This is a genomic window from Spirosoma panaciterrae DSM 21099 (assembly GCF_000374025.1).
Taxonomy (GTDB): Bacteria; Bacteroidota; Bacteroidia; order Cytophagales; family Spirosomataceae; genus Spirosoma; species Spirosoma panaciterrae.
On the sequence record NZ_KB893195.1, the window covers coordinates 346,030 to 393,018 of the forward strand.

Consider the following 46,989-nt stretch of genomic DNA (forward strand, 5'->3'; position numbering starts at 1 on the left):
GGCCAAACCGGCCAAATTCTACCTGAATTCTACCCCTGCTCACCGCAACTACCCCACCCGGAAGGTATCGCGGGCCGAAGCCGATGTCGTAACGTTAGGCAGTCTGGAAACCGCCAACCACCGAACCATCAATAAACTATTGGTTAACAGTGTATTACCCACCTGTCAGCTGCAAATGGGCATGACCGAGTTGAAAGCCGGAAGCATCTGGAATACTATGCCTGCTCATACGCACGACCGACGGATGGAAGTGTATTTCTATTTTGAAGTTCCCGAAGGGCAAAGCGTTTGTCATTTCATGGGCCAGCCGCAGGAAACCCGTCATATCTGGATGCAGAATGAGCAGGCTGTGATCTCCCCCAACTGGTCGATCCACTCCGGGGCAGGCACCTCCAATTATACCTTTATCTGGGGGATGGCAGGCGAAAACCTCGACTATGGCGACATGGATTTCAGCCCCATTACCGAACTTCGCTAAACGGTTTCAGGTTTCAGGTTTAACAGGTCAAGCTCGTTGATTATAAAAAACTTGACCTGTTAAACCTGAACCACTAAACCTGAACCCATTACCTAATGCAAACTTACTGGGGTGTTGACCTGGGTGGGACCAAAATTGAAGGGGTCGTTTTAACGGCTCCGTCGCCCAACGCAGTCCTGATCCGCAAACGCATCGACACGGAAGCTCATTACGGCTACGAGCATATTATCAACCAGATCGTTAAGCTCATCAATCTTCTCAAAGCCGAAACCGGTATCACGCCCGACAAAATCGGCTTCTGCACCCCGGGTACGCTGGACCCCGGCCTGGGAACCATGAAAAACTCGAACATGACCTGCATCAACGGAATGCCCTTCCGCGATGATCTGATTCGAGCTTTGGGCATTCCCGTCACCACCACCAACGATGCCAATTGCTTTGCCCTTTCCGAAGCCACTATGGGCATTGTACAGGATGTCGTTCCCGACTACCGCACCGTATTTGGCGTTATCCTCGGAACGGGCGTCGGCGGGGGTGTTGTCTTTCGGGGGATGGATGGACAGGCGGTTGTGCAGGCTGGCCGACAAGGAATTGGGGGCGAATGGGGCCATAACATTCTGGAAGAAAACGGCTATGCCTGTTACTGCGGCAAACGTGGCTGCAATGAACAGGTTATTTCGGGGCCAGCCCTCCAGCGGTTCTACCTCGAACAAAGTGGCGAAAACCGGAATCTCAAAGAAATTCTCGACCGCTATCACCAGCGCATCGACCCCTATGCCGAAGCCACCGTCGAACGGATGCTGGAGTATTTCGGCCGGGCCGTATCTACTATTGTCAATATGCTCGATCCAGATGCGATCATTCTGGGCGGGGGCGTCGGTAATGTTGATTTACTCTATACCGAGGGCGTTGAGCGTGCAAAAAAATACGTCTTCAACGACGGTCGGCTTAATACGCTCTTTCTCAAGCCTAAACTGGGCGACAGTGCCGGGGTGTTTGGGGCCGCGTTGATATAAACTAAAGACGTAAAGCAGAAAGGCGTAAAGGGTGAATGGATAAAATGCGTTCACCTTTTACGCCTTTCTGCTTTTCTATCTTTCTGTCTTCCTCCTCAACAATTCCTTTTCAGCCATAGATGTAGTAAGCTGCATAGCTCGCTGGTAATGAATCCGGGCGGGCTCAACTTGGCCACATTGTTCATACAAATCTCCCAGAACTGCGTGGTAATGGTGCATGGCATCCAACCCGGATAAATTGGCCACTTCGATCAACGCTTTTTGTGGCCCTTCCACTTTAGCCAGCGCAACGGCCCGATGCAACGCAACCACGGGCGATGGCTTTAGTGCCAGCAGCAAGTCATAATACATCAATACCGTTGACCAACTGGTCGCTTCGTAAGTAGGTGCTATACAATGGAGCATGGCAATACCCGCTTCGAGGTGGTATTCGCTGGGCCCTGCGCCCTCAGCCGAACGATTCAGGTAGATATGTCCCTGTTGGATGAGCGTCTGGTTCCATCGACTCCGGTCCTGATCGGCTAACAGAATAATGGCTCCATTCGCATCGGTCCGGGCATCGAAACGGGCAGCCTGAAAGCACATGAGTGCCAATAACGCATCGACCGATGGCCGCTGGGTACGCGGAGTCTGGGCCAGCAGCAGACAGAGCCGCATGGCCTCTTCACATAAATCCTGCCGAATCAGTTGATCGGAATTCGACGAATTGTACCCCTCGCTGAACAGCAGATAGATACTTTTCAGAACAGCATCCAGCCGAACCAGCAACTGAGCGCCCGTCGGCACTTCGAGTTGAATGCCATCCTGCCGAAGCTTTTCTTTGGCCCGGTAGATCCGTTTGGCAATCGTTTCTTCAGTCGTCAGAAAGGCTCCGGCTATCTCCCGAACGCTTAGACCGCACAGAATTTTCAGGCACATCGCCATCTGCGACTCGGCCCCAATAGCTGGATGGCAGATCGCAAACAGCATCCGCAACTGGCTGTCGGTGATTTCTTCATCGAAAAAGTAGCGATCCTGCATCGTATCGGCGTTTTCCTGTTGATGCCCATACGCGGTTTCGGTACTCATTTCCCGAAAGCGTTTTTCACGACGAACTACATCCAGAGCTTTGTTGCGGGCCACCCGATACAGCCACGCTCTCGGATTATCCGGAACGCCGTGAAATCGCCAGCTCTGTAAAGCCTGCACCATCGTATCCTGCACAATATCTTCGGCCAGATCGAGCCGGTCAAACCCAAACATACAGGTCAATACCGACGCAATCCGGCCAGCCTCGTGCCGAAACAGATGGGCTACCAGTTGATTGGATTCGTTTCCTGTTAACGCCATCCACCTAAAATAAGTCCCATGACGATAAAACTAATCGTTACATACCCACCGTGAATCAGCATGTATCGGGTTGTTTTTCGTTCAAACTGTCCGATCACAAAAATCGACATAGCGGCCCACCCGAAACCGGCCAGAAACCCAGCCATAGCGCCCCAACTCGTCGTTGTTTTAGCATCGTTCAGAAACATCGCCAGGTTGAAGGCCATCACGAATGAAAACAGGAGAGTCAGGCCAAAAATCCTGGGCATATTGCCTTGCTGCAAGTCAGCCTTCGAGAAGTTATTTTCGGCCATCCATGCCTTCCCGAACAACAGTCCAGAATACCATACTCCACCGATTAAAAAATTGGCCAGCGTAGCGACCAGAATGGCCGCCCAGTTGAGGGTTGAAATGTCCATGTTGAAAAAGCGGGTCGATCGAATTAACGGTTTAGGGTTTAGGGAAGTCTGGGTTCTGCTAATCCGGCAAGTTGGAATAAACCGATCCATAGATTAGCAGAACCCAGAAATGCCTACTCGAAGTTGATGATCGGCCGTACTTCAACGGTACCATCCGAATCGAACATAGGGCAGCCCTTCGCCAGTTCGACGGCTTCGTCCAGACTGGCCGCTGTCAGTAGCATATAGCCACCTACAATTTCTTTCCCTTCGGTAAACGGCCCATCCGTAATAACCTGTCCGCCTTTGGTCATCGTTTTTCCGACGGGTGCCAGAGCGTCGGTTCCAATTAGTTTTCCCTGGGCAGCAATACCCCCGATCCAGGTATTCCATTTCTGAATTTCGGCCTGCATGGCTTCGGGCGACATTTCCATAAATGCGGTTTCCTGAGAATACGGCGAGTGAAAGACGAGCATAAATTTGTCCATACGATTTGATTGTTTTGGAAGTTATTGATTTGTTTTCGTCACTAAGACGAACGAGTTTCGGTAAATCGGACAGGTAAGCAAAAAAAAATCTTTTTCGTTTACCAAGTGGTTATGCACGCGAAATTGCGACAGTAAGTTTCGCAAAAAATGAGCTTATTCGTTACGAGAAAGACCGATACGACCCGGAAGGTCTGCCATTTTATCATTTAAAAAGCAACTTTCCCCGTTTACTTGTTGTACTAAAAAGAAGGCACTGCCATAACAGGGGGTGTTGTAAAAAAACCAATCATGAACATTACAAAAAACAAGGTAGCCGCCATCCATTATACCCTGCGCGATGATCAGGGCACGATTCTGGATTCGAGCCAGGGCCGCGATCCGTTGTATTATCTGCACGGGGCCCAAAACCTGATTCCGGGTATGGAAGAAGGGCTGGAAGGCCGCACAACAGGCGATCATTTCCAAATTGATGTTTCGCCCGAAAAAGGCTACGGCAAACGTGACCCACAACTTGTTGAGGCAGTCCCCCGCCGGGCATTTGGTGGTCAGAACATAGAAGTTGGGATGCAATTTCAAACAAACGATGGTCAGGTAGTTACCGTAACTGGCGTTGATCCTGAGAATATTACCGTTGATGCAAACCATCCGCTGGCCGACCAGAATCTGCATTTCGATGTAGAAGTGATCGAAGTCCGCGATGCCAGCCCCGAGGAATTAGCACACGGCCATGTCCACGGCCCTGGTGGTCATCATTAAAAAGCATAGAGCATAGGGGTAAGGGAATAGGAGAGAATTTGCCTATGCCCTTACCCCTATGCCTAAAAGCCGTATCTTTGCGCCCATGTCACAGATCGGCACTGACATACAGGTAGCAAAGGCGTTTCTGGAAGCGGGAAATGTGGTAGGTATTCCCACCGAAACCGTTTACGGATTAGCGGGTAATGCACTCAACCCCGACGCGGTACTAACCATTTTTCGGGTTAAGAATCGCCCCTCCTTCGATCCGCTCATTGTCCATACGGATTCCCTCGATAAGCTGAGCCAATTTGTTTCAGAGATTCCGGAAGCTGCTCAAAAGCTAGCTGCCACGTTCTGGCCAGGCCCGCTTACGTTGCTCCTGCCCAGGCAAGACATCATCCCTGATCTGGTCACCTCTGGCTTGCCGCGCGTAGCGGTGCGAATACCCCATCATCCCCTTACCCTGGCCCTACTGCGTTCGCTGGATTTTCCCCTGGCCGCACCCAGCGCAAACCCGTTTGGATACATCAGTCCTACTACGGCTCAGCATGTAGCCGACCAGCTTGGTAATCAGGTGCCGTATATTCTGGACGGAGGAGCCGCAGGCGTCGGTCTTGAATCAACCATTGTAGGCTTTGAAGCGAATCAGCCTACGGTGTTCCGATTGGGGGGACTAGCTATTGAACAGATGGAACAGGTGATTGGTCCGGTTGAGGTTCGCACGCACTCAACATCGAATCCTAAAGCGCCCGGAATGCTGAGCAGCCATTATGCCCCCCGTAAACCGCTGATCCTGCTGCAACCGGGCGAAAGCCCACAACTGGGTGAGCGGGTGGGCGCATTGGCCTTTCGAGAACCCTTTGGCGGGATTCTATCCGAAAATCAACGCATCCTCTCTCCTACCGGCGACCTGACTGAAGCCGCCAAAAACCTGTTTGCCTATCTCCGTGCTCTGGATTCAGCACCCGTCGATGTCATTTATGCCGAACCTTTACCCAATCAGGGACTCGGCTGGGCCATGAACGACCGACTACGACGAGCCAGTGTACAGTAATTTTTTTGTCACCATTTTTGTTATATATTTATCTGTAGTTTTGCGACAAAGCACAATGCTATTCGCAAAAACGCTGATTTAGATATCAACTACGATCAATCATGACCTCCGAAGAAATAAAGAAAAACGAACGCCGTGAGCGGTCGTTAGCCATTGCCCGACGTATGATGGCCAACAAGAAAGCCGCTGAGCAAGAGGCTATCGATGAATACAAAAACAACCCTGCCAAACAGGCGTTGGTTGAGGAATTACGACGTAAAAATGAAGAAGCAGGAACTCCCATCGTTAGGTTACCGATTCCGTAATGATCTTACCACTCCCAATGTATTCGTTTTTGAAACGAGCAATTCGATCGTCTATGAAATCCGCTTTAAGCCAAGCGGCTATATTTTCGCAAACGACCCTGACCTGGAGCCGTTTGTCTTTGAGATGAGTATCGTTGTCATTGACAACCCGACCGGAAAACGCCCCCCACGCGATACGCTGGTTCCTCCTACACTCACGGCCATTTTCAGTATCTTTTTTGAGCAGCATGAACGTATTGTGGTTTACATCTGCGATACTTCCGATAAACGCGGTGAGGCCAGACAACGCAAATTTTCCAGTTGGCTGACTCTTTACGGTGGGGACAATTACATACAATTCAATGATCGTTTGCAGGACGATTCTGGTGAAATCTACTTCGTATCGTTCGTTATCAAAAGTTCAAATCCGTATCAGCAACGCCTGATTGTTGCCTTTAGTGAGCTGATCACAGCGAATCAGCAAGATAAATAAGCCGGTAACTTTCGCATCAAATCACTTCCTGCTCAATAGCATCAGCCGCTTTAGTCGCCAGTTCAATAATCATAGGCAGTAAGTGGCCGAAACGGGCGTCCTGGCTGTAGCCCTGCTTCCAGCGTGCATAAATCTGCTGGGCGATCACGGCATTTTTGTAAAGCCCGAAAACGTAATAAAATAAAATATCGGTCAGGTCACGGCCACTTTGCCTTTCGTAATGAGCTACGACTTCTCGCCGGGTAAGGTTGCCGGGAAGCCACGTCAGATTAAAATTTCGATAGGCCGGACTGTCCTCGGCTTCTGACCAATACGCCAGAGTAGCGCCCAGGTCCATCAGCGGATCGCCGACCGTTGCCATTTCCCAATCCAGTACACCTTTTATTTCCGGCATTGGCTCACCCGTTGCTTTGTCAGCGGCCAGAATTACATTATCGTACTTATAATCGTTGTGCAGAAAAGCCGGAGGTTGTTTGCGGGGGTAGTGCTGCTGAAGCCAGTTACCAACCTGATCCATGGCCGGAATTTTATCCGTTTCGGCCTGTCGGTATCGCCCGATCCAGCCTTCTACCTGTCGCTGTACGTAGCCGTCGGGTTTACCGAGCTGACCAAGTCCGGTTGCGACTATATCCAGTCGATGAATGGCAACCAGGTTATCGATCAGGGCTTCCGAAAGTTGGCGCATTCGTTCGGGAGCGAGTTCCAGACCGGGTGCCATTGTTGCCCGCAGAATAATACCCGAAACGCGTTTCATGATGTAAAAGGGGGCTCCAAGTACATCGGTCGTTTCGCAATACACGATGGGTTCGGGTATTTTGTTGTACTGCCCATTCAGCAGCGACAGCACCCGAAACTCCCGGCCCATATCGTGCCCCCCTTTGATATTGGCCCCAACGGGAGGTCGTCGGAGTACATACTCGCCATCGGTAGTTTTGAGCCAGTATGTCAGGTTTGAAAACCCACCCGGAAACTGTCGTATCTCCGTAACCTCACCCATATCGGGAGCGTGTTCATGGAGGTACGCATTTAAACGAACCCGATCCAGTTCGTCGCCTACCCGAACCGACCGGGGCATATCAGGAGCAATCATCAGATGTAGGATGTAAAAAGTAGGATGTAAAGCGTTTAAAGCCTACAGCCTACTTTATGCCTGTTGGACATTAAAACTCAGTATTCAGGCTTGCTGCCTGGTGACCTCTATCGAGCCTAAACAAGCCCTTGTTCTCTGGCAAAATTGAGCAAAGCAATGGGCGTGTCGATGCCCAATTTACGGGCAATGTTCCGGCGGTGAGCGTTGACCGTAAATTCGCTGATAAACAGCCGTTCACCAATCTGGCGGGTCGAATAGCCCTGTACGACGAGCCGGATAATCTCGACCTCGCGTTTGGTAATCTGGTATTTAACGGTGAAGTCGTCGACCAGTCGCTCTGATGTATGGCCCGTTGCACCTGTTTCAGGAAACCAGTTTTCGCCAGCAGCCACCGCCCGAATAGCCCTTTTCAGCGTGGCCGAACTACTGGTTTTCAGTATGTACCCATCAGCCCCTAATGCTTTCATTTCTTTAATCAACTTCGGCTGATCGTAACTGGTAAAGATGATTACTTTGAGCGTGGGCAGTTTTTCTTTCAGCGTCGTCAGGGTGGCGATACCATCCATATGCGGCATATTCAGATCGAGCAAGACCAGATCGATCGCTTGTTTTTGCAGCCGGTCCACTAGCTGATGACCATTGGTGACAGGGTCAAGTACCTCTACCTCCTCCATCTCGTCGAGCACCGAGCGTACCCCGTCAACCAGTAGAGGGTGATCATCCGCTATAATAAGCCGTAAGGGCATAGGTTTCCTGGTTTAACACGAAGCAACCCTAATATAAACACTTATCCCTGCCGTGCTGCCATTTGTTTACGGAACTGTCGGATTTCTTTTGTCTTTTGCTTAATGTCCAGACCGTACCCTTTCAGGATGCTAATGGCTAGATTCTGCTTATGTACTTCGTCGGCTCCGTCCCAGATGCGGGCACCCCGTTCGTGCCGATACATAGCCGACAGCACCGTATCGTCCGTAACGCCCAGCGCCCCATGCACCTGAATAGCCCGATCCAGCACCCGCAGGAACGCATTAGCCACATAGAATTTAATGGCTGATACAGCCTCGCGAACGTTGCTTACGCCAACGGTATCAATCATATAGGCCGTATTGAGCACATAGAGTCGACAGGCATCAATCTCGGCCCGGCTTTCGGCAATAAAGTCCTGGATGAACTGTTTTTCACCGAGCATCACGTCTTCTTCGATCTCGCGGGTGGCGGCCCGTTTGCACAACAGATCCAGTGCTTTTTCGGCATTGCCGATCCAACGCATACAATGGTGTACACGCCCCGGCCCCAGCCGTTCCTGTGCCAATCGAAACCCCATCCCCTCACCCGCAATGACGTTCGAAACGGGCACCCGACAGTTGGTATAGGTCACTTCGGCGTGGCTAAACCAGCCTTCACCCGCTTCCCCAAAGACGGGAATATTTCGCTCTATGACAAAGCCGGGCGTATCGGTTGGCACAATGATCATACTGGCTCGCTGGTGCGGTGCAGCTTCTGGATTGGTTACGGCCATCACCACGGCAAAGGCAGCCCCATCGGCCGAGGAGGTGAACCATTTTCGACCATTAATCACGTATTCATCCCCTTCCCGCACGGCCAGCGTGGCCATGCGCGTCGGATTCGAGCCAGCAAAATCGGGCTCGGTCATGGAAAAACACGAACGGATTTCACCCGCCATCAATGGTTTCAGATACTGCTCTTTCAGTTCAGGTGATGCGAACTTATGCAGGAGTTCGATATTGCCAATGTCGGGAGCCTGACAACCAAATACATAGTGTCCAAAGAATGGGGCGTAGGCCAACACTTCGCTGATCTGCCCGAACTCGCAAAGCGTCAGTCCATGCCCACCTTCGTCTTTGGAAAGTGCCAGCCCCCAAAGACCAGCCGCTTTGACCTGTTCCCGTTTCTGATCGAGAATTGGCAGGATCGCTTTCAGGTTCTGGTGCGAAAAATCGGCTTCGAGCGGAATCAGCTCGGCTTCGACAAACGCGCGAACCTGCGCCAGCAACGGGCGAACACGTTCGGTAGTGAAAATGGTTTCCATGCCGGAAATTAGTAGATTTTTTCATGGAATCGGCATCGTCAGCTCCTCACTCCTGCCCTGTAATCCGCCCGTATGTACGGCCACAACCGTCGCTCCTTCCGGAAAATAACCGCGCCGGGCAAGGTCGTAAATCCCGAACAACATCTTTCCGGTATAGACCTGCTCCAGTAGAATGCCCGTTTTTTGCTCAAACGTTCGAATAAACTCAATCAGTTGCGGAGTCGTTCGGGCATACCCGCCAGAGTGGTAATCTTGGATAAGGTTTAGCTTAGTCGGTGCGAATGCTGCATACTCGTCAATCTGAAGCGAGAAGCCAGAATCTGCTTTGAGTACCACAAAGCCAAGTACCTGCGTTTCTGCGGGAGCCGAACGAGCCAGCCCCGCTACGGTTCCGCCCGTCCCAACCGGGCAGCAGACAAAGTCAGGAACTGTGCCCAACTGCGCGATAATTTCTGGAATAATTTCGGCGGTTCCCCGAACGGCTAATTCGTTAGTTCCTCCTTCAGGCAGGATATAACAGGGACCAACTTGTGCGATCAAACCCGCCTGAAAAGCAGCCTCCTCCTTTTGCCGATAGGCGGTGCGGCTGACAAAGTGAAGCCTCATCCCATAGGCTTCACAAGCCTGTAAGGTTTTATTACGCGGTGCCTGAGCCAGTTCATCCCCCCGTACGATACCGATGGTTCGAAAACCAAATGCCTGACCCGCAGCGGCCGTAGCGTATAAATGATTGGAAAAGGCCCCGCCAAACGTCAGCAATGTATCGAACCCCTGATCCCGAGCGGCCAGCAGGTTATAGTTGAGCTTCCGCCACTTGTTACCTGATATATGCGGATGCAGGAGATCGTCCCGTTTAAGCAGCAACCGAATGTTAACCGGCTCAGGGAAAGGATTGGCAAGCGGTTGGAGCGTTGAAAGCATCGTAACGCGGACAACCTGTCCGCATTGTTTAAAGATATCAGCAGACAGGATGTCCGCGTTACGTCGTAAATTCGCCAAATTTTTGAGAATATGACCGATATAGCTGAGGATTTTTCGGAAGAGGAAGAATTATACGAGCATCACCGGATTGTGGTCGATAAGGGGCAGAGTCTGCTGCGCATCGACCGTTTTCTGATGGATCGACTCTCGAACGCCACCCGAACCAAAATCCAGGCCGCTATCGATGCCGAATCTGTTCGGGTCAATGGTAACCTCACCAAAGCCAGCTATAAAGTTAAACCGGCCGATGTGATCACAATTTCGCTGGCGCATCCTCCCCGCGACACCGACATTAAGCCCGAAAACATTCCACTCAACATTGTTTACGAAGATGAGGATGTGCTGGTGCTTAATAAACCGGCGGGTATGGTAGTCCATCCGGCTCATGGCAACTGGGATGGCACGCTCGTAAATGGTCTGGTTTATCATTTTCAGCATTTACCCACTTCACGGAATGGTGAGATACGGCCCGGTCTTGTTCATCGGATCGACAAAGATACTTCGGGGTTGATGGTGATCGCCAAAACGGAGTACGCGATGACGCACCTGGCCCGACAGTTTTTTGAGCATACCATCGAACGAACCTACAACGCCCTGGTTTGGGGCATCCCGAATCCACCCGACGGTAGCATTACCGGCTACATTGGCCGATCCGTCCGTGATCGCAAAGTACAGGCTATCTACGACGATGAAAGCAAAGGCAAATGGGCCGTTACCCACTACAAGACCCTGGAAACCCTGCGCCAGGTGGCGCTGGTCCAGTGCAATCTGGAAACCGGGCGTACCCACCAGATTCGGGCGCACATGAAGCACATCGGTCATCCTCTTTTCAACGATGCCATGTATGGGGGCGACCGGATTCTGCGCGGCAATCCCGTTGGAAGCTACAAAGCGTTTGTCGATAATGCCTTCAAGCTGCTACCTCGTCAGGCGCTTCATGCCAAATCGCTGGGTTTCGTTCATCCCCGTACCCGCCAGTGGCTCCAGTTCGACTCAGCCTTACCCGACGATTTTCAGGCCGCTCTGGACAAATGGCGTAAGCGAATGCTGAACGATGAATGATGAATTTTGTGTAGATAAATTAACGAAAAAAGATAATATTGTGCCTGATAAAACTTTTCGGTTTGCCGTGTCCACTATTCGGTGTTACCAACAGCTTGATACGATCTAACTACCAACCCAATTGACCGTATTTATTGCCGTGCAGATAAACGGCTGAAATTAACAGTAGTATTCTCTCAGTACAAAGCAATCGCTAACCGAAACTCATTCATCATTCATCATCCTCATTACCAATGATTTCAATTCGTCCCGGCACCCTTGAAGATGTCCCCGAAGCGTTTGAGCTAGTTATGGAACTGGCCATTTATGAACGAGCCGCCGATGAAGTTACAAACACCGTCGAACAGATGGCACTGGATGGCTTTGGCCCTAATCCTCTTTTTCGGATGCTCGTTGCCGAAGACTCCGACAGCCAACGACTCGTTGGCATGGCGCTGTACTTCTATCGCTATTCAACCTGGAAAGGCAAACGATTGTATCTGGAAGATATCATCGTCAAAGAAGAATTTCGGGGCTATGGAATTGGGAAACTACTTCTGGACGCGACCATCGAAACAGCCCGCGAAACCAATTGCACGGGTATGATGTGGCAGGTACTCGACTGGAATGAACCCGCCATCGGTTTCTATAAACAATTTGGCACCCGTTTCGACGACGGCTGGACCAACTGCCATCTGGATTTTTGAGCAAAGAGCATGGGGTACGGGGCAGAGGTTACATTTAGTGCTTAACCCGCTGCCCCGTACCCCATGCCCTTTGCCAATAAACCCTTATCTTTGTGGTTCGCGAATTGTGACCGAGCATGACGTATCGTCAACAAAAAGCCCTCCGAATTGCGGGATGGGTATTTCTGAGTATTTTTTTACTGGCCTGTGTGGGAGCGGGTATTGCCTACTCCAAACGGGAAAGTCTTTTACAGTCCACACTTGAACGGGCCATCCGTAAAGCCAAACGTGACTATAAACTAAACGTACACATCGGCTCGGCCAAATTTACCGGCCTGAGTTCGGTAGCGTTTCAGGATATTTCGGTCGTACCCGAAGATCGCGATAGTCTGGCCCACATTCAGCAAGTAGAAGTAGCCGTTCGGTTCTGGCCCCTGCTGACGGGAAAGATTGGGCTGTCTGGCATGTTACTCGACAATGGATTTATTCAGGTTGTCAAGCGGGATTCGCTGTCGAACATCGATTTTCTACTCCACAAAAAGCGGGACTCTACCGCCGTTGAGGAATCGCCCCGAGAAACCAGCCGCAAAACAGACTTATCCGAAGTCGCTGAAAATCTGATCGATAACATCCTTTCTAAAATTCCCGACGACCTGAATGTGAACAATCTGGCGTTTCGGGTAATGGACAATAACGATACGCTGAACCTGCTGACCAAAACGGCTGTTATTCAGGACGAAGAGGTTCGATCTACCATCCTTCTGAACGGGAATGAAGCGACCTGGCATCTGGCCGGAACCGCCGATCCAGCCGATCGGGAATACAATCTGGCCCTATATGCCGATGGTAAGCCGATTGAAATACCGTATATCCAGAAAAAATACAACTTAAAAGTACAGGTAGATACCCTACGGGCCGAACTGCATGATGTGGATCGATCGGGTAGCGAGTTTCGGATGGAAGGTGCTGGCTCGGTTCGAAATTTACGGATCAACCACCCTGCTATTGCTCGTACAGACGTTCTGGTTCCTCGAGCAGCTATGGATGCGCACCTGTTCGTTGGTGAAAATTACGTAGGTGTCGATAGCTCATCAACCCTCCATCTGGGCGAAGTGAGTGCTCATCCTTTCTTGAAATATACGCTTTCCGAAACGTCGGAACAGTCGAACCTGAAGCAGGCTCGCCATACCACTTCGGAGGAAGAAGAGTCTGCAGGACCGGGGAAAATTTATGAAGTTCAGCTTCATACGGGCCAAATGGACGCTCAGTCGCTGTTCAACTCATTCCCACAAGGGCTTTTTGAATCGCTCGAAGGGATGAAGGTGGCTGGTAAACTAAAATACGATGTTACGTTCCGCCTGGATACATCCCTGCCCGATTCGGTTGAATTCAACTCCGGCATGACATCGGAAGGGTTCCAGATTCTGAAAATGGGCCAGACGGACTTTGCGGAAATCAACCATCCGTTTGTTTATACCCCCTACGAAAAAGGCAAACCGGTTCGTGATATTGTCGTTGGCCCCGCCAATCCGGATTATACGCCAATCAACGCGATTTCTCCAGACCTGCGTAACGCGCTGCTGACTTCGGAAGATTACAATTTCTTTACCCACAAAGGATTCAACGAAAAAGCTTTTCGCGTTTCGATTGCTACCAATTTCAAGGAAAAATCCTTCAAGCGGGGCGCCAGTACCATTTCGATGCAGTTGGTTAAGAATGTGTTTCTGAACCGGAATAAGACATTATCTCGCAAAGTCGAGGAAATTCTGATTGTCTGGCTTATTGAAAATCAACATATCGTTCCGAAAGAGCGGATGTACGAGGTGTATCTGAATATCATTGAATGGGGCCGGAATATCTATGGCATTGGTGAAGCAGCCCGGTATTATTTTGCCAAACGACCATCCGACCTCGACTTAGGCGAAAGTATTTTCCTGGCTTTTGTGGTGCCCCGCCCCAAACATGCTCTCGACTGGTTTTTACCCGATGGTACGCTACAAACCCGGAACGTACGCGGTTATTTTCGCCTTATCGGACGAATCATGGCCCGCCGTGGCCTGACAGCCCCTGACTCGGGCGCTTATGGCTTCTATGGCGTTCGGCTTCGCGAAGGACTTCGCCATGAAGTGGCTCCTGTTGATACGACGATGCAAATGGAGGACTTTCTGCCCAATCCGAATGGCAATGAACTTGATGACGACGATGAAGAAGGTGGCACCGGAATCGGTAATTTCTTTCGTCGCCTTTTCAAGGGGAAGAAGGCCGATGAGAAAAAACCGGAGGATGAGCAAACCGCTCAACCTGAACGAACCGAATCTTCAGCTACCGAAGTAACGCCAACCGATACCGTAAAAACCCGTAAGCAACTTCGCCAGGAACGGCGCGAACAAAAACGCCGGGAAAAAGAAGCCAAACGATTACAGGAAGAAGGCAATATACCGTAGGGCAGACAGGCTGTCTGCATTCTTTACTATTATCAGCGGACAACCTGTCTGCGTTAGACTATGAAATCACTCATTCGAATTATTCTGGTCCTTCTTGTCATTGGTGGGGTCATTGCGATCGTCGTTTCGCAACGCAATCATACGTCTCTTTCGCCCAACACCATCGATCTGAGCGTAGACTGTTCCGATATTGATCATGTACTGGTCACTTCGTCGGTGAATGTAGCCGTTCAAAATTTATCGTCTCGTTCACACAACGATATATCCGTTAAGATCAGAGCCTACGATGAAGCAGGCAACCTACTGAAAGAGAAGTATACCACGTTTTCCCGAATGCTGCCGCCAAAGAGCATCTTCGATAAGCCCGTGACCTTACCCGCCAAGACCAAGCGTTGCGATTGCCAGATTGTCAGCTCTCACCCTTTCAATTAGATTCGTGTAAAGGATCGCGACAGATCAGCGTTTCAAAACGGCAAAAGCCATACCTCGTCCATATCCCTGAAATAGGGCCAGGGTAATCCAGCTTAGGGCTAGTTGCTCAATGAGCGTAAATTTATCGTTACCACCCAAATCGTAGCATTCAGCAAAACCAATTTCCCTGGCCAGTTGAGTAGCAACCGTTTTCCCCCACTGACTATCGCCTGCTACAAACATATCGGCCGCCTGTTCACCATACTGCGGGTTAAGTAAATTTTCAAAGCCAGTCGTATTGAAACATTTTACCACATCGTGAGTAGCCGTATTCGCCAGAATTGCATCAGTGGTGTTGCTGAATCCGGCAGGTCCCATGCCCCGAACGGTGTTCATAGTATCGATGATGACTTTGCCAGTGGTGTCGCCCAATTCCTGAACCGCTTCTATTGTTTTCATAGCCGGGGTAGCCAGCACAATAACTTCTGCCTGGGCAACCGCACGGGCTGGTGAGGTGAATCGATCTTCCCCGATTTTTGTAGCTAGTTTGATCGATTTTTCGGACAGTGGAAAACGGGCACCAACCAGAACGGTATGGCCGACCTCAATAAACCGTTGGGCTAAGGCTCCACCAACGTTGCCTGAACCAATAATAGCAATGGTCATCATTAATAGTCTGATAAATGATTAATAGTTCCGTACCCCATATACCCTTACACGCATTACGGAGCTATTCGCCCAGCGCTTCAATGATGGCGCGGGCCGTTTCGGCACCGCTAAAGTTCTGCTGACCTGTTATCAGGTTTCCGTCGCGAATGGCGAAGCCACGCCATAGGCCCGCCTGCACATAATTGGCCCCCAGCTTCTTCAGTTCGTCTTCAATACGCCAGGGCATAACATGCGCATCGCGGGGAAGCAGACCATAATTCCATACGGCATTGTCCGCAAAGTCTTCTTCGACATTGGCAAAGCCCGTTACGGTTTTTCCTTTGGCCAGATACTCGCCATTACTCAGCCTGGCGTAGCGTAAAATAGCCGTACCATGACAGAGCGCCGAGGTTACTTTACCACTCTCGTAAAACTCGACAAACTTTTGTTGCAAATCAGTCGCGTTTTCGAAGGTAAACATCGGGGCCTGTCCGCCTGCTACCACCAATGCATCAAAATCAGCTACGTTGAGTTCGGCAATCGGTTTTGTTGTATCGACCAGGGTACGTAATTTTTCGGTATGAATGAAACCCTGCGAGATAAGATCAGAGGACGAATACCCACTCGCATCGTTGGGATCGCTCATGGCATCGGGCTCACATTTACCACCATCCGGACTGAAAATTTCTACTTCATATCCTTTCTCTGCAAATTCATAGTAGGGATGCGTGAGTTCGCTCCACCAGAAACCAACCGGCCAGCCGGTTGTGGTCGAAACGGCCGGGTTAGAAAGCACAATGGCGACACGCTTAGGGTGTCGGGTATTGACAAGATTCGGGTCTTTGAGGCTCATAAGCTTCAGTTGTTCAGTAAAAATTGTTGTCGATTGACCTGAACAAAAGTAGACGCCTTACATACCTTTGTAAATATATATACGCCGAAGTGTGATACTCTCCTTTTAGAGAGCATCTGATTATTAACCACTTATACCTATGCCTGACTTTCTACATAAGGGTAAGCTCTACTATAACCCTGTGGAGTTTGCCATGGCTCATATTGGCGGTACCTGGAAAATGCCTATTCTCTGGCGACTCAACAAGCAGGTTATGCGCTATAGTGAACTCAAAAAATACCTGCCCCATATCAGCCATAAGATGCTGACAACCCAGTTACGCGAACTGGAAGAACACGGGTTTGTGACGCGTACCGTGTACCCGGTAGTGCCTCCTCGCGTTGAGTATACGATTACGGAGAAAGGCCGACGGGTGATTCCTGTTATCGAAACCATCCGGCAGTTTGGGCGGGAATTGATGGATGAATATGGAATTGAAGAGCGTAAACCTCAATAACGGAACATCTCGACAATAAATCGTTAGCTCGCCTTTCCCCAGCACATGTCCGTATTATTTTCCGGTTATGGTAACAGCCCGATGCAGATAGTCATCCCGATCCAACTGATCCAGCAGGAAAGTAGCGACATCGGCCCGGCTAATACTGGGCAGAGAGAACGTTGAAAAAGGCAGGTGTTCGCCCAGACGATACTGTCCGGTCAAAGGGCCGTCTGTCAGGCGGGTTGGCCGGGCAATCAGCCAGTCGAGGCTACTTTCCCGGATGGCCTTTTCCTGCTTTTCTTTTTCATCGATGGCCCCTTTCAGAAGTGTTTTGATGATCAATTTACTGGGTAAAGGAGCCTCTTCATAGCTTGTACCCACTCCTAAGGAAGAAACCACCAATAGCCGCTGAACCCCACAGCGTTTCATGACTTCCATCAGATTGACGGTGCCTTGTGCTACGGTCTCGTCCTTCTGACCGGGCCGGCTACCCAAGGCACAGATAACCGCATCCTGGCGCCGAACGGCTGGTAATAAGGTTTCCGGGTTCAATACATCACCTGTGAAAACAGTTAGATTGGGGTGTTGATACTCTAATTTGGATGGGTCGCGGACAAAAGCTGTTACATAATGTCCACGCTGAAGGGCCTGCTCCACTGCCTGTTTTCCAGTTCCTCCTGTGGCCCCTACGACTAATACTTGCATAAAAAATGACTGATCCTGGTATGTATAACGCAAAATCAGCCATTCAGTTTATATAGTAATTCGTATACTTTTACGACTCCAGCAGATCGGGGCGACGAGTGCGGGTGCGTTCCATTGCCTGTTCGTAACGCCATTCATCAATCCTGGCTTCGTGGCCTGATAGCAAAATATCGGGGACTCGGTGCCCTTCAAACTCGGCCGGACGAGTATAGACTGGCGGTGCCAGCAGATTATCCTGAAACGAGTCGGTCAGGGCTGATGTTTCATCGTTCAACACACCGGGTAACAGGCGGATGATTGCATCCGACAACACACAGGCAGCCAGCTCGCCACCCGACAGTACATAATCGCCGATGCTGATTTCACGGGTCACGAACAGCTCTCTGGCCCGCTCATCAATACCTTTATAATGGCCGCAGAGTATAATCAGATTCTGCTTCAGCGAAAGCGTGTTGGTCGTCTTCTGGTTGAGCCGCTCACCGTCGGGGGTCATATAAATCACCTCGTCATAGATTCGTTCGGCCTGTAAAGCCCGTATGCAGCGTGCAATTGGCTCAATCTGTATCACCATACCCGCTCCTCCCCCAAACGCATAATCATCTACCCGACGGTGCTTGTCGAGCGTATAATCGCGCAGGTCATGCACCACCACTTCTACATAACCGCCTGCCTGCGCCCGTTGCAAAATCGAGTGAGCGAAGAAACTTTCCAGCAATTTGGGCAAGCAGGTAATAATATCAATCCTCATCCGTGTCGTCCTCGTCGCCGTTCGTTTCGGGTGTATCTTTCCCAGTCTCGTTCATATAGATGTCCAGCAAACCCTCGGGCAATACCACATTGAGCTTTTTGCTGGCGCGGTCTACCGTCCGAACGATGTCGCTATTGATTGGGATCAACACCTCTTTTCCCTGATAATCCATCGTAATCAGGTCCTGAGCGTTCATGGCATACACGCCCTGAACAATACCCAGTTCACCGGCACTGGCATCTACCACCTGATACCCTACGATTTCGTGAAAATAAAATCGGGTTTCGTCGGTTATCGGCTCCAGTTCACTCAAAGGCAGGTAAGCCCCACAGTTTATTAAGCGCTCGGCCTGTTCAATGGTATCTACATCTTCGAAAGCAACTATAGCGCGGCTACCCTTTACGATAGCAATCGATTCGATAAAATACGGAATCAGTTCCCCTTTCACTTCCAGCAATACCGATTCCAGATCGGCATACTCATCAGGCTGATCAACATCCAGAAAAAGGACCAATTCCCCATTAACGCCATGCGTTTTGGTGATATGGCCAACCTGGTAACAATCGTCTTTGGTCATAGGTAATGGCAGCCAGGAGCCGCTTTTAAAGCCAAAAGTACGGCTTTACAGCCGCGTTACTCATAAAAAGAGCCTGTTCATTGCTGAGCAGGCTCTTTCCTAACAGGATTTCTGGAAAAACTATTCCGCAGCGGGAGTTTCCTCTGCGGCTGGCGCATCGGCAACTGGTGCTTCTTCAGTTGTTTCAGCAGCTTCTGCTACAGGCTCTTCTACTTTGTTTTTCTTGGCAATTGCTTCAGCACGCGCTTCGTTTACCTTTTTCTCAGCTTCCAGACGAGCAGCACGAGCCTGTTCTTTAGTCTGAGCTTTGGTATCAGCAGCACCCGCTTTGCGGCTATCTTTATCACCTTGCCAGGTTGAGAATTTCTCATCAGCCTGCTCCTGTGAAATAGCGCCTTTGTTTACACCTACCTGCAGGTGTTTACGATACATAATGCCTTCGTGCGACAATACCGAACGGGCGGTATCGGTTGGTTGTGCACCGACCAGGAGCCAGTGAAGCGCCCGCTCTGATTTCAATACAACCGTCGACGGATCGGTGTTGGGATTGTATGTACCGATTTTTTCAATGAACCGACCATCGCGTGGGGAAGTTGACTCAGCCACTACGATGTCGTACATCGCTCTTTTCTTGCGTCCACGACGCGCTAAACGAATTTTAACAGCCATTTGTGCTTGTTTGGTTTTGATGGAGGACGCACCTCCCTGTAAAACGTGGCCGCAAAGGTACGAAAAAATCTAGTAATCACTTCGTTCTGTAGTTGAATTCGCACAAATTATCCGTCAATGTTTTTGAGGTTATTATGAAGTCTCTTCTCGCCAGGCTGACTACTTTTGCACGCCATACATTTATAGGTCACAACGAACTGGTACGAATCCGACAGTCCACGCTTATACTTTTTCAAACTCAATAGCTTATGATTATCAAACTTGCCGAAGGCGATTTAAAAACAAAGTTTGGCGAATTCCACGAAATTCTCTTTTACAACGGGCAGACTGAGTCGATTGCGCTTATTATGGGCGATGTGATGGGCGCTGAGAACGTATTATGCCGGGTGCATTCCTCCTGTCTTTTTGGCCATGCCTTCAACAGCATCGAATGCGATTGCCGGGAACAGATGGCGATTTCTCAGCAACTGATCCAGCAGGCAGGCTGCGGCATCGTTATCTGGCTGGCTCAGGAAGGAAAGGGCAATGGGCATTTTGCCCTATTGAAAAGTGTAGAACACAAACGGCTGGGACTCCCTCAGGCCGATGCGTACGAAGCAGTTGGTTTCAAAAAAGATGCCCGCGATTATACGCCAGCCGCCGAAATCCTGAAAGAGCTTAAGGTGCGATCAATTTGTATGCTGACCGATAATCCGAAGAAAGTGGATACACTCACGCAGCACGGTATTCAGGTAAGTGGCACAAAAGCAGTAGCCCTGCACTAGCCTTTCCATTCTCATCTATAAAACCCCATTCAACCCAGGCCTATAAGCCGGGTTCTGTCCTTCCTGATTGGAATGGCTTATCATTTATCTGGGATGCCAGTCACCCGACACCTCGTTCGACCTACCCGCATCGGTTTGGCCTTTCGGCCGCAGGCGACGAGCAGCCGCACATCCGATGCTTATTTGGTCTTTCAGCCCCTAAGGGTTACCGTGCCCCGTTGGTCACCCACCGGGCGGTAGGCTCTTACCCCACCGGTTCGCCCTTACCCAGGTTAATGATTGAATGATTGAATTTTGAATGATTGAATGAAAATAGTTGGCGCAAGCCTATTCAATCATTCAAAATTCAATCATTCAATCATTAACCTGGGCGGTATGTTTTCTGTTGCCCTGTCTGTCGAATGGCCGTTCCCAGCCATCCGCCTTCCCGTTAGGAAGTAGGGTGCTCTATGCTGCCCGGACTTTCCTCATCTGCTCGCGCAGACGCGATAAGCCAGCCTGGGTTGTTTGGGGCTACAAAGGTATGCTTTTTACCTGTTGTTTTCATTTTTGTTCCTTTTCTATCAGTACTATCGAGCAACAAAAACTCCCGGTTTCTGCAGTGAACTGCATATAACCGGGAGCTTGCTTATCCATTCAGGTTGTATTACTTCGGATTCTTTGTGGGTGCGCTGCCACTCACGGGTGGGTTGTAGGCGATTTCGTTATCCGGTACGTCCCAATAATCGAGGTAGCCGTAGGTGATGGTAGCCTTTGTACTCACAACGCCAGTCCGGCTAAGAGCAACGGCATTTTTGCGACCCGATTCCAGTAAACCCCAGCGCCGTGCATCGTAGAACGACAGGGCACGGAAGAGAAGGCCTACCCGACGCTCACGACGGAGTTCTTCTTTCGCAGCATCCAGTGTCAGGCCTGTACCGGCTACAGCCGCTAAACCTGCTCCCTGGTACTTCCGCACTTCGTCGATCAACGCCAAACCATCTTCGATTTTACCCGTATACATCAACGCTTCCGCTTTCATCAACTGATTCTCTTCATACGAGCTGGCCATGTATAACTCATAACCACCTGCATTGGTATTTGAATAGGTAATGACCGATGCACTCCCTTCTGAACCAGACGCCCCCCGGTTGACCAGGTTCCAGCGAGTGAAGAAAGCATTTCCCCGCGAAGTTTCTCCGATATATGCCGAACTGCGTTGTTGAAAGTTGTTCGACAAGCGAAGGTCGCCCGTTTTGAAATCCTGAATCAGGCGTTCCGAAATTTTGTATGTATTGTTCGCACCCGTCGTTTTGCCAGAAACCGTCCCGGTAGTTGGCGACAGGAAATCACCCGTTGCGTTCGAACGACCCGTGAAAACCAGATCAGCAGCCTGAATACCGCTGTTGGTCAGCGTCAGAATATCGGCCCACTGGGCTGCGGTCATATCCGCCACCCGTGTGTTTACCAGAATATTCCGCGCTTTCATGGTGTTGATGTTCCGTACCCACATGGCCGGGCTTAACACTCCCCCTTTACCTACGCGGTTGAAGTTTGGAATCAGACCCTGCATCGTAGCCGTGTAATCGGCACTGGCCGTCAAACCGCCCAGAATTTTAGCAGCCGCATCGAAGTTTTTGTTGGCCTCAGCAATGATTGCTTCTTTGGTTACGTAGTTGCCGTTCGTGCCGTTCAATACCTCGCCATTGGCCTTATCGTTGATAATACCTGCATAATAAATGGAACCGATGTGCGAATAAGCATAGCCTTTCCACCAGTACGCCCAGGCTTTCAGCACCCCTTTTTTGGTGTCGGCTTCACCCGTAAAAGTAACCCCGTCAATATTGGCCAGCAAGGTGTTGGCGGCATTGTTCAGGTTATACATATACGCCCACTCGTAATAGGTCGAGTTCTGGAAACCTGTCGAGTTCACGTTGGCCGTAATGCGAATGAAATCAATCTGCTTGCTTGGTGAGTTCGGATTGACCAGTACGGTACCATCGTCGAGCGTTACCTGGTTCGGGCAGCCAATCTGATTAATAAATACGTTGGCAATGTCCGTTCCAATCACGTCGCCCATCAGTTCGTGATTACCGATAGCACCCGACCAGAAGTAACCGGGCACCCCATCGTAATACTTTACATCTTTAAAACCCGTGATGTAAAAGCCTTCACCGAACGAGACCAGACCCGACTCGGTTTTCAGAGCTGGCGACGAAGGTTGGTTGGGGTTTTCGACCTGGAGCTGCTCTTTACAAGACGCCATGAACCCCGAAAAAACCAGCGTCAGTGCATATATTTTTAACTTATTCATAGTTCAAGTTTTTGAGTGGGTTACTTAAAATCCAATGTTCAACGTAGCCTGATACGACTTGAAGTTTGGCATCGTGCTATGGTCGGTCCCCCGGTCCCAGGCGGAGTTCGACGTACCCGAACTGATTTCTGGATCGAAGCCCGTGTATTTGGTCAGCGTCCAGAGGTTACGTCCGGCCAGTACAAGCTGGAGTCGTTTGGTTGCCGGGATTTTAAACAATTTGGCAAAATCGAGTCCGATCTGGATGTTCCGCAGACGCAGGAACGAAGCATCTTCGTAGAAGTAATCTTTGGTACCGTTTGCCGTGCGTTGCGCATACACACCCCGATAGAAGGCCGTCCAGGCACCCGTTTGGCCATCGATCGTGATCGGATTGGCGTACTCACTGTGGATACCATCGCGATACATCCATTCTTTAGTCTGGTTGTAGAGGTGGTTACCCGCTACCCAGTCGAACTGGAAGCCGAACGTCAGGAAATTCTTGTAGCTGAAGTCGTTGATGAACGACATGTTGAATTTCGGGTTCGGATCGCCAAAGCTGTACTTATCGGCCGTGAAGTAGGGTTGCTTCGTCGCTTTATTGACCACAATCCCATTGCTGGCAACCGTGTAGGCTTCCTGGTCGGCCTGTGGGATAAAGAAGTTACCGTTCGGATCTTTGGCATCCACGCTATGAATCAGTTTGTAACCATACAACTGACCGATTTTTTCGCCTGCTTTCAGTACATAGTTGGTGCTACCGGCATTTGAGGTCACAACAACCGGGGCATCGCCCCGAACCGAAATGATTTTTGAGCTTTGCTTACCGAAGTTGATGGTTGTATTCCATTTCAGGGCCGAGCCGTTGTAAACCGTTGAGTTCAACGAGAACTGAATACCATTCGAGCCTAGCGTGAAGGCATTATCGATCAACGTGCCCAGGCCGACCGACGGGGCTACGTCAACCGAATAAATAGCGTCTTTCGTCTGCCGATCCCAATAAGTAGCCGCCAGAGCAATGCCATTCAGCCAGCTTGACCCTTTAAATAAGCTGAATACCATGTCGGTTCCCACTTCGATTTCCTGCGACACCTCTACGCCCAGCGCTGGGTTACTTTGCCCATTGGCATAGTAAAACGCCGTTGTGTTACCGACTGTGGTTGGTGTGATGGTCACGTAGCGGTCAAATGGTTTGGGCTGAATACCTGCCTGGCCGTAAGCCGCCCGCAGTTTCAACTCTGGCAGGAAGCCGTTAACTGCACTATTTTGCCAGAAAGGCAGCGCTGACAGACGCACAAATGCATCGCCCCGAGGGAACGTAAAGGGCTTGGAACCCTGACCGAAGGCCGACGAGTAATCGCTTCGGAAACCACCCGAAATACCGGCGAAATCACCATACTCAAACCGCTGGTTGATCAGGTACCCGTAGGTGATGAACGGCTCCTGATAATCGCGGTATACCCGCCAGGAGGTAGTATTGGCGGCATTATAAGGCGCATACGCGGCTGGCAAACCGATGGCCGCACTGGTGTACTCCTTCACGGTGCTGTTCCGATAATCGAACAAAGCCTGGGTAATCGACTTAAGCGGGATGGATGAGCCAAAATCTTCTTTCAAGTCAAACACAGCCGTTGCCGTAGCCAGAAAGTTCTGGAACATTTTGCTGTTCGTATATTTCGTTAGATCACCCGTGTTGGCGGTGTTATAGTTCGAAATAAAGTTTTGTGAACCCTGCGTTACCCAGTATTTGACGTTCGCATTGTTCGACTGGTTCGCAAATTCCAGGTCGCGGTTTTGCGTCTGAAAATTGAGGCCATACTTGGCATCCAACTCAACGAATTTGGGAAACTTGAAATTCAGGTTGATATTCTGGATGATGTCGACCTTATTGTCATTGTTCCGGGTATAGGCCTGCCGATACGATGGGTTCGACGCATTGATACCGATGGTCTGGTTCATATTGAACGGAATGGAACCGTCGGTCGTAGTCAGCGAAAAATCGGCGAGTGGATACGCGTTCAGCATCCCGTACAAAATGGTCCGGTCGCTGGTTTTCAGCGTATTTTTGGTATAAGCCAACTGCGTGATCGAACGCAGGGTTAATCCTTTGGCCAACTGAGCACCAACGTTAGCCGTCAAGTTACTCCGATCGAAATACCCGTTGTTGATGATGTTACTTTCCTGATGGCTGTTCGATACCGACAGGCTAAAATCGGCTTTCTGGCTGCCGCCCGAAATGGCTATACTATTGTTGACTGTATTGGCAGGCTTGAAAAAGTACGCAAAATGGTCGTGGTATTGCAGGTTCGCGTTGTACGGCTTGCTGTTGGTTGCCGTGGGGTCAGTCGAATTGTATTGCACATTCTCGGAGTAGATACCGTTCGTAGCATCATACGTAATGGGTTTACCCGACGAGCCGATGATGTTGTTGCTGGCATCGGTAGCAAACGCATGATACATCGCTTTGCTTACGCCCCCTACGTTCAGATAGGTATTCTGAGCGATACTCGACGAAATGTCGATGTTCAACTGCCCGTTCTTACCCTTTTTGGTGAATAACTGAATAACTCCGTTAGCCCCCTGCGCCCCGTAAATGGTAGCAGCGGCAGCGCCCTGAACGACCTCAACACGCTCAATCGAGTTCAGATCAATGGTTTGCAGACTGGTAGCCCCCATCTGAATTCCGTCGATCAGAATCATGGGTGAAGTACCCCGGTTGATGGTATTGATACCACGCAGCAGGATGTTCACATCAGCACCGGGCGTACCACTCCGGCTGGTGATCTGAGCCCCAGCGATTTTACCAATCAACGCCTGGTCGATAGACGCTGAAGGAGCCTGTGGCAAATCTTTTGCCGATACCGACTCAACCGATATCGCCAGTTTCCGCTTATCGGTGGCGACCCCGGTTCCTGTTACAACGATTTCAGAAAGTTGCTTGGTGTCGCTGGACAATTTCACGTTTACGACCGTTGAGGCTCCTAATTCCACCTCTTTGGTCATCATGCCGATGAAGGAGAAGATTAATGTTCCTTTTGCAGGAACGGACAGCGAGTAGCCGCCGTCGCTGTCGGTTACTGTTCCGACGGTTGTTCCTTTCAGAACGACCGATACACCTGGCAAGGAAGTACCGTCATCGATCTGAGTAACTTTACCCGTAATTTTACGATCCTGCGCCCAGGTAACGACGCAAATTGAGCAAACGAAAAGCAAGCTCAGCAGTAACTTTTTTCCCATAAACAAGTACGATTAGTGTCAGTTAAGCAAGAAGCACTTCCACAAAAGTATATTTCACAGTATTCAGTTCAAAATTTCGTATTAAAAAAATTATACAAACTTTTATATCATTCAATAGACATTAAATCAAAATATAATTCTGTAATTTTTCCTATACTTAATATAAAAATTAGATTAAAAATTATTATTATTCAATTATTTATACACATAATTATATATTTATAATAGCCATCTGCGGTTACTAGAAATACTTTATTACAATAAAATAGCAGAAAAATTTAATTTTCAGCAATTAAAGCACCAGTAAAGCAAGAACGGTTTGTATAAGTATAATTACTCATACAAACCGTTCTTTATAGACCAAACCAAATAATAAATTGAATTTTAACAGTATTTTAACTTTAAATTTTATCAGTATATTTTTTCTCAAAACATAAAACTATAGTTCAACAAAAAATTAGTACTATATATCAATTTTTTAGACACTTACTGACACTCGTTTCTGACTCCAGCTATCTACGTATATATGGATAATCTAATTTGCCCGATACGTTCAGGTTCTTATAAAACAGTAAGGCCTTCCCTGTTGGCTAGTCAGAGAAGGCCTTATCAACCTATTGCTATAAGATTTACCATGGCAGAGTTAGCCGCATCAGCCACTACTGCAACCCATCAACTTTAATATCGATTCGGCCTCTGGCATTGACGACAGCCAACATCGCTGTAGGCGTCAGATAAACCTGATCGGGCTTGATCTCGTCGATATGGCCATTCATCACTACGCCTTTCGCCAACTGATTATTGGTAAGCTGTTGCTGCAGCAATTTCTGCATGTCGGTCAGTTGTGAGCCAACCGGAATGGTCAGTTGCTTTTCGAGTGTTCGGGCAAACGTGCCTTTTAACAACCAACTCGCCGACTGAGCCAGTATGTTTTTCGTATCCAGGTCGTACTGAAGATCTTTCAGCGAAATCGTCTGATCTTTGGGCTCGTAATAGGGCCGCCCCCGAAGGTAAATATCCCCGTTTATGGTTCCTTTCAGTCCGGCCTTAATAATCAGGTGTTCATTTTGCCCATACAAATCCATGCCCGTAATGGTAATATGGTAGCGATCATTACTGAATGAAAACGACTTTCCGACAAACTCTTCGGCGGCAATCCGGGCGACCTCCGGGTAGCTGGCTTCACTCAGGAGGCCAATCTGAAAATCATCCTTCACCTGCGATACCACAGTCAGATTGGGTAACGAAACCACCGGGCGTACATCCGGCCTGGCGCCGGTCGATGTTAATGTATAGCCTTCTATTCCGATGGTGGCCCGGATGAGCCGTCCTTCGAATCGCAGGGGTGTAATGAGTACACGCTTGGGCACCACCTGCAAATAAGTCCGGTACTTTTCGGAGAGCAGGTAAGGCTCCCGAAGCGTATTCCAGGCTTTCAGAACGGGAGTCCGCAAATCAACATTCCGCCGAATTTGCTGGTCGAGGGTTTTGGTAATGCTCCCCAGATTCTTATCGATAATCCGACCCACGATATTCGTTATAGGAATATTCACACCTATTACGCTCACGGTTGGTTTGCGAACCCAGCCGTAACCATCGGCCTGGGTCTGGGTGTGTACCGACCAGTCGGGATCAAGGTCAAATTTGGACTTGAATCGCAGGTCGATCTCAAACTCAGTTTCTTTGTATTGAATGAACCCTAAAACGGAAATGCCAGCTTTGACCCAGATTCGCAACGGAACTGTAAACTGAAACAGACTGTCCTGCGCCGATACCATAATAGTCCCCCGCTTCCAGACCTTGGTCATGAACTGATCGTTGTTGTTATCGCTCAGGCTATTATCCTCATAAATCAAGCCATTGACCTGTGTATTGATCTGCCTCTCTACATCGCTGAGCGCAATGGATACAGGGACATGAACCGTGGATAAAAATCGTTCATTACGGACTTCCATTTCGGTGGTGTTATAAGCTTCTTTGAGGGCTTTCGGATTAAGACGTTTTTGAGAAGTCTGGCAACTAAGGCTACTGAGCAGTAGCCCGATAATGACCAGACGGGTCATATACGTACCATACATAACGGATAGCAGATTTAGAAGCTAATTTACAGCAATTGGTTGCTTTTTATCGTTTATTCCTCGTTTATTGATACCCAATCTGGGCATTAGCCTATTTGTTCTTACCTAAAACCCAGCTCGCCAGAGCCGTTTGTTGATTATGACTCAGACTAGAAAAATCATTCTACCCGAAACGGACATTCCCGAAAATTGGTACAACATTGTGGCCGATATGCCCAACAAGCCACTTCCACCGCTTCATCCGGGCACACACGAGCCAATCGGCCCTGATATGCTGGCTCCACTCTTCCCGATGGAGTTGATCAAACAGGAAGTAACCACCGACACCTGGGTACCTATTCCCGAAGAAGTACGGGATGTGTATAAAATCTGGCGGCCTACGCCTTTGTTTCGGGCGTACGGTCTGGAAAAGCTGCTCGACACCCCCGCCAAGATTTACTACAAGTACGAAGGGGTAAGTCCGGCAGGCTCGCACAAGCCAAACACGGCCGTACCACAGGCGTATTACAACAAGCAGGCTGGGGTAAAACGCATTACAACCGAAACGGGTGCCGGTCAATGGGGGAGCGCCTTAAGTTTTGCCTGTCAGTTGTTTGGTATCGACTGTGAAGTGTACATGGTCCGCGCCAGTTACGACGGGAAGCCTTACCGCAAAATCATGATGAATACCTGGGGAGCTACCGTATACCCGTCTCCGTCGGAGCGGACAGCCGCCGGGCGGCAAATTTTGTCGCATGACCCGAATTCGCCGGGCAGTCTGGGCATTGCTATTTCGGAAGCTGTAGAACTGGCAATGCAGGATGAAAACACCAAGTATGCCCTCGGCTCGGTTCTGAACCACGTATTGATGCATCAGACGGTGATTGGTCTGGAAGCCATTAAGCAACTCGAAATGGCGGGCGACTTCCCGGATATTGTGGTGGCTCCGTTTGGTGGTGGATCAAACTTTGCCGGAGTTTCGTTCCCATTCCTTCGCTACAATCTGACCGAAGGCAAACAGATTCGCTGTATTGCGGCCGAACCGGCTTCCTGCCCCAAACTGACGCGGGGTGTGTTTCGGTATGATCTGGGCGATACCATCGGGATGACTCCGCTGATTCCCATGTATACCCTGGGGCACAACTTTATTCCGGCTCCCATTCACGCGGGTGGTTTACGGTATCATGGGGCTGGGGCCATTGTCAGCCAGTTATTGAAAGATGGGCTGATTGAGGCTCAAGCGTATAAGCAACTGGAATGCTTCGAAGCAGGCGTTCAATTCGCCCGGGCCGAAGGTATTATTCCGGCGCCCGAAGCAACTCATGCCATTGCGACGGTGATGCAGGAGGCCCGGAAAGCCAAAGAAGAAGGAAAAAGTAAAACCATTCTGTTCAACCTGTGCGGTCACGGCCATTTCGATATGAGTGCCTATGAACAATACCTGACCGGCAAGTTGGTGGAACACGAGGTAACGTCCGAAGAAATTCAGGCATCACTGGCCGAACTGGATACTCCACTTATTTCGTAAATTTTTCACCTCGTAGCTGCGTCCTCTTGTAAAACAGGGTGGGCGCAGCCACGAGGTAAATTCCCATATGGGCAACCTCGATTATCCATTATTGAACCTGTTTAAACTTTAAAAAATTGCTTCCTGATGGGTGTGCTTTGTCATCCCTCGTTCCTCGCATGACAAAAGCGTTATTGCGGCATAAGTTTAAACAGGTTCATTCATTTGATCGTAACCTTCGTAGCGCCGTAGCCAAACTTCTGTTTCTGAGCATCTTCAAAAAAACGGACGTTTGGATGCTTACCCAGGCGTTTGTGCAACTCGGTTCGTAAGGCCCCGCTGCCTACGCCATGAATAAAGGTAATCTCACTCATGCCACTCGCAATGGCATTTTCGAGAGCTTTATCGAAGGTTTCCAGTTGCAGTTTCAGCAAATCGGCGGGGGTGCGACTGCCCGTTCCTTTGGGTAGCAGGGCTTCAACATGTAAATCTACAACGGAAGTAGGGCGTTCGATCGAGACGCTGGTCTGCTCTGCTTTGGGCTTCAGCATTTCGGCTTTCAATTCATCAGGCCGAATGGTTTTGGGTTGTGGGGGCCGGTTACTGGCTGGTGGTGCGGGCTCGGCGGTATCGGCATCCAGTTGCGTCAGAAACCCCGGCTGATTCAGAATAGGTGCTTTTACCTTCTCTTTGAAGAGTGTAGCCGCACGCGCTTTGAAGCGTTTCATGAACGGTTGACGCAACGACGTTTTACCAGCCCGAAACCAGAGTCCCTGCACCACAAACGTAGGCCAGGCTTCGAACTGAGCGTGCACGTACAAATCGTTCATTTTCTGCTGGGACTTTGGCTTTAAAACCCCACTTTGCAAACCCCGAAACTGCACTCCTCCCCCAGCAGCCGCCGATTCTTCACCGATCAGGTACGGAAATTCCCAATCGGTATTGTTGATCAGATGCAGGGTGTATTCGCGATCGTTGACGGGAATAAAGGCCAGATAAATTCCCTGATTGGCCAGAATGGTGGGCGCTGTGGGCGCAATGGTTTTCTGGGGATCGTACGGATTCGCTTTCAGTAACCGTTCGGCCTCCAGGGGCGAAACCAGTACCAGTTCCGAACGCATAACCGGAATCCGAAAGCCATCTTCGATCTCTATTTCAATCATATCGCCGGGTAAAAACCGAGATACGACTCCTTGTTCTTTTGCCCGGAGCAACCGGACTTTATCGCCAATATTCATACGTTTCGTTCGTTGTCAGTCTTCCATTGATCGCCATCTGCCATGCCGATGCGATTGATCTTTGGGTTTCAAAAGTATAACACAGATCAACAGAAATTGCTCCTGAGAATCTTAATTACGACGAATATAGTTTGCTGCTGCGCTGAAACTAGGTGGGCAGGCTGTCTGCATTGCTATCCTCTTTCAATTGAACGCCTGTCAGTTGTGAGCGAAATGCTGACCGAATCAGATCCATGATTTTATCGACGGCCAAAACGGGCCTTAAACCCTGCTCCCGGATATTGGAGATGCAGTTTCGGCTTTCATCGGTCAGTCCCGGCCGAGGGGCATAGGTCATGTACGCGCCCATGCTGTCGAAAGCGCTTAGCCCCGGCCGTTCTCCAATAAGAATAACTGCCAGACGCGCATTGAGTAAACGGCCAATAACATCCATAATCGCCACGCGCCCCTGCTCGACCAGTACAATGGGAGCCAATGAATAACCCGCCTGCTTCGCTTTGTCGACCAATCCATGCACAACCAGCCCCGCGTTTTGCGTAATGGCCGTCGCCGAAAGGCCATCCGCTACGATAATACTCAAATCAACTGCCGGACGGTTAAGCTGCCGAAGTGTTTCGACCGAATGTTCGTCTACCAGTCGCCCCAGATCGGGACGCTGGAGGTACATATCCCGATGCATAGCCTGGCTCCGAACGCAATAAACCGGCAACCCGCACTGCGCCAGCTGCTTCTGCAAGTCGGACAAATCCAACGCCGAATACACCGCATCTTTGGCATGCGCATGCGCCAGTTTAAACTGTAGCGATTCGCGAAGCGGCACCGAAATACCTGTTCTTCCCAACGCAATTCGGGCATTGGTATAGGCTTTTAACGATTCCCACTCATCGGGCTCGACGCCTGCTTTTCTAACCTCGTTTACGTTCGTTGCGCTCATCCTACCCAGGCTGTGTAAAGCTGCTTTTGTATCGGGCTCGACAGCCGATTGCCCTGTTGGTCAATAATTCCCTGTCGCAGCAGCCAGTCCTCAAATTCAGGCGCTGGCCGAAGTCCCAGTACCCGACGTGCATACAGGGCATCATGAAACGAGGTTGACTGGTAGTTCAGCATAATATCATCGGCCCCTGGAATACCCATAATAAAATTAACCCCTGCTACACCCAGCAAGGTCAGCAGTGTATCCATATCATCCTGATCGGCTTGCGCATGATTGGTGTAACAAATATCCATGCCCATTGGTAAACCCATCAGCTTCGCACAAAAATGATCTTCCAGACCTGCCCGAATGATCTGTTTCCCATCGAAAAGATATTCGGGGCCAATAAACCCAACTACCGAATTGACCAGAAACGGCTGGTAGGCTCGGGCAACGGCATAAGCTCGTACTTCGCAGGTTTGCTGATCGACACCATGGTGCGCTCCCGACGACAAAGCGCTACCCTGTCCGGTTTCGAAATACATCAGATTGGTTCCGACCGTTCCCCGCTTCAGCGACAAACCGGCTTCGTAGGCTTCCTGAAGCAACGACAGATTGATCCCAAAGCTGGCGTTTGCCTTTTCGGTTCCGGCAATGGACTGAAAAACCAGATCGACTGGCACCTGCTGCTCTATTAACTGTAAGGTGGTGGTCACATGGCTAAGTACGCAGCTTTGGGTCGGTATGGCAAATCGTTCGCGCAGCTCTTCCAGCATACACAGCAGTCGGGAGGTAGCAGCCGGGCTATCAGTAGCCGGATTGATCCCGATCATGGCATCGCCACTGCCATACAACAACCCATCAATGATGCTGGCCGCTATACCCTTAGCATCGTCGGTAGGATGGTTGGGTTGCAGCCGAACAGCCATACGCCCACGTAGTCCCTGCGTATTCCGAAACCGGGTAACCACCTCACACTTTTGGGCCACCAGAATCAAATCCTGATTCCGCATGAGCTTGGATACAGCGGACACCATTTCGGGGGTTAGTCCCGAGGCAAGTTGATGTAAGGTACTTGTATCAGCCTCATCACTCAGCAACCAGTCGCGCAGGTCGCCTACCGTCAGATGGCTAATTGGGGCAAAAGCGGCTTTATCATGCGTATCTATAATCAGGCGAGTTACCTCATCGGTTTCGTACGGAATGACAGCTTCATTCAGAAATACCGCCAGCGGCACATCTGCCAGGGCAATCTGAGCAGCTACCCGCTCTTCGTAACTATCGGCTACCAGCCCTGCCAATGCATCACCTGAGCGCAATGGAGTTGCTTTTGCCAGTAGCTCGCGTAAGGTGTCGAACCGATATGTAAACCCTCCAATGGTATACGAATAGGCCATTACTTATTCCATCGTTATTCAATGGTCATTGATTATCATTCGATCGTCATTCGTAGTCTTTGATTTTTGAATGACCCTGAATGACCCGTTTTTTAAACTCGCCGGGAGGCTTTTAATCGATATAAGCCGGATGCATAAAACAAGCCCCCGACCAGCATCAGACCCACAAAAAACAGTAAACTTAATTCACTGTAAAAATAGACCATTGCGGCTAAAGCTATAACAGCCAGTAGCAGTGCCAATGCCGGAAAGAGAGGATAAAACGGCGCTTTAAAGGGTCGATTCATCATGGGCTGGCTCTGTCGTAATTTAAACAGCGCCAGCATGCTGATAATATAAACCACCACTGCCCCAATCGTCGACAAGACAACTAATTTGCTGGTATCCAACAGACACAACGCTATACTACCCAGCACAGCCCCCAATAGCAATGCCCAGTAGGGTACCTGGCGAGCCTTACTGACCCTGGCCAGTACACCGGGCAGATACCCACTACGAGCCAGCGCAAAAATCTGGCGGGAATAGCTGATAATAATGCCATGAAACGAAGCAATCAGGCCAAATAAACCGACGCTGGCAAACGCCTTCGTCAGTGGATTATCGCGTCCAACGACCAGGGCAATCGATTCAGGCAAAGGATAATCGAGATGATTGAGTTTCTCCCATTCGGCAATCCCCCCTACGCAAAACATGACGGCCAGCGCCAGAACGGTCAGGGTAAGCAATGCCGAAATGTAGCCTTTGGCAATGGCATTCTTTTCGTCGCGGACTTCCTCGGCCACCATAGCGATACCTTCCAGACACACGTAAAGCCAGATCGCGAACGGCAACGCGGCAAACACACCACTCCAGCCAAACGGCATTGGATTATGTAAAAACGTTGTCAGTTTAAAATCGGGTGCTACAACACCAATAAAGACAAGCAGCTCCACAATGGCGAGTAAGGTCATAATCAGTGAGAACCAGGCCGCTTCCTGAATACCCAGCAAATTGATGATCGTGAACAGGATATACGCACTAATCGATGCAGCCAGGACCGGAACAGCCGGATACAGGAAATGAATGTAACTGCCCAACGCTAAGGCAATAGCAGGGGTAGCAAACAGAAATTCGATCAGGGTAGCATAGCCTGCTATCAGCGCTCCCCAGGGGCCAAAGGCTTTTAACGCATACGCAAACGGCCCACCCGCATTCGGAATGGCGGTAGTCAGCTCGGTAAAGCTGAAAATGAACGTAAAATAAAGCGCCGTTATGAGCAATGTAGCGATCAGCAGGCCAACAGTTCCGGCTACGCCCCAGCCATAATTCCAGCCAAAATACTCACCCGAAATAACCAGGCCAACTCCGATAGCCCACAAATGAATTGGCTTTAATGCTTTTTTGAGTCCCTGTGATTCGTCGGTCATACGGAGTAAGATACAACCAACTTTCCGAAAAATTTAAAAATTTCGGAAAGTTTATTCATTACAGACGAATATTCTGATTTTTCCAATAATGGCAGCAATTTCGTTCTTATACTTTATTCGATCGTCCCATCAACGGATCACTAAAACCAGTTTTGCCCGTTTCTACCCGCCCGGCGTATCGCTGCTCAAAGTTGGCAAAACCAGCCACTTTCACACTAAAATCATACCAGTTATAACTGGATTTCAGGTTCAGAAGTACCGTTTGTGCAGCGCCTTTTGCGCCAGCTTTTTCCAGGATTTTGACTTGCTCCTTCGCCTGATAACTGTTATCCAAAACCTGAACCGTATGGCTTCGGCCAGCATCGGTGTTGGTGAGTTTTACTACGACATTGCCCGTAAACTGGTTTTTCGCATCCCGTTCATACATACAGGCCACAGCAATGGGTGGGTTTCCGGCTGCGGTTTTGAACTCCCGGTAAAACCCATTGGGCCCCTGAACGCACAGATGTAAGGGATCGTCGAGCGGCCAAGTATCGGTAAGGCTATCCCCAGCCGTCACGGTATAGGATCGAAAACGGGCATCGTTTGGCAGTACCTGACAGACCTGAAACGCTGTTCCCAGCGCCTTCTTCCCAAACACATCGTTTTTGGCCGCTACCATCAGCATAAAGCGATTATTGACCACCTGCCCATCTGCATACAGTTCGTAAGGCAAGGCACAGGAAGCACGAATTCCCTCCTCCTGACGCGGTAACAGGGGAGCCGTTTGCAGATTGTCATTGATCCGACTGATTTCGTCGGCGGTCAGTTGCTTATAATTACTGGGCAGGCCTTTGAACTGGGCTTTATGGATGCCTTCCAGAAATGATTGTTTGGCAACAAACGTGGGCAGCTTGATGGCTTCGCCATGATAAGGCCGAAACGCCGAGGTTAAATCCCCACAGATCGTACGTCGCCAGTCGCTGATGTTCGATTCCCGGATGGTCTTGTTCGTTTTGTGGCTCAGAAAATTCTCCAGAAACTGAAGTGTTGAGGTATGATCAAACACCTCTGAGCAAACGTATCCCCCCCGACTCCAAGGCGATGCGATCACCAGTGGCACCCGGAAACCCAGCCCAATAGGTCCGGTACGACCCCCATTTTTGCGTTTATTCTCCTGCTCCTGGGTCACAAATTCCAGCCTTGTATCGATGCCTTTACTGCTTAGTCCGGTTTCGGGCTTATCGGGGTGGGCCGGTACGAACGGCGGTACATGATCGAAATAACCATCGTTTTCGTCGTAAGCCAGGATAAAGATCGTTTTCTTCCAGACCTCCGGGTTTTGCGTCAAGATGTCCATCACTTCCGACAAAAACCAGGCCCCGTACCAGGGAGCGCCCGGATGATCGGAGAAGTTTTCGGGCGGCACCAGCCACGATACGGTTGGTAGCTTCCGGGTTTTGACATCCTCCCGAAACTGATGCAACACATCGCCCTTTGGCACCTGCATCGTTCGCTTTGTGTCGCCATCCTGATAGCTCAGCGTTTCTAACTTCCGATAATCTGGATCGTTCACATTACTGGTAAACGCTTTCTGACACAGCGCTTTTTCCCGGGGCGACAACTGAGCAAATTTTTCCGGCGCATACGTCACCAGATCAGCCTGTACTTCTTTTTGCCACTCCTGCTGCCGCTTTAACGCCCGAGCCGTTTCGGCATAGGCTTTATCCGTTTCAGAAAGGCTTTTCAGCTTCGTTTCCAGGGCTTTAATCCGGTCGGGCAGGGCTTTTTCTTCGCGTTGAAGAAACGGATAATACGTTGGGTGGAATCGGACATGATACTGCGAAAACCATTCGATGGGGTTATCGGTAAAGTTGCCCAGCCAGGCTTCCTCTTCACCCTGCAAACCCGTCGACAGGCTGATCTCGTTCTGATAGATTTTCCATGAAATGCCCGCATCTTCCAGTCGTTCGGGAAACGTCGTCCAGCTTACTTCGGCGTCGTAATCGACATTTTCGTTCCGTACATTCGCCATCGCCTTTGAATCCCGAGGGTCCCGGATGGTTCCTGTCCAGAAATAGAGCCGGTTCGGCGTTGTGCCCGTCAGAGACGAACAAAAGTTCTGATCGCATACCGTAAAGGCATCGGCTAGCGCATAATAAAATGGAATGTCGTTCCGGTCATAATAGCCCAGGGTAAGCGGCATATGGGCGTATTCTTTGTGACCCGATGGCTTGGCATCCAGCCACTTATCCATTTTGCCCCCATTGCGGGCATCGACCTGATTCTCCCAGGAGTGTGGCAGCGAGTGCATCCAAGTAGCTTTGGTATCTTTAATATTCAGCCGAAAGGGCGCGTAAGTTTCACCGGCCTTATTGGTCTGAAGCCAGATTTTATTTTTGTTCGGCAGCGTAAACGCCCTCGGGTCATTGAACCCCCGAACGCCCTGCAAGGAGCCATACGTATGATCGAACGAGCGATTTTCCTGCATCAGAATCACCACATGTTCGGCATCCAGATAGGTGGTACCCGGCTGTGGGTCAATGGCAAAAGCCCGCTGAATAGACTCAGGCAATCCGCCCGAAAAAACCGTTGACAGGAGAGCCGCTTTTTTAAGAAAATCGCGTCTGGAATCCATACGTTACTGTTGTTGATCGTGATTGGCTACCCTGAACAGGTAGCTCCGTAGAACATCCTCAAAAATACAACCCTGAGAGTGAAGTCAATTTTATCTTTTTTTTAATCATTTCGACTCCTCTACTGATTTATACGATATACTCTATAAAAAAGGCTATGTGGATTGTATTCGCCTTGTCAGCCGCTCTTTCGGCGGCCATCGTTGTTACCCTATCAAAAGCCGGTATCAAACACCTGGATTCAAGTCTGGCGTTTGCGATTCAGTCGGTACTGATTCTGATTGTGTCGTGGAGCGTGGTCATCTCGCAGGGTCTTCTGGCCGACATTCCCCGAATCGAACGACGCGTCTGGGTTTACCTGATCATTGCCGGGATTGTCACCTGCCTGTCGTCGTTGTTCTCGTTTCGGGCGTTGAAGCTAGGCCATGCATCCCAGGTATCGCCCATCACGAACTGCTCGCTGATCTTTTCGGTCATCCTGGCAATGGTCTTTCTAAAAGAAAAAGTCAACTGGCAGGTCATCGCCGGAGCCTTGCTCATGGGGGTTGGAGCCGTCATCATCGCTATCTCCCGCGACTGAATCAGGTAGCCATGCCGCATTAATTTAAACCGCAAGGACGCAAAGGCGCGAAGAATAATCTGCTAATCTTTGCGTCGTCGCGGTTTACTATACCCATACCCACAACCTTCGCGTCCCAAACTAACCCGTCGCCCGGGTAAAAGTCAGCTCTAAAATGAGTACTTTTGTATACGTATAATGCTGAGTTGGTATGCCTGCCCCCGTAAACGAACGCCTTGCTCTTGCCCATCAATTTGTTCTGCACACGAATCGCAATATTTTCCTGACCGGTAAGGCAGGAACGGGCAAAACAACGTTTTTACATCAGGTCAAACAGCTAAGTGCCAAGCGTCTGGCTGTCGTTGCCCCTACGGGTGTAGCGGCTATTAATGCTGGTGGTGTAACGATCCATTCGCTGTTTCAATTGCCTTTTGGCCCATTGATACCGGGCTCCACATTGCGGGAAAGCCGGAAGTTCAACAAAGAAAAAATCCGCCTTCTTCGAACCCTCGACCTACTCATCATCGACGAAATCAGTATGGTCCGGGCCGATGTTCTGGATGGTATCGATGAAGTGCTCCGTCGGTATCGAAACAACAGCCAGCCATTTGGAGGTGTTCAGCTTCTGCTGATTGGCGATATGCAGCAATTGCCGCCCGTGATCCGGGATGAAGAGTGGGAGCTACTGAAGCCTTATTACGAAACCGGCTACTTTTTCGGCAGTAAAGCGCTCAGTCATACCCCCTACATCTCGATCGAACTAACGCATATTTACCGACAGGCTGATGCCCGGTTCGTGAGTCTGCTGAATAGCATTCGCGAAAAAACGATTACCCGCGATCAGCTTGCAGACCTTAACCAACGTTTTATCCCCAATTTTGCTCCCCGTGATGATGAAGGCTACATTACTTTATCGACGCACAACACGACAGCCCAGCAAATCAACAGCCATAAGCTCAACAGCCTTAAAACAGCCCTCCACACCTTTGAGGCTAGTATAGACGGCGATTTTCCGGCTACGATTTACCCAACCGAAGCCAGTCTTGAGCTAAAAGTGGGGGCTCAGGTAATGTTTATCAAAAACGACATCTCGCGCGAGAAGCGATACTACAACGGCAAGATCGGGCAGATCGTCGATATTGACGACGATATTATTTACGTCCGAAGCGGAGATGATGAGGTGATCGATGTGCTCCCTGCCGACTGGACCAACCTCCGGTATAGCCTCGATCCAACAACCAAAGAAATCAAGGCCGAAGCCATTGGTACATTCCGGCAGGTCCCGCTCAGGCTTGCCTGGGCCATCACCATCCATAAGAGCCAGGGCCTTACGTTTGAGAAAGCCATTATCGATGCCTCAGGTGCCTTTGCACACGGGCAGGTGTACGTAGCTCTGAGCCGCTGTAAAACACTCGACGGGCTGGTATTACGGTCGCCCATTCCGTCGCACAGCATCAAAACGGAGCAGACTCTGGAAGACTTCCACGATGAACTCATTCAACTGACCCCCACTGATGCGCAGCTGCAGGAGTCGAAACGAACCAACCAGCAGCAGTTGCTTCTGGACCTGTTTTCATTCGAACGTGCCAGTTCCCTGCTTTATCGTTGCCGACGGGTGGTTAATGAACATACCAGCAGTGTCGATCCCGAATGTGGGCCTATTATTACGCAACTGACCGAACGTGTACGCGACAAGGCTCGTGAGATTAGCATTCGCTTTCAAAAGCAATTGACCACCTATTTTGCCGACGAACGGCTACCCGAAGAAAATACCGATCTACAGGAGCGTATCCGCAAGGCCGTTGCCTATTTCCAGGCATTGCTGAGCGATGAGTTATTGCCATTACTTCGCGGCTGCCCTACCGACTGCGATAATAAGCAGGTACGGGAATTATTGCTGGAAGTGCTGGATGAACTCGAAAAAGAGTTGTTTGTTAAGCTGCGTACTTTTGAGAGTTGCCAAAACGGTTTCGACGCGCTGGCGTACTTGCAGGCTCGCAACCATGCCGAGCTGGACTTCCAGCCCGAACGCAAAAACCTTGATCTGCAAACGGAAAGTACGGTCGAAAAATCGGGACGTGGTGGGCTGTATGGTGCTTTGATGAAATGGCGCAACGATCTGGCTGGCGAGCACGACACGTCAGGATATATGGTACTTCCTCAGAAAACCATTGCCGAACTGGCCCGTCTGCGTCCGACAACACTCGAAGAGCTTCTGACGATCAAAGGGTTTGGCAAAACCAAAGTGAAGCAGATCGGGCAGGAAGTGCTGGCCATCATTAAAGCCTATCTTGAACGGCTCAAATCTTCAAAAGAGTTGAAAGAGAAAAAGGCTAAAGAACCGAAAGAGCCTAAAATTCCATCGACCACGCAGACTCTCGCCCTGTTTCAGGCGGGCAAAACCATTCCTGAAATCGCGACCGAACGAGGATTTGCCATTTCTACTATTGAAGGGCATCTGGCTCAATGCATCAATCGGGGGGAGTTAACTGTCGATGCCGTTTTACCTTCCGACCGAATCCGGCTTATTCGTTCATACATCGAAACGACTCCATCGGCCACATTTACCGAACTGATCCAGGCCATCGGCAATGGGGTCACCTACAGCGAAATCCGGTTTGTAAACAGCGCCATTCGGGCCGAAATGGGCGAGGTTGACCAGGAAGCCTAATAGCCTCCATAAAACTTCCGCAGCCCCCATTCAATTGCAACCAGGGTGAGTACGACGAAGAATAACCATTTCCAGTTGATCAACTCGTTCATCTCCTCCGTGCTGGTCAACCGAGCGGGGTGCGACCGATTAGTCAGGGTCTTAACAAGATCATCCATGCGATTGATGGCATAGAACTGCCCTCCCGTTTGCTGCGACAACTGACGCAACATCCCGTGATCGGCCGTTGTGTTAAGCGCTTCCAGTTGCAGATCGCGCACGACAAACTGCCCCGACGATTGTTCGGCCTTATCATTGATCGTGACCGTTGCCTTAAAGCGATACGCCCCTTCCGGCAATCGGCTGATTTCGAAACGGCGATTTGTAGACGTCGGTGTATAGTTGAATGAGCGTGTTATGCCTTTTTCGTCGCTGATTTCCAGCCGAACAGGTTTATCAAATATCTCTTCGTAGATGTCGTTGTAGAGTTCGGTTTCGAAGATAACTTTTTCACCTGCTACAAACTCATTCCGAATTGGATAGACGCGCAGTTTACGCCGATCTTCCTTCACCGAAATCAGTTGAATCACCTTCTGAATCAGTTCATCCACAACATCCTGCTTATCGGTCAGGGCGTATTCTTCCAGGCGCCACGACCAAAGCCCTTCTCCAGCCAAAACGGCCGTTTTGCGAGGACTGGTTACGTTTAGAGCCAGCAACGGTTTGGCGGTTTTGATGCTACCCACCTGCTGCCATAGTACTACTTCACTACCGGGCTGTAAGCGATACTCACCATACGGCACCAACATGGGTGGCAGCTTGGAAAGAATTTCGAGTTTGGCCGGATCAAGGTTCAACTGCCGGAATTCGGGGTTAAATACCCCAGTCACCTTGTCGCTCTGATTCGGTTGCGCCGAAACCTGAACCACCGAATTGGAGGTATTGAACGGCCCCATCGACGACTGATTCCCAAGTACGAACAATACAGGGGTATTTTTTGAAAATAATTTCTGTATCAATGGATTACCAATTCCACCATTATCAGGAATCTGGTGCAGTATTATCAGATCGTAGGTTTTTTCGGCAGGGGGACGGTCCGCCGATGCGGTTGCTTCGGCAGGCGTTCCCGTCAGAATACGAACATCGAGTTCGTAGTTCTGATTACGTTCCAGAATGTTACGAATGGCTTTCACATCGGGATGTGGGGCCAGTGCCAACAGGAGTACTTTTTCTTTCCCGTCAATCACGTCCAGATACACATCCTGGCGATTGTTTCGGGTACTGAATTCACCCGGTTGCGGTAGTATTTCTACTACGTAGTGCTGAACGCCTTTCTGGGTAGCTGTAGCCTGGAAATTAACCTGATTGAAGGTTTCGTTCTTGTTAAAATTTACCGATTGCCGACCTAATTCCTTTCCATTCTGCCGAAGTACAACCGTTGCACTTCGTCCCAGAAAACCATTACTCACTATTTCGGCCTGTACCGGAAACTGATTACCCAGATACGCAATTCGGTTGGCGATGATGCCCCTAAGCTGTATATCTTTTTTCGCAACGGTATCCCCCAAGCCTACCGTCTGTACTGCAAACGGATATTGCCCAAACGTTGGCGACACCCCCTGGTTAAAAATGCCATCGGTCACCAGCACCACATCGGTCAGGTTACGCCCTTCATAATCCGAACGAATACCCGCGAGCAGCCCCGACAGATCGGTGGTTCGGCGCGTAAATGGTATCTGTGTCAAATCGCCATTAGTAGCCGTATCGGCTAAAGTTCGGATCGACACGTCCAGGCCCTTGTCGGCCAATTGCTGACGAAGCGTTTGCAAGCCTACCAACGCTTTATCCAGATTAGGCCGCCCTGCTCCCGCTATAGACTCTGAGTTATCGATAGCCAGCACCACTTTCGGCTTTTCAGTCAGTGTACGCAGGCTCCGAATCAGCGGGTTCAGCAACAAGAAGCAAAGAAAACTAACCACTACGAAGCGCAGAGCGGCTAGTCCGTATGTCGTTCGCTTGTCGAAACCACCAACGGTTGCTCCACTACCTGCCAGGCGTGGCAATGGCTGGTACATAGCGAAGGCATACACGGCCCCAACAAGCAAACAAACGAAAATCCACCAGGGCGAGGACTGAAAGATAAAATCCATTTTTTTAGGAGTGCGAAGCAAGGAGTGAGTAATACGATTACTCACTCTTCACCACTAGGTTAACATTCCCCCATCCACTTGCAGCACCTGGCCGGTGATGTAGCGGGAGAGGTCAGATGCCAGGAAAACGGCACAATCTGCCACTTCGTCGGGTTGGCCACCCCGCTTCATGGGAATCTGCTGTTTCCAGTCTTCAAGGGCCTTCTCATTGATTTCGCCGGTCATTTCGGTTTCGATAAAACCCGGCGCAATGGCATTGGAACGAATATTCCGCGAGCCTAATTCCAGGGCCACCGATTTGGTAAATCCAATGATTCCTGCTTTCGAAGCCGCATAGTTGGCTTGCCCTGCATTGCCCCGGATACCCACTACCGATGTGATATTGATAATCGAACCCGATTTTGCCTTCATCATCGGCTTGGTAGCCGCTTTGGTCAGGTTAAAGACCGACTTTAAATTAACGTTAATTACGGTGTCCCATTGTTCTTCCGACATCCGCATTAACAGGCCATCACGGGTAATTCCGGCATTGTTGATCAATACATCGAGCTTCCCAAAATCAGCGATCACCTGACTCACCAGTTCTTCGGCAGCCTGATAATTGGAAGCATCCGAGCGATAGCCTTTCACCTGTCCGCCAAAGGCGCGTAGTTCGTCTTCCAATGCCTGACCTTTTTCCACGCTCGACAAATAGGTAAAGGCAACGGTAGCCCCTTCCTGAGCAAATTTCTGGGCCATAGCCCGGCCGATTCCGCGTGATGCCCCTGTAATCAGGGCTACTTTTCCTGTTAGTAAATTCATTTTAAAATAAAGAGCAAAAAGAGAAAGAGTGAAAGAGCGAACGAGTGAAAGAGCGATAAACTGCTGGATAGCTTCACTCGTTCACCCGTTCACTCTTCCGCTCCTTTTTTACAGTGCCAAAAATAGCAGTTTGGGTGTAAATGACAAGGCTCCATAGGGTTGTTACAAGACATATCGAAGCGCAAAGTTTCCGGTAAACCCGGCTGAAATTCCGCCGTTCCAGGTTTTGGTTTCGCCCGATTGACCAGACCTGCCCGATGGCAAATACGTGAGCGAAGCGTTTGCCAGCGATGTTTCAACAATAAAGCGTTGGCCTATCATGTAGGCTAAGCCAACCCGAACCGCGCCATTAACCGAAAATCCACTGTAATCACCTGACGTATAGTGCATATACCCGGATTCTATGCGCGTATAGGGCGTCAGGCGCGTTGGCAACCAATACTGTTGAAAGTAGGGTAAAATGCCCAGCGTCCATTGCGTATCCGTACTACCTTGACTACCTGGTGCATTAACACTTGTCAACTGATTGGTACTATAGGCAATAGGAATACTGATTCCAAGTAAGTTATTTTTTCCAATGAAATAACCCAATGATGGACTGAATGCATATTGGTTAGTAACTGACTGATACGAAACAGCTCCTACTTCAGCATCCTGATTGGTTCGCTGATTAGTTACCGATAATCCGCCTTCCAAAACCCATCTACCTGCATTTGTTTGTGGGTTTTCCTGCTGTTCCTGAACACCTGCCATTCGCCCAGGGCCTGTCCAGTACACTAAACCAGCGCTCAATCCGGCTGTCGACAAGGGAAATGAGTTGGCTCTTGCCAGCAACTGGACACCTATTCGACTGTTTAGTAGATAGTTAACGCCGGCTTCTACGGTTGGCGTAATGTTGACGGTTCTACTTCTTTGCCCGGCCTCGACCAATTGACCATTGTTATTAAAATACGATAGTTTACTTCCATACATGGTGACGGCAATCCCGGCGCCAGCAAACAAATAAACGGAGCCTACCTGCCAGTAACGCCGTATAAATGGTTTGGCCGTAGCTGAGTAGGTTGTATTCGAATAGGTTCGATTAGGATCATCCGCCAGATTCTGCTGGCTCTGCGTTATGGTTCCGGAAAGCGAGAGCCCTGCCAACCAATTATCTTTCCAGAAACGCCCAGCGGTTATGTCGAGCGCAGGTGTCCAGGTGGTTTGTTTACTCGTCGGCCCTGTGTTGGAGTAAACTGAGAACGGCCGCGTTTGTCGGCTGTACGTCCCCGAAATGCTACCGCTAAGAATGCCATTCCCTTTCTGAATCTGGGCATACAAATCGTTCAGGCAGAGCAGCCCCAAAAGTGCTATTAGCAGTCTTTTCATAACGTATATCGTCTTATTTCTATAGATTCACCAGCTTGTATCGACTATATTCTTCGTTTACAAAGCAATCTATACCTTTTGTTTATCCTATCCTCTAAAAACATATTAAATAATGTTAATTGCTGATGAGTCCAGATTTTCTGACTAACTCCTGACGAAAGTCGTTTGCGATTGCCGTACCAGCCCCTTACTTTGTCACAGGAATTATGGAGTACTTTGCCCATCACATTCCTCAAACCTTAATCAAGCCAATTCCCTGAGCCTTTCAACGAATCTCGCCATGCTACGCATCTTACTCCTTATACAACTAACGGCTTCAATTGCCTTTGCCCAGAAAATTCATTCACACAACGATTATGCCAAGGCTCGTCCTTTCATGAATGCATACGAGCAAAAAGCGGATTTCATCGAAGCAGACATCTGGCTCCAGAATGGAAAATTGGTCGTTTCGCACGATAAACCAGGTCCCCAGGCGCCTACACTCGACTCACTTTATCTGCAACCCATTGTCCGGCTTTTTCGCCAATTTAAAGACAAGCCCAGTGCCGACCGTGATTATACATTTAATCTGGTGGTTGATGTAAAAGACAACCCAACCGAAATACTTCCTTTGCTGATCAGCCTATTAGAGCAGAATCTACCCGTTTTCAACCGCGCAGCAAACCCGAAAGCGATACAGGTGATTATTAGCGGCAATCGGCCTAAAATTCCCAATTATTTTGATTACCCATTACTCCAGTTCGATGGCCGTCCAAGCGAAGTGTATGATGAAGAAACCCTTCAGCGCATCGCTCTCATCAGCGATAATTTCCAACTGTACTCGCACTGGGATGGCAACGGTGAGCTTTCGGACGAAGACCGTGAAAAGCTCAAACGGGTGATCAAAAGGGCCCATAACGATAAAAAACCCATTCGTTTCTGGGCCATTCCCGATACCCCTAATGCCTGGAAACAATTAAAGAAACTCGGTGTAGACGTCATCAATACCGATAAAGTGGCGGAGTGCGTGCAGGCAATGCGATGATTCGAATTTTTACCAATTGAAAACCAATTCTCCCTAATGGAAGCCGTTATCTTCTGCGGAATTCAGGCAGCCGGCAAAACAACATTTTACAAAGAGTATTTCTTAAAAACACATGTTCGGCTATCGCTTGATCTGCTCAAAACGCGGCACCGTGAAAGACGTTTTTTAGAAGTCTGTATTCAAACACAGCAATCTTTCGTCGTAGACAACACAAATCCTGGGAAAGCGGATAGAAAAAAATATATTCTCGATGCTAAAGCAAACGGGTTTACTATTATTGGTTATTATTTTCAATCAAAAATTAGTGATTCAATACAAAGAAATAGCCAGAGGCAGGTTAAAGAAAATATTCCTATAGCAGGTATCAAAGGAACATTCAGTAGATTAGAAATTCCTGAACTTACTGAGGGATTTGATAAACTATACTATGTAGAAATAACCGACGGTAAGTTTCTTATTAAAGAATGGGCAAATGAAATTTGATGAATTAGATCGAAAGATGCGGGTTTATGAAACTTCCCATGATCGATGCATACTACCCAATATGTTTATCATTGCCCGGATGGATGGAAGGGGATTCACAAAGCTTACAAAAGAAGTTCATTCATTTGAAGCCCCGTTTGATGAGAGGTTCAGGAATTATATGATAGAAACAGTTAAGCACCTTATGACTTGCGGGTTTAACATTATCTATGGTTTTACTGAAAGTGATGAAATATCATTACTATTTCATGCACACGAAACTGCTTTTGGGCGAAAAACAAGAAAGTTGATTTCAGTGCTAGCTGGAGAAGCTAGTGCAAAATTTTCAACTTCATTAGGTGGTATTGGCGCATTTGATTGCCGACTTTCAGAGCTTCCAAATCAACAACTTGTGGTCGACTATTTTCGATGGAGAAATGAGGATGCCCACAGAAACGCATTAAATGCTCATTGCTATTGGCGCTTAAGACAAGACAACTTTACCCAAAGTCAGGCAACAGCGCGAATAAAAGGACTGGGCATTGCTGATAAGAACGAGTTATTGTTTCAATATGGGATTAATTTCAACGAATTACCAAATTGGCAAAAAAGGGGCATTGGTATTTACTGGCAGGATATTCAAAAAGAGGTCTTTGACCCTTTAGAGTATGTTGGGAAATCATCTTTGGCAATAAGTCTCGATTCGTTGTAACATGATCTGGCTATTGGCCAGATACAGCCAACTGACCGAAGAAGATGCTGTATGCTCATAGTCTTTGACGATTCTCCGAAAATAGTTCGTCCAGGCAATGCTTCGTTCCACTACCCATCGTTTGGCCACCGGTACAAAACCTTGGGCTGATTCAGGCCGCGACGCTTTCTCAAAATCGATACTCCAACGGTCAAGCTCTTGAGCAAACACGCCGTTGTA

General features: G+C 49.4%; 42 protein-coding genes, 1 other RNA gene and 1 pseudogene (1 of these 44 only partly in view). 18 read left to right on the forward strand and 26 right to left on the reverse strand.

Annotation, left to right across the window (positions count from 1 at the left end; genetic code table 11):
- Positions 1-478 carry the 3' portion of a 5-dehydro-4-deoxy-D-glucuronate isomerase gene (kduI, locus tag B153_RS0122215; RefSeq protein ID WP_020598951.1) on the forward strand. The gene continues 407 nt to the left of window position 1, outside the view, so only the last 478 of its 885 coding nucleotides appear in the window; its start codon lies beyond the left edge, outside the window; its stop codon occupies positions 476-478.
- Between the two features lie 95 nt (positions 479-573).
- Entirely contained in the window at positions 574-1,494 is a 921-nt protein-coding gene (locus B153_RS0122220; protein WP_020598952.1) for an ROK family protein, read from the forward strand.
- A gap of 75 nt (positions 1,495-1,569) precedes the next feature.
- Here the strand turns inward: B153_RS0122220 and B153_RS0122225 are convergent, their stop codons facing one another.
- The 3 genes from B153_RS0122225 to B153_RS0122235 form a co-directional block, all read right to left on the reverse strand.
- The gene (locus tag B153_RS0122225; RefSeq protein ID WP_020598953.1) at positions 1,570-2,823 is read right to left on the reverse strand and encodes an RNA polymerase sigma factor; all 1,254 of its coding nucleotides are present in this window, start codon (positions 2,821-2,823) and stop codon (positions 1,570-1,572) included.
- Complete coding sequence (locus B153_RS0122230; RefSeq protein WP_020598954.1) at positions 2,814-3,221, reverse strand: DUF1761 domain-containing protein; 408 nt, start codon at positions 3,219-3,221, stop codon at positions 2,814-2,816. Before B153_RS0122230 ends, B153_RS0122225 begins: the two co-directional genes overlap by 10 nt.
- 113 nt (positions 3,222-3,334) lie before the next feature.
- Complete coding sequence (locus B153_RS0122235; protein WP_020598955.1) at positions 3,335-3,688, reverse strand: YciI family protein; 354 nt, start codon at positions 3,686-3,688, stop codon at positions 3,335-3,337.
- A 288-nt stretch (positions 3,689-3,976) separates the two neighbouring features.
- Here B153_RS0122235 and B153_RS0122240 point away from each other — a divergent pair, with 288 nt between their 5' ends.
- From B153_RS0122240 to B153_RS0122255, 4 genes are all read left to right on the forward strand, one after another.
- Positions 3,977-4,444, forward strand: coding sequence for an FKBP-type peptidyl-prolyl cis-trans isomerase (locus tag B153_RS0122240; RefSeq protein WP_020598956.1), 468 nt, complete (start codon positions 3,977-3,979; stop codon positions 4,442-4,444).
- Between the two features lie 85 nt (positions 4,445-4,529).
- The gene (locus tag B153_RS0122245) at positions 4,530-5,480 is read left to right on the forward strand and encodes an L-threonylcarbamoyladenylate synthase (RefSeq protein ID WP_020598957.1); all 951 of its coding nucleotides are present in this window, start codon (positions 4,530-4,532) and stop codon (positions 5,478-5,480) included.
- Between the two features lie 101 nt (positions 5,481-5,581).
- On the forward strand, positions 5,582-5,785 hold the full coding sequence (locus B153_RS0122250) for a hypothetical protein (protein WP_020598958.1): 204 nt from the start codon (positions 5,582-5,584) through the stop codon (positions 5,783-5,785).
- Positions 5,742-6,257: a DUF6169 family protein gene (locus B153_RS0122255; protein ID WP_020598959.1), complete on the forward strand. Its 516-nt coding sequence runs from the start codon at positions 5,742-5,744 to the stop codon at positions 6,255-6,257. Before B153_RS0122250 ends, B153_RS0122255 begins: the two co-directional genes overlap by 44 nt.
- Positions 6,258-6,273: 16 nt before the next feature.
- Here the strand turns inward: B153_RS0122255 and B153_RS0122260 are convergent, their stop codons facing one another.
- The 4 genes from B153_RS0122260 to B153_RS0122275 all read right to left on the reverse strand — a co-directional run bounded on the left by B153_RS0122260 (position 6,274) and on the right by B153_RS0122275 (position 10,318).
- Positions 6,274-7,347, reverse strand: coding sequence for a phosphotransferase family protein (locus tag B153_RS0122260; RefSeq protein WP_020598960.1), 1,074 nt, complete (start codon positions 7,345-7,347; stop codon positions 6,274-6,276).
- A 116-nt stretch (positions 7,348-7,463) separates the two neighbouring features.
- On the reverse strand, positions 7,464-8,093 hold the full coding sequence (locus B153_RS0122265) for a response regulator (RefSeq protein WP_020598961.1): 630 nt from the start codon (positions 8,091-8,093) through the stop codon (positions 7,464-7,466).
- Between the two features lie 41 nt (positions 8,094-8,134).
- Positions 8,135-9,397 (reverse strand): acyl-CoA dehydrogenase family protein, encoded by a 1,263-nt coding sequence (locus B153_RS0122270; protein WP_020598962.1) that lies wholly within the window; start codon positions 9,395-9,397, stop codon positions 8,135-8,137.
- A gap of 21 nt (positions 9,398-9,418) precedes the next feature.
- Positions 9,419-10,318 (reverse strand): 1-aminocyclopropane-1-carboxylate deaminase/D-cysteine desulfhydrase, encoded by a 900-nt coding sequence (locus tag B153_RS0122275; RefSeq protein ID WP_020598963.1) that lies wholly within the window; start codon positions 10,316-10,318, stop codon positions 9,419-9,421.
- 90 nt (positions 10,319-10,408) lie between these two features.
- On the opposite strand from B153_RS0122275, the gene B153_RS0122280 reads away from it, so the two are divergent.
- The 4 genes from B153_RS0122280 (at position 10,409) to B153_RS0122295 (ending at position 14,981) form a co-directional block, all read left to right on the forward strand.
- Positions 10,409-11,440: an RluA family pseudouridine synthase gene (locus B153_RS0122280; RefSeq protein ID WP_020598964.1), complete on the forward strand. Its 1,032-nt coding sequence runs from the start codon at positions 10,409-10,411 to the stop codon at positions 11,438-11,440.
- Between the two features lie 233 nt (positions 11,441-11,673).
- On the forward strand, positions 11,674-12,126 hold the full coding sequence (locus tag B153_RS0122285; RefSeq protein ID WP_020598965.1) for a GNAT family N-acetyltransferase: 453 nt from the start codon (positions 11,674-11,676) through the stop codon (positions 12,124-12,126).
- 116 nt (positions 12,127-12,242) lie between these two features.
- Positions 12,243-14,549 (forward strand): transglycosylase domain-containing protein, encoded by a 2,307-nt coding sequence (locus B153_RS0122290; protein WP_020598966.1) that lies wholly within the window; start codon positions 12,243-12,245, stop codon positions 14,547-14,549.
- A gap of 60 nt (positions 14,550-14,609) precedes the next feature.
- Positions 14,610-14,981, forward strand: coding sequence for a hypothetical protein (locus B153_RS0122295; RefSeq protein WP_020598967.1), 372 nt, complete (start codon positions 14,610-14,612; stop codon positions 14,979-14,981).
- A 24-nt stretch (positions 14,982-15,005) separates the two neighbouring features.
- Here B153_RS0122295 and B153_RS0122300 read toward each other — a convergent pair whose 3' ends face one another.
- Both B153_RS0122300 and B153_RS0122305 read right to left on the reverse strand, forming a co-directional pair.
- On the reverse strand, positions 15,006-15,629 hold the full coding sequence (locus tag B153_RS0122300) for an NADPH-dependent F420 reductase (RefSeq protein ID WP_020598968.1): 624 nt from the start codon (positions 15,627-15,629) through the stop codon (positions 15,006-15,008).
- Between the two features lie 61 nt (positions 15,630-15,690).
- Positions 15,691-16,461: a type 1 glutamine amidotransferase domain-containing protein gene (locus B153_RS0122305; protein WP_020598969.1), complete on the reverse strand. Its 771-nt coding sequence runs from the start codon at positions 16,459-16,461 to the stop codon at positions 15,691-15,693.
- A gap of 139 nt (positions 16,462-16,600) precedes the next feature.
- Between B153_RS0122305 and B153_RS0122310 the strand changes: the two genes are divergently transcribed.
- The gene (locus B153_RS0122310) at positions 16,601-16,957 is read left to right on the forward strand and encodes a winged helix-turn-helix transcriptional regulator (RefSeq protein WP_020598970.1); all 357 of its coding nucleotides are present in this window, start codon (positions 16,601-16,603) and stop codon (positions 16,955-16,957) included.
- 54 nt (positions 16,958-17,011) lie between these two features.
- On the opposite strand, the gene B153_RS0122315 is transcribed toward B153_RS0122310, so the two are convergent.
- From B153_RS0122315 to B153_RS0122330, 4 genes are all read right to left on the reverse strand, one after another.
- A complete protein-coding gene (locus B153_RS0122315; RefSeq protein WP_020598971.1) occupies positions 17,012-17,644 on the reverse strand; it encodes an NAD(P)-dependent oxidoreductase in 633 nt (210 codons plus the stop codon).
- A gap of 70 nt (positions 17,645-17,714) precedes the next feature.
- Positions 17,715-18,392 carry a tRNA (guanosine(37)-N1)-methyltransferase TrmD gene (gene trmD, locus B153_RS0122320; protein WP_020598972.1) on the reverse strand — a complete coding sequence of 226 codons (678 nt, stop codon included), beginning with the start codon at positions 18,390-18,392 and terminating at the stop codon, positions 17,715-17,717.
- On the reverse strand, positions 18,382-18,969 hold the full coding sequence (gene rimM, locus B153_RS0122325) for a ribosome maturation factor RimM (protein WP_020598973.1): 588 nt from the start codon (positions 18,967-18,969) through the stop codon (positions 18,382-18,384). The genes trmD and rimM overlap by 11 nt, the downstream gene beginning before the upstream one ends.
- A 120-nt stretch (positions 18,970-19,089) precedes the next feature.
- Complete coding sequence (locus B153_RS0122330) at positions 19,090-19,638, reverse strand: 30S ribosomal protein S16 (protein ID WP_026262365.1); 549 nt, start codon at positions 19,636-19,638, stop codon at positions 19,090-19,092.
- 248 nt (positions 19,639-19,886) lie between these two features.
- On the opposite strand from B153_RS0122330, the gene B153_RS0122335 reads away from it, so the two are divergent.
- The gene (locus tag B153_RS0122335; RefSeq protein ID WP_020598975.1) at positions 19,887-20,402 is read left to right on the forward strand and encodes a GTP cyclohydrolase II; all 516 of its coding nucleotides are present in this window, start codon (positions 19,887-19,889) and stop codon (positions 20,400-20,402) included.
- Between the two features lie 27 nt (positions 20,403-20,429).
- Here the strand turns inward: B153_RS0122335 and rnpB are convergent.
- The 4 genes from rnpB to B153_RS0122350 form a co-directional block, all read right to left on the reverse strand.
- An RNA gene (gene rnpB, locus B153_RS36845) (RNase P RNA component class A) lies at positions 20,430-20,907 on the reverse strand.
- Positions 20,908-21,048: 141 nt separating this feature from the next.
- Complete coding sequence (locus tag B153_RS0122340; protein ID WP_020598976.1) at positions 21,049-22,695, reverse strand: RagB/SusD family nutrient uptake outer membrane protein; 1,647 nt, start codon at positions 22,693-22,695, stop codon at positions 21,049-21,051.
- A gap of 24 nt (positions 22,696-22,719) precedes the next feature.
- Positions 22,720-25,911 (reverse strand): SusC/RagA family TonB-linked outer membrane protein, encoded by a 3,192-nt coding sequence (locus B153_RS0122345; protein WP_020598977.1) that lies wholly within the window; start codon positions 25,909-25,911, stop codon positions 22,720-22,722.
- 659 nt (positions 25,912-26,570) lie between these two features.
- Entirely contained in the window at positions 26,571-27,989 is a 1,419-nt protein-coding gene (locus B153_RS0122350) for a DUF4403 family protein (protein WP_020598978.1), read from the reverse strand.
- Positions 27,990-28,128: 139 nt separating this feature from the next.
- Between B153_RS0122350 and B153_RS0122355 the strand changes: the two genes are divergently transcribed.
- Positions 28,129-29,496, forward strand: coding sequence for a TrpB-like pyridoxal phosphate-dependent enzyme (locus B153_RS0122355; protein ID WP_020598979.1), 1,368 nt, complete (start codon positions 28,129-28,131; stop codon positions 29,494-29,496).
- A gap of 200 nt (positions 29,497-29,696) precedes the next feature.
- On the opposite strand, the gene B153_RS0122360 is transcribed toward B153_RS0122355, so the two are convergent.
- From B153_RS0122360 to B153_RS0122380, 5 genes are all read right to left on the reverse strand, one after another.
- Positions 29,697-30,713 (reverse strand): Smr/MutS family protein, encoded by a 1,017-nt coding sequence (locus B153_RS0122360; RefSeq protein WP_020598980.1) that lies wholly within the window; start codon positions 30,711-30,713, stop codon positions 29,697-29,699.
- 148 nt (positions 30,714-30,861) lie between these two features.
- Entirely contained in the window at positions 30,862-31,647 is a 786-nt protein-coding gene (eutC, locus tag B153_RS0122365; RefSeq protein ID WP_020598981.1) for an ethanolamine ammonia-lyase subunit EutC, read from the reverse strand.
- Positions 31,644-33,023, reverse strand: coding sequence for an ethanolamine ammonia-lyase subunit EutB (locus tag B153_RS0122370; RefSeq protein ID WP_020598982.1), 1,380 nt, complete (start codon positions 33,021-33,023; stop codon positions 31,644-31,646). Before B153_RS0122370 ends, eutC begins: the two co-directional genes overlap by 4 nt.
- Before the next feature lie 92 nt (positions 33,024-33,115).
- The gene (gene eat, locus B153_RS0122375; RefSeq protein WP_020598983.1) at positions 33,116-34,429 is read right to left on the reverse strand and encodes an ethanolamine permease; all 1,314 of its coding nucleotides are present in this window, start codon (positions 34,427-34,429) and stop codon (positions 33,116-33,118) included.
- A 106-nt stretch (positions 34,430-34,535) separates the two neighbouring features.
- A complete protein-coding gene (locus B153_RS0122380) occupies positions 34,536-37,046 on the reverse strand; it encodes a phosphocholine-specific phospholipase C (protein ID WP_020598984.1) in 2,511 nt (836 codons plus the stop codon).
- 155 nt (positions 37,047-37,201) lie between these two features.
- On the opposite strand from B153_RS0122380, the gene B153_RS0122385 reads away from it, so the two are divergent.
- Together B153_RS0122385 and B153_RS0122390 are read left to right on the forward strand one after the other, a co-directional pair.
- Positions 37,202-37,624, forward strand: coding sequence for an EamA family transporter (locus tag B153_RS0122385; protein ID WP_020598985.1), 423 nt, complete (start codon positions 37,202-37,204; stop codon positions 37,622-37,624).
- A gap of 190 nt (positions 37,625-37,814) precedes the next feature.
- Positions 37,815-40,274 (forward strand): helix-turn-helix domain-containing protein, encoded by a 2,460-nt coding sequence (locus B153_RS0122390; RefSeq protein WP_020598986.1) that lies wholly within the window; start codon positions 37,815-37,817, stop codon positions 40,272-40,274.
- Here the strand turns inward: B153_RS0122390 and B153_RS0122395 are convergent.
- From B153_RS0122395 to B153_RS0122405, 3 genes are all read right to left on the reverse strand, one after another.
- Positions 40,271-42,403, reverse strand: coding sequence for a hypothetical protein (locus B153_RS0122395; protein ID WP_020598987.1), 2,133 nt, complete (start codon positions 42,401-42,403; stop codon positions 40,271-40,273). The genes B153_RS0122390 and B153_RS0122395 overlap by 4 nt on opposite strands.
- Before the next feature lie 54 nt (positions 42,404-42,457).
- Entirely contained in the window at positions 42,458-43,204 is a 747-nt protein-coding gene (fabG, locus tag B153_RS0122400) for a 3-oxoacyl-[acyl-carrier-protein] reductase (protein ID WP_020598988.1), read from the reverse strand.
- A gap of 162 nt (positions 43,205-43,366) precedes the next feature.
- Entirely contained in the window at positions 43,367-44,572 is a 1,206-nt protein-coding gene (locus B153_RS0122405) for a hypothetical protein (RefSeq protein ID WP_020598989.1), read from the reverse strand.
- Between the two features lie 280 nt (positions 44,573-44,852).
- Between B153_RS0122405 and B153_RS0122410 the strand changes: the two genes are divergently transcribed.
- Genes B153_RS0122410 through B153_RS0122420 form a run of 3 tightly spaced genes read left to right on the forward strand, consistent with a single transcriptional unit; the run spans position 44,853 to position 46,770 of the window.
- Positions 44,853-45,596, forward strand: a complete 744-nt coding sequence (locus B153_RS0122410) for a phosphatidylinositol-specific phospholipase C/glycerophosphodiester phosphodiesterase family protein (protein ID WP_020598990.1) — start codon at positions 44,853-44,855, stop codon at positions 45,594-45,596.
- A gap of 36 nt (positions 45,597-45,632) precedes the next feature.
- On the forward strand, positions 45,633-46,079 hold the full coding sequence (locus B153_RS0122415; protein WP_020598991.1) for an ATP-binding protein: 447 nt from the start codon (positions 45,633-45,635) through the stop codon (positions 46,077-46,079).
- 16 nt (positions 46,080-46,095) lie between these two features.
- Complete coding sequence (locus B153_RS0122420; protein WP_281167751.1) at positions 46,096-46,770, forward strand: tRNA(His) guanylyltransferase Thg1 family protein; 675 nt, start codon at positions 46,096-46,098, stop codon at positions 46,768-46,770.
- Here the strand turns inward: B153_RS0122420 and B153_RS37360 are convergent.
- A pseudogene (locus B153_RS37360) lies at positions 46,738-46,989 on the reverse strand (IS5 family transposase); the annotation flags it as partial. The gene B153_RS0122420 and the pseudogene B153_RS37360 overlap by 33 nt on opposite strands.

Coding starts and splice junctions, on each gene's coding strand:
- B153_RS0122345 (WP_020598977.1), bottom strand. CDS start 25,911: ATGGGAAAAAAGTTACTGCTGAGCTTGCTTTTCGTTTGCTCAATTTGC.
- B153_RS0122300 (WP_020598968.1), bottom strand. CDS start 15,629: ATGATGACCATTGCTATTATTGGTTCAGGCAACGTTGGTGGAGCCTTA.
- B153_RS0122265 (WP_020598961.1), bottom strand. CDS start 8,093: ATGCCCTTACGGCTTATTATAGCGGATGATCACCCTCTACTGGTTGAC.
- B153_RS0122305 (WP_020598969.1), bottom strand. CDS start 16,461: ATGAGCCTCAAAGACCCGAATCTTGTCAATACCCGACACCCTAAGCGT.
- B153_RS0122220 (WP_020598952.1), top strand. CDS start 574: ATGCAAACTTACTGGGGTGTTGACCTGGGTGGGACCAAAATTGAAGGG.
- B153_RS0122250 (WP_020598958.1), top strand. CDS start 5,582: ATGACCTCCGAAGAAATAAAGAAAAACGAACGCCGTGAGCGGTCGTTA.
- B153_RS0122395 (WP_020598987.1), bottom strand. CDS start 42,403: ATGGATTTTATCTTTCAGTCCTCGCCCTGGTGGATTTTCGTTTGTTTG.
- fabG (WP_020598988.1), bottom strand. CDS start 43,204: ATGAATTTACTAACAGGAAAAGTAGCCCTGATTACAGGGGCATCACGC.
- B153_RS0122355 (WP_020598979.1), top strand. CDS start 28,129: ATGACTCAGACTAGAAAAATCATTCTACCCGAAACGGACATTCCCGAA.
- B153_RS0122290 (WP_020598966.1), top strand. CDS start 12,243: ATGACGTATCGTCAACAAAAAGCCCTCCGAATTGCGGGATGGGTATTT.
- B153_RS0122390 (WP_020598986.1), top strand. CDS start 37,815: ATGCCTGCCCCCGTAAACGAACGCCTTGCTCTTGCCCATCAATTTGTT.
- B153_RS0122315 (WP_020598971.1), bottom strand. CDS start 17,644: ATGCAAGTATTAGTCGTAGGGGCCACAGGAGGAACTGGAAAACAGGCA.
- B153_RS0122350 (WP_020598978.1), bottom strand. CDS start 27,989: ATGTATGGTACGTATATGACCCGTCTGGTCATTATCGGGCTACTGCTC.
- B153_RS0122285 (WP_020598965.1), top strand. CDS start 11,674: ATGATTTCAATTCGTCCCGGCACCCTTGAAGATGTCCCCGAAGCGTTT.
- B153_RS0122360 (WP_020598980.1), bottom strand. CDS start 30,713: ATGAATATTGGCGATAAAGTCCGGTTGCTCCGGGCAAAAGAACAAGGA.
- trmD (WP_020598972.1), bottom strand. CDS start 18,392: ATGAGGATTGATATTATTACCTGCTTGCCCAAATTGCTGGAAAGTTTC.
- B153_RS0122275 (WP_020598963.1), bottom strand. CDS start 10,318: ATGCTTTCAACGCTCCAACCGCTTGCCAATCCTTTCCCTGAGCCGGTT.
- B153_RS0122255 (WP_020598959.1), top strand. CDS start 5,742: ATGAAGAAGCAGGAACTCCCATCGTTAGGTTACCGATTCCGTAATGAT.
- B153_RS0122410 (WP_020598990.1), top strand. CDS start 44,853: ATGCTACGCATCTTACTCCTTATACAACTAACGGCTTCAATTGCCTTT.
- B153_RS0122235 (WP_020598955.1), bottom strand. CDS start 3,688: ATGGACAAATTTATGCTCGTCTTTCACTCGCCGTATTCTCAGGAAACC.
- eat (WP_020598983.1), bottom strand. CDS start 34,429: ATGACCGACGAATCACAGGGACTCAAAAAAGCATTAAAGCCAATTCAT.
- B153_RS0122385 (WP_020598985.1), top strand. CDS start 37,202: ATGTGGATTGTATTCGCCTTGTCAGCCGCTCTTTCGGCGGCCATCGTT.
- B153_RS0122310 (WP_020598970.1), top strand. CDS start 16,601: ATGCCTGACTTTCTACATAAGGGTAAGCTCTACTATAACCCTGTGGAG.
- B153_RS0122415 (WP_020598991.1), top strand. CDS start 45,633: ATGGAAGCCGTTATCTTCTGCGGAATTCAGGCAGCCGGCAAAACAACA.
- B153_RS0122340 (WP_020598976.1), bottom strand. CDS start 22,695: ATGAATAAGTTAAAAATATATGCACTGACGCTGGTTTTTTCGGGGTTC.
- B153_RS0122245 (WP_020598957.1), top strand. CDS start 4,530: ATGTCACAGATCGGCACTGACATACAGGTAGCAAAGGCGTTTCTGGAA.
- B153_RS0122370 (WP_020598982.1), bottom strand. CDS start 33,023: ATGGCCTATTCGTATACCATTGGAGGGTTTACATATCGGTTCGACACC.
- B153_RS0122230 (WP_020598954.1), bottom strand. CDS start 3,221: ATGGACATTTCAACCCTCAACTGGGCGGCCATTCTGGTCGCTACGCTG.
- B153_RS0122330 (WP_026262365.1), bottom strand. CDS start 19,638: ATGGCTGTTAAAATTCGTTTAGCGCGTCGTGGACGCAAGAAAAGAGCG.
- B153_RS0122280 (WP_020598964.1), top strand. CDS start 10,409: ATGACCGATATAGCTGAGGATTTTTCGGAAGAGGAAGAATTATACGAG.
- B153_RS0122240 (WP_020598956.1), top strand. CDS start 3,977: ATGAACATTACAAAAAACAAGGTAGCCGCCATCCATTATACCCTGCGC.
- B153_RS0122270 (WP_020598962.1), bottom strand. CDS start 9,397: ATGGAAACCATTTTCACTACCGAACGTGTTCGCCCGTTGCTGGCGCAG.
- B153_RS0122260 (WP_020598960.1), bottom strand. CDS start 7,347: ATGATTGCTCCTGATATGCCCCGGTCGGTTCGGGTAGGCGACGAACTG.
- B153_RS0122380 (WP_020598984.1), bottom strand. CDS start 37,046: ATGGATTCCAGACGCGATTTTCTTAAAAAAGCGGCTCTCCTGTCAACG.
- B153_RS0122295 (WP_020598967.1), top strand. CDS start 14,610: ATGAAATCACTCATTCGAATTATTCTGGTCCTTCTTGTCATTGGTGGG.
- B153_RS0122335 (WP_020598975.1), top strand. CDS start 19,887: ATGATTATCAAACTTGCCGAAGGCGATTTAAAAACAAAGTTTGGCGAA.
- B153_RS0122225 (WP_020598953.1), bottom strand. CDS start 2,823: ATGGCGTTAACAGGAAACGAATCCAATCAACTGGTAGCCCATCTGTTT.
- eutC (WP_020598981.1), bottom strand. CDS start 31,647: ATGAGCGCAACGAACGTAAACGAGGTTAGAAAAGCAGGCGTCGAGCCC.
- B153_RS0122405 (WP_020598989.1), bottom strand. CDS start 44,572: ATGAAAAGACTGCTAATAGCACTTTTGGGGCTGCTCTGCCTGAACGAT.
- rimM (WP_020598973.1), bottom strand. CDS start 18,969: ATGACCAAAGACGATTGTTACCAGGTTGGCCATATCACCAAAACGCAT.
- B153_RS0122420 (WP_281167751.1), top strand. CDS start 46,096: ATGCGGGTTTATGAAACTTCCCATGATCGATGCATACTACCCAATATG.